Consider the following 51,425-nt stretch of genomic DNA (forward strand, 5'->3'; position numbering starts at 1 on the left):
TTGAAAAGGACGGTGTTCTGTGGGTCGGCCGTCTTGGTTTGCGTTTCGATGCGGCGGGCCGGCTCATCGAGGCCACGACGGACCCTTAGCCGCGCTCATGTTCCGGCCATTACCTCAGGTGCCCGAGCGGCAGTGCGCCCTGCTGCTTGAGCGTCTGGATGGCGAAGTTGCTGCGGATGTCGCTGATGCCGGGGATTTTCAGCAGCACCTGAGTAAGGAAGCGTTCGTAGGCTTTCAGGTCGGGGACGACGACCTGCAGCAGGAAGTCCGCCGCGCCGGAGACCAGATGGGCGGAGATGACTTCGGGCAGCGAGAGCACGGCGGCTTTGAAGGTTTCGGCGGAGGATTCGGAGTGGCGCTCGACTTTGACATCGACAAACACCGTCAGGCCGAGGCCGATGGCATCGCGGTCGAGGCGGGCCTGATACCCCTCGATGACGCCGCGTTCTTCGAGCAGCTTGACGCGGCGCAGGCAGGGCGAGGGCGACAGGCCGATGCGCTCGGCCAGCTCGACGTTGCTCAGGCGAGCGTCGGTCTGCAGCGCATCGAGGATTTTGCGGTCGAAGCCGTCGAAACTGTGTTCAGGCATGATCTGCTTAAAATTGCTCGTTAAGTGGCATGACATGCCAAAAGAATCGGTTTAAGCAGCGCATAACGCAAGGACATGCGTGCAGCCCCGGGCATAGCATGCCCAGCGTCGTCGCTACCACCGGAACCGCCGCGCCATGTCCGCTCTGAGTGCTTTCGTCGTTGCCCTGGTGATCGTTTACGTGATGCCGGGGCCCGACATGATCCTGTTGCTGGAAACCGCGGCGAGTCGCGGTCGGGCGGCGGCGCTGGCGACGGCGGCGGGGCTGGGGCTGGCGCGTTCCTGCCATGTGGCGATGGCGGCGCTAGGGCTGACGGCGCTGTTCAGGGCCGCGCCGTGGACCTTCGATGCCGTGCGTCTGCTCGGCGGCGCCTATCTGGTGTGGCTGGGCGTGCGGTTGTTCTCGGCCGGTGGCGGCTCGTCGGTGAGCACGACGCCTGCGCTGGCGGTCGGTCAGGCGGATTACGCCAAGGCCTTCCGCCGCGGGCTGCTGATCAATCTGCTCAATCCGAAGGCGCTGATCTTCTGTTCGGTGCTGCTGCCGCAGTTCATCGACGTGACGCACGGTGCGATCGGCGCGCAGTTCCTGCTGCTCGGGGTGATCCTGGTGACGATCGGTCTGGCTTTTGACGTGCTCTATGCGCTGGCCGGCTCGGCGCTCGGGCGCTGCTTCGACGCGGCACCGCTGTTTGCGCGGGCGCGCAATGCGCTGTTCTCGACCGTGCTGATCGCGCTCGGCGCCAAGCTGATGCTGCTGGAGCCGCTGACTCGCTGAGCCGGCGCGGGCGTCTGGTCGTGGCGGGCGGACGGTGACAGTCTTGCGGGCTCATGCATTCCCCGCGGCGGAGGCCTCTTGAGCACGAACGTCCTGATCCTGCCGGGTTACGGCAATTCCGGCCCTGAGCACTGGCAAAGCCGGTGGCAGCAGGCCGAGCCCGACTGGCAGCGCGTCGAGCAGCACGACTGGGAGCAGCCGCAGTGTGCCGACTGGTGCGAGGCGCTCGAAACGGCCGTCGCTGCCTGCGGCGCCGACAGCGTGCTGGTCGCTCACAGCCTCGGCTGCCTGCAGGTGGCGCATTGGGCGCAGGCCACGCGGTTGCGCGTGCGCGCTGCCCTGCTGGTCGCCGTACCCGATCCGGCGCTGCCGGTTTTTCCGCCGCAGGCGCAGGGCTTTACGCCGCTGCCGCGGCAGGCACTGCCGTTTCCGAGCCTGCTCGTCGCCAGCCGTGACGATCCCTACGCCAGCCTCGACTACGCCCGCCAGTGCGCAGCAGCCTGGGGCAGCGAGTACGTCGACATCGGCGCCGCCGGGCACATCAACGCGACCAGCGGTTTCGGCGACTGGCCGCAGGGGCGGGCGCTGCTGCAGCGCCTGCTGGCGATGAGCAGCGGGGCGCGCGACTGACGTCAATACCGGGGTGTGCGGCGCGGATGACGCCGGTGGCGGTGATTAGCACCATCCCCATGTCGCTGCGCTGGTCATGCCTCAGTGCTAACCTGCCGCGCTTTCCATGCAGTGCAGTATCTGGAGCGACGGTCTTGGACATGCACGAACTGGCGACCGGCGGCGGCAGTTATCTGCTGGCCGTGGCGCAGATCATCCTCATCGACATCCTGCTCGGCGGTGACAACGCCATCGTCATCGCGCTGGCCTGTCGCGGTCTGCCCGAGCATCAGCGCAAGGCCGGTATTTTCTGGGGCGTGCTCGGGGCGATCGTGCTGCGCATCGCGCTGATCGCCTTTGCGCTCGAACTGCTGTCGCTGCCGGGGCTGAAGCTGGTCGGTGCCGGGCTGCTGCTGTGGATCGGCGTGCAGTTGCTGCAGCCGGAGCACGAGGACGAGGGCGGCACGGTCCGCAGCAGCACGACGCTGCTGGGGGCAATCCGCACGGTGATCGTCGCCGATGCGGCGATGAGCATCGACAACGTGGTTGCCGTCGCCGGTGCCGCGCGCGGCGATCTGTCGCTGGTGGTGCTCGGCATTCTGGTCAGCGTGCCGGTGATCGTCTGGGGCAGCCGCTTCATCCTGCGGTTGATGGACCGCTTCAGCTGGCTGATCGCCTTCGGCGGCGGTCTGCTCGGCTGGATCGCCGGCGGCCTGCTGCTGGCCGATCCGCTGCTGGCGCGCCTCGGCGTCGTGCCGCAGCCCTGGCTGCATTACCCGGTGTCGGCCAGCGCGGCCGTGCTGGTCATTCTGCTCGGGTACACGCTGGCCCGGCGGCAGGCGGCGGCCGTCGCTGCCGACGGCGAGTGAGGAGGCCGCGATGCCTACGGAAATCCTGTTGATTCCGGTCGATGGTTCACCGGCGTTCGCCGCCGTGATCGAGCATCTGGAGGCGCTGCGCGCGCGCGGCGATGAACTGACGCTGCACCTGCTCAACGTGCAGATTCCGGTCGAATCCGGCCACGCCCGCCGCTTCGTCAGCCGCGAGGCGCTGGAGGCCTGGTATCAGGCCGAGAGCGTCGAGGCGCTGCGCCCGGCGGTGGCCGCGCTCGCCGCCGCCGGGTTTGCCTGCACGCTGCATCACGTCGTCGGCCACCCGGCGGCGAGCATCGTCGCCGAGGCGCAGGCGCTGGGCTGTACCGGCATCCTGATGGCGACGCATCCGCAGGCGCTGCTGCGTCATTGGCTGCTCGGTTCGGTCGCCGAGGAGGTCGCCACCCTCAGCCCGCTGCCAGTGGTCTGCCTGCCGGCATGAAGACGCTGACGCGCCGTCGTCTGCTGCAGGCGCTGGCGGCACTGGCCGCGCTTGGGGTGCTGCCGCGGCGGCTGCATGCGCGCGCCGAGGCGGCGTTCGCCGCCAGTGCGCTCGATACGGCGCTGCAGGCGCTGTACGGTTCGCGCGAGCTCGTCGAGCATGCCGGGCTGCAGCTCGAAGTGCCGGCGGCGCCGGACAATCCGGCGCAGGTGCCGGTGCAGCTGCGCGCCGCAGGGCTGCCGCCGGTGCACGCCTTCGTGTTGTTCGCCGCCGCCAATCCGCTGCCGCTGATCGCGCGCTTCGAGCTTGGCGAGGGCGTCGAGCCGCAGCTCGACGTGCGCATCAAGGTCGGCGGTTCCGGGCGCCTGCTGCTGGTCGCCGAGACTGCTGCCGGCCTGTTCCGCACCGAGGCTCACGTCGACGCCGCGGCCGGCGCCTGCGGCTGAGTTCAGACCAGCGGAATGCGCGCGATTTCGCCGGCGATGTCGTCGAGGGCGATGTCGCGTTCGCTGGCGCCGAGCTTCTTGGCTTCCTGCGGCATGCCGTAGACCACGCAGCTGGCCTCGTCCTGCGCCAGCGTGTGGGCGCCGGCGTCGCGCATCGCCTTGAGGCCGTGGGCGCCGTCGCCGCCCATGCCGGTCATGATCACGCCGAGCGCGTTGCGCCCGGCATGCGCCGCCACCGAACGGAACAGCACGTCGACCGAGGGCTTGTGGCGGTTGACCGGCGGCCCGTCGCGCACTTCGACGCGGTACTGCGCGCCGCTGCGCACCACCTGCATGTGGCGGCCGCCGGGCGCGATCAGCGCCTGGCCGGCAAGCACGCGGTCGCCGTCATGCGCTTCGCGCACTTCGATCTGGCACATCTGGTTCAGGCGCTGGGCGAAGGCGGCGGTGAAGGCTTCCGGCATGTGCTGGACGATGACGATGCCGGCGCACACCCGCGGCAGTGCCGTGAGCACGCGCTCCAGCGCCTGCGTGCCGCCGGTCGAGGTGCCGATGGCGACGATGCGGTCGGTGGTCTGCAGCGGGCTGCGCGGGGCGCTGGCGAGCGCGAGCGGAGCCGGCGCGCCGGCCGGGCTGCTGCTCGCGGTCGGCGTCGGTCGCGGGCGGTTGCCGGGTCGCAGCAGCGCCGGGCGGCTGGCGGCGGCGGCGCGGATGGCGTGGATCAGCTCGCTGGCCGCGCCCTGCAGGAACTGCTTCAGGCCGACGGTCGGCTTGGTGACGATGTGCATGGCGCCGGCGGCGAGCGCATCGAGGCAGGTCTGCGTGCCTTTGGCAGTCAGCGTCGAGCAGATCACCACCGGCGTCGGCCGTTCGGCCATCAGCTTGCGCAGGAAGGTGATGCCGTCCATGCGCGGCATCTCGACGTCGAGCAGGATGACGTCGGGCCATTCGCGCTTCATGCGCTCGACGGCGAACAGCGGGTCGGGCACGGTGCCGATGACTTTCAGATCCGGTGCCTGTTCGAGCACCTGCTGCATGACCTGGCGCACGACGGCGGAGTCGTCGACGATCAGAACCTTGATCTCAGGCATGGAGGCTTCCAGAGGGCCGGCCGCTCAGGGCCGGCGGTAGACGGTGGGGGCGACGCAGCGCAGGCCGTCGACGATGCCGTTCAGCGATTCGGAGTGGCCGATGAACAGGTGGCCGCCCGGTCGCAGCCGGCGCAGCAGCCGCTCGACCACCGCGCGCTTGGTCGGCATGTCGAAGTAGATCATCACGTTGCGCAGGAAGATCACGTCGAACTCGCCGATCTGCGGCAGCTCGACGCTGAGATTGAGTTGCTGCCACTGCAGGCGCTGGCGCAGCGCCTGGTGCACGCGCAGGTAGCCATCGTGTTCGCCGGTGCCGCGCAGGCAGAAGCGCTTGAGGTACGCCGGCGGGATGCCGTGGGCACGCGTCATCGGGTAGATGCCCGCACGTGCGCGTTCGAGCACGCGCGTCGACAGGTCGCTGCCGAGGATCTCCCAGCGCACGCCGGCGGCCTCGGCGCACATGGCGATGGTGTAGGGCTCCTCGCCGCTGGAGCAGGCCGCGCTCCAGATGCGCAGCGCCCGCGCCGCCGGCGCCTGCGGCAGGATTTCGCGCTCAAGGAAGTGGAAGTGGTCCGGCTCGCGGAAGAAATAGGTCTCGTTGGTGGTCAGCAGGTCGAGCGCCCGCTGGCGCTCGGCCGGATCGGCGTCGCCGTCGATGTACTTGAGGTACTGCGTGTAGCTGGTGCAGCCGCAGACGGCGAGGCGTTTGTCGAGGCGGGCGCAGACCATCGGCTTCTTGGTCTCGCCGAGATGGATGCCGCTGGCCCGGTAGAGCCAGCGGGCGAGCAGCGCGAACTCGGCATCGCTGATGCGTGGCGCGGGTGCGAAGTCCCGCGGCCGGCTCGCGGCGAAGGCCGGCATCTCAGCGCGCATCCGGCAGTTGCGGCAGCGCCGGGCGCTGGTCGGCGAGGCGGGCGAGCTGCGCCATTTCCTCGACCGAGAGCACGCAGGCAGGTTCGAGGATGACCACGAAGTGCTCGTCGAGCTTGCCCATGCCGCGGATGAAGTCGGTGCGCACGCGGGCGCCGAAGCTTGGCGGCGGCTCCACCTCGGGGATCTCCAGCACCGCGCTGACACCGTCGACCAGCAGGCCGAGGTCGCGGCGCTGGCCGTCCTCGGCATCGTCGATCTCGACGATGACGATGCAGCTGCGCTTGTGCACCTGGCTGGCCTCGCGGCCGAGGCGGGCGGCGAGGTCGATGACCGGCACCACGCGCCCGCGCAGGTTGAGCACGCCGACGATGAAGCCCGGCATCATCGGCACGCGGGTCACGCGGCTGTACTCGATGATCTCCTTGATGTGCAGGATGCCGAGCGCGAAGGTCTCGCCGCCGGCGCTGAAGGTCAGGTACTGCTGACCTTCCTGCAGCGCGTCGGCCGGTTGATAGGCGGGCAGGGCCATGGGGTCTCCTCCGGCTCAGAAGTGCACGAAACCGGCATCGGCATCGCTGTCGCCGAACAGCGAGCCGCCGCCCTGCGCACCGTTCTCGCGACGCGGCTTGGTCTTGGCCGGCGCCTTGGTGACCACCGGGGCGGCGACGACGTGGCCGACCAGCTGCTGCAGTTGCCCGGCCTGGTTGTTCATCTCTTCGGCGGCGGCGGAGAGCTCCTCGGAGGCCGAGGCGTTCTGCTGCGTGACCTGGTTCATCTGCGCCAGCGCGGTGTTGATCTGGCTGGCGCCGGTCGACTGCTCGGCCGAGGCGGCGGAGATTTCCTGCACCAGATCGGCGGTGCGGCGGATCGCCGGCTGGATCTCGTCGAGCAGGCGGCCGGCTTCCTCGGCGACTGCCATGCTCGAACCGGCCAGCGTGCCGATTTCCTGCGAGGCGACCTGGCTGCGCTCGGCGAGCTTGCGCACCTCGGCGGCGACCACCGCAAAGCCGCGGCCGTGTTCGCCGGCGCGGGCGGCCTCGATCGCCGCGTTGAGCGCCAGCAGATTGGTCTGGTAGGCGATGTCGTCGATGATCGAGATGCGCTCGGTGATGCTCTTCATCGCCTTCACCGTCTGCTGCACCGCGTCGCCACCGGCCGCGGCCTGCTCGGCGGCGCGCTGCGCCATGCCGTCGGTGACCTTGGCGTTTTCGCTGTTCTGCGCGATCGACGCGGTCATTTCCTCGATTGCCGCCGAGGTTTCCTCGACCGAGGCGGCCTGCTCGCTGGTGGCCTGCGCCAGACCGTGCGAGGTGGTGCTGACCTGGCCGGCGAGCTGGCGGGTGATGGCGAGGGCGTTGCCGAGCTGGTGGTTGATGCTGCGCATCGTGACGTAGGCCAGCAGGCCGGCGCACACCAGCGTGCCCAGCAGCGCCGCGATGATCAGGTTGCGTGAGTTGTCATAGGTGTCGACCGCCGCCTGACGGGCTTCGTTGGCGCCCTTGACGTTGAGCTCGACCAGCGCGCTCAGGTGCTCGCTGATCTGCGCGAAAGCCTTGAGCATCGGTCCGTCGAGCAGCGCACGGACCTCATCGGTGCGGTTGGCGCGCGACACCGGCAGCAGTTCCTCATGCAGGCTGAGATAGGCGTTCCAGCGCTCGGCGGTTTCATCGTAGAGCTTGCGTTCCTCGGGCGAGGAGATCAGCGGCACGTAGATCTTGCGGTTGCTCTCGAACTGGGCCATGTCCTGCTTCATGCCGTCTTCGATGGCATTCATGACCTCGATCTTGTCGCTCAGACCGTGCTTGTACTCACGCAGGCGCAGGGTCAGCGCTGCGGCATTCATCGCCGAGATGGTCTGCACGCTGGGCAGCCAGTTTTCACCGAGCTCGCGGGTCTGGCCGTTGAGCTGGTTGAGCTGATAGATCGAGAAGCCGCCGAGCCCGCAGGTCAGGGCAAGCAGCAGCGTGACGATCAGCGTCATGCGGGTCGAGATCTTGGTCTTCGAGAGCGCTTTCATGTAGGTCGATTGTCCTTGTGATGCGGTGGCGCAAAGCGGATGCGGGTCGGGGTGGGGCAGCGCGCGTTCAGGCGGCGGCGCGCTCGCCGGCGCCGCTGCTCTGAGCCAGCAGGCCGGGGATGTCGAGGATCAGCGCGACCGCGCCGCTGCCGAGGATGGTCGCGCCGCTGAAACAGCTCGCCGCGGCAAACAGCCGGCCGAGCGGCTTGATCACGGTCTGGAATTCGCCGATCAGGCGGTCGACGACCAGCCCGGCCTGCTGCCCGGCGTGGTTGACGACGACCAGGTTCTCGCGGCGCTCGCGCGCGCCGTCGGCAGCGAAATGCTCATGCAGGTGCAGCAGCGGCAGCACGCGGCCGCGCAGGTTGATGTAGCCGTTGCGCCGCGCCTCGCTGGCCTGGCTGCCGCCGAGTTCGACGCACTCGACCATCTGGTCGAGCGGAATGACGTAGGTGCCGTCACCGACGCCGACCAGAAAGCCGTCGATGATCGCCAGCGTCAGCGGCAGGCGGATCGAGCAGCAGGTGCCGGCACCGGCCTGCGAGCTCATCTCCACGGTGCCGCGCAGCGCTTCGATCGCACGCTTGACCACGTCCATGCCGACGCCGCGCCCGGAGAGGTTGGTCACCGCGTTGGCCGTGGAAAAACCCGGTTCGAAGATCAGCTGGAAGATGTCCTGCTCGCTCGGTGTCTGGTCGGCGCGCAGCAGCCCGCGCTCGCGTGCCTTGGCGGCGATGCGTTCGGCGTCGAGGCCGTTGCCGTCGTCCTGCACCTCGATGACGATGCTGCCGGAGTCGTGGCGGGCATTGAGCATGACCGTGCCGCGCGCCGGTTTGCCGCGCGCCAGACGGGCCTCGACCGGCTCGATGCCGTGGTCGATGGCGTTGCGCACCAGGTGGGTGAGCGGGTCGGCGAGGCGCTCGACGATGGACTTGTCGAGTTCGGTGTCCTCGCCGTTGAGCACCAGCTCGATGTCTTTGCCGAGTTCGCGGCTGAGGTCGTGGACCACGCGGCGGAAGCGGCTGAAGGTCTCGCCGATCGGCACCGTGCGCAGATTCAGCGCGCTGTCACGGATCAGCTCGACCAGCGCGCCGAGTGCCTGCGTCGACTCGATCAGCTCGGCATCGCGGCTGTGCGTGGCGCGCAGCGAGGTCGCGGCGCTGGCGATGACCAGCTCGCCGACCAGGTCGATCAGCTCGTCGAGCTTGTCGGCGCCGATGCGGATCTGGCGGTGCTCGCTGCCGCGCGCACGGCTCTGCTGCTCCAGCGCGGCGTTGACCGCGGCCGGCGATACGCCCTGCTCGGCGACCAGGATGTGGCCGAGCGGCTGGTGGCCGGGTACCTCGGTGGTGTCGAGCTGGCGCTGGCGGGTGAGGCCGGCGTCGAGCTCGGCCGGGCTGAGCACGCCGGCGGCGAGCAGGATCGCGCCGAGGCGGTCGTCGGCCTCCGGCAGCTCGCGGATCAGCGACAGGTAGGCGTCGCTGCCGCAGTCCGGCGCCAGCACGCGCACCAGGCTGTCCTCACGGACGAATTCGAAGGCATCGGCGATCGCCGTCGCGTCGGCGTTCGAGCGCAGCGTCACCTCGTAGCCGAGGTAGCAGCGCTCGGCGTCGAGTTCGGCGAGCGGCGGCACGGCGTCGGTCAGCGTGGCGACGTGCTCGATCGTGCCCAGCGTGCCGAGGTAGCGCAGCATCGCCAGCGGGTCCATGCCGTTGCGCAGCACCTCGCTGCCGAAGCGCACCGAAACATGCCAGTGACCGTCGGTGGTAGTGGCGATGGCCCGCGGCTCGATCTGCTGTGCCGCCGCCTGTACCACGGCCGGCGTCGCCAGCCGGCTCTGCAGCTGGGTGCCCAGCGCCGCGGAGCGTTCGAGCAGCGCGGCCGGCGGCGCGCCGGCGGCGCAGGCGTCGATCAGCTCGGCGATGTGGTCGCGGCAGCTCAGCAGCAGCGTGCGCAGCGCTTCGTCGATCGTGCAGTCGCCAGCGCGCACCCGGTCGAGCACGCTTTCGACGATATGGGTGAAGGCGACCACGGCGTCGAGCCCGAACAGGCCGGCAGAGCCCTTGATGGTGTGCGCGGCGCGGAAGATGGCGTTGATGCGCTCGGCGTCGGCGGCGGCATCGCCGCTCAGGCCGAGCAGGCCGTCTTCGAGATCGGTCAGCAGCTCGCGGCTCTCGCCGAGGAAGGTCTGCAGCGCCATGTCGAGGTTCATCGGCATCACTCCTGGCAGGGGATGGCGAACTGAGCGCCCAGGCCGAGTTCACACAGCGCCGCGGCGACGGCATCGCTCGGCGCTGCGAGGTGCAGGCCGGCGCCGCAGACGCGGGCGCTGCGCTCGAAGGCGAGCAGCAGCTGCACGCCGCTGCTGTCGATCTCGTCGACGGCGCTCAGGTCGAGCGCGAGCGAGCCGCTCGCCGGCACGTGGGCGAGCAGCGCCTCGCGCAGCTCGGCGGCGTGGTAGATGGTCATCTCGCCGGCGATCTGCAGGCGGTGGCCATCACTGCTGGGGTTGATCTGCAGCATCACGGCACCCCTTACGGCAGCGCCAGCTTGGCGACCGCGGCGAGCAGCTGTGGCGGCTGGAACGGCTTGACCACCCAGGCGCGAGCGCCGACCGCCTGGCCCTGCGCTTTCTTGTCGTCGCCGGCTTCGGTGGTGAGCATGACGATCGGCGTGAACTTGTACTGCGGGTTGTCCTTGACCGCGCGCACGAAGCCCAGGCCGTCGAGGCGCGGCATGTTCACGTCGCAGATCATCAGGTGGAACTTGCGTCCGTCGAGCTTGCCGAGGGCATCCTCGCCGTCGCAGGCCTCGACGGTGTCGTAGCCGGCGTTGTTCAGCGTCATCGCCACGACCTGACGCATGGAGGCCGAGTCGTCGATGATCAAGATGGATTTCGCCATGTGGGGTGCACTCCTTTTCAAAAGAAGGTGATTTCGCCGTCGGCGGCGGCCGGCGTCTGGGCATCGTCGCGGTCGTGGGTGATGCGTTGTTCGGCGGTGGTGTAGGTGGCTTCGCGGGCGTCGAACCAGCGCGTCAGCGCCAGCTCATCGAGCGCCTCGGCACCGAGCAGCGTCTGCAGCTGCTCCATGCTCTCGCTGAGGTGGGCGAGGATCTGGCTGGTGCGATCCTGGAACTGCAGCGCGACCAGCACTTCGGCGACCTCGGTGCGCACCCGGGTGCTGATGTCGCGCAGGTTGCCCGTCGCGCCGGCGAGGGCCTCGGTGGCGGCGCGGAACTCGCTGAGCAGCGTGTGGGTGATCTGATCGGCGCCGTTGAGCACCTCGCGGTCGCGCGCCAGCCGCTGGTCGGCCTGGCGGGCGGCGGTGTCGAGTGTCTGCGCCACGGTCTGCATCTCGTCACCGAGGCGCTGGCCGGCGCTGTTGGCGCGCAGCGCCAGCGCGCGCACTTCGCGGGCGACGACTTCGAAGCCGCGGCCGTAGTCGGCGGCATGCACGGCCTCGATGGTGGCATTCAGCGACAGCAGCTTGGTCTGTCCGGCGACGGTGATGACTTCCTGCGCGGTGCGCCGCATCGCCTCGGTACGCCCGCGCAGTTCGAGCACCTCGGCGAAGGTCGCGTCGCGTTCGTGCTGCGCCTGATGCAGGCCGGCGAGCAGCTCGTGCAGCTGCGCGTCGCTGTGACCGAGCAGCTCGCTGAGCTGGCTGCGCTGCTCGTGGCTGCGGCGCACCAGCTCCTCGACGGCGAGATCGATGGTTTCACTCAGGCGGGTGAAGCGCGTGATCAGCGCCTGGGCCGCCTGTTCGGTCTGCGCGCGCACGCTCTCGATGTGCCGGATCCAGATCGGCAGTACGCGCAGGCACATCCGCTGCAACGGCGTGGTCAAGGTGGTGGCTCCTCAGGTCGATGGCGTCGGCGCAGCGGTGGCCGCGCGGCGCGAATGCAGGCGACTATAGGGAGCCGTCATTCAACGCGTTGTGACGAGCTGTTAGCTTTTTACGGCTGTATAATTTTCTGACAGTCTGGCTACTCCAGAGGTTAGGTCTGTGGCGGAAAACCCCATGAACGACATCCGCATCGAGGCTCGGCGGCGTGCCGGTCTCACCGAACTGCGGCTGCTGATCCGCCACCCGATGGAAACCGGGCAGGGCCGTGATCCGCTGAGCGGTGCGCTGATCCCGGCGCACTACATCGTGCGCCTGGAGGTCGACTGCGCCGGCCGCGCGCTGCTGCGCGCCGACACCGGCACCGGCGTGGCGCGTAACCCCTACCTGGCGCTGCGTTTCAAAGGCGGCGAGGCCGGCGACACCCTGGCCGTGCGCTGGCTCGATAATCTCGGCGGCGAAGGGGCGGCGCAGGCGACGATCGTCGCCGCGGACTGATGACGGGCGGGGAGGGCGGTGCATGGGCGGCAATGACGCTGTGATCGACGGCGACGAGGCGCTGGCCGCGACGCGGGTGCTGCCGGTCGCCGACAGCATCGAGCTGACCGTCTTGCGCACCCTGACGCAGGCACCGGGCGCCCTGCCGCCGGCGCCGCCGGCGCGTGACGCCGACATGCCCGGCTCGCATTACGAGCTGCTCGGCCCGGTCGGCGCCGGCGCGATGGGCGAGGTGCAGGCGGCACGCGACCGCGAGCTGCTGCGCACGGTGGCCTACAAGCGTCTGCACGGCGCCGTCGAGACCGCGCCCGGCGTGGCGCAGCGTTTTCTGATCGAGGCACAGCTGACCGCCCAGCTCGATCACCCGAACGTGGTGCCGGTGTATGCGCTGGAGCGCGATGCCGACGGCCACATCGCCTACGCGATGAAGCTGGTGCGCGGGCGCACGCTCGCCGAGCTGATCGCCGCCGCGCGCGAAACCCTGGCGCGCAGCGAGCCGCTGCCGGCGGAGCTGGCGCGCGAAACGCTGATCGACCATTTCCTCAAGGTCTGCGACGCCATCGCCTACGCCCACGCCAAGGGCGTGGTCCATCGCGACCTCAAGCCCTCGAACATCATGATCGGCACCTTCCACGAGGTGTACGTGATGGACTGGGGCATCGCCCTGGTGCACAGCGCACCGTCACTTGCCACCGAGGCGCCGGAGCAGGCACCGCCGCAGCTCGCCGAGGCCGATCCGGCCGGGCGCACGCGCTGCGGCGACATCATCGGCACGCCGGCCTACATGGCACCGGAGCAGGCGTGCGGCGATGCCGTCGATGCCCGCGCCGACCAGTACGCGCTCGGCCTGATCCTGCAGGAGCTGCTGACGCTGCGCCGCGCGGCGATCGGGCACAGTGCCGAGGAGGTGCTCAACGCCCGCCTGCGCGGCGAGCGCGCACCGGCGCAGGCGCCGCACGGCCTGCCGGCGGTGGCGCCGGAACTGGCGGCGGTCATCGCCCGCGCCAGCGCGCTCGAACCGGCGGCGCGCTATGCCGACGTCACCGCGCTGGCCGGCGACGTGCGCGCCTGGCTGCGCGGCGAGGCGGTCAGCGCGCTGCGCGATTCGCTGCTGCGGCGCACGCTGCGCTGGGTCGGCCGCCACCGTCAGGCGACGCTGGTGACACTGCTGCTGGCACTGCTGCTCGGCAGCCTCAGCAGTGCCGGCCTGCTGTGGCGGCATCTGGCGATGCTCGAACGCATGCAGCGGCGCGAGCTGCTGATGGCGCGCGTGCTCGCCAGCGGCGCGGCGCAGGCCGAGCGCATCGGTGACGGCTTCCAGCAGTTCGACCGTCTGCTCGAAGGGCTGAGCAGTGCCGCCAGCGTGGCACTGGCCAGCAACGCCGCCGTGCCGCCGGCCGATCCGGCGCAACCGCTGCCGGCGGCGGTGAAAGCGCCGCAGTACGGCGGGCTCGCCGTCGATGCCAGCGCACCGTCGGTGCAGCTGGCGACCGGCAGCACGCCGCAGGCCGCTGCCGAACTCGGCCGCCTGGCACTGCTGACGCCGCTGCTGCCGCGACTGTATTCGCTGGCCGACGACGCCGATCGGCCGCAGCGCGATGCCGCGGCGATGCGCCATCTGGTCGACGAGGAGGAAACGCCTTTGCTGTGGGCGGTGGTCGGCCTGGCCAGTGGCGGCGAACTGCGCTACCCCGGCGTCGCCGGCGATCTGCTCGGAGCCGACTACGATGTGCGCACGCAGTCCTGGTACCAGCTGGTCAGTGCTGCTGAGGGTGCCGAGCATGCCTGCGGGCATCCGTTCCGCAGCCCGATCAACGGTGAGCTGCTGCTGCCGTGCGTGCAGCGCGTGCTGGCGGCCGACGGCACGCTGCGCGGCGTCGCCGGGCTGGCGTTCAGTCTCGACATTCTCGGCCAGCGCCTGCTGCTGCCGAAGACACCGGCGCTGGCGGCGCGCCTGATCGATGATTCCGGTCACGTCATCGTCCACGCCGGCAGTGCACCGCTCACCGAGACTTTCGAGGATGCGGCGGTGCTGCAGGCGCTGGCGCAGACGCGCAGCGGCATCGTCGAGCGGCCCGGGCTGTGGCGGGTGTATGCGCCGGTGCGCGCGCTCGGCTGGGGCTACGTCGTCGACTTCGCCCGTGACGACGAGTCATGAGCGGGCGCATCGGTGTGATCTCCGACACCCACGGCCTGCTGCGGCCGCAGGCGCTGGCGGCGCTCGACGGCTGCGCGCTGATCCTGCATGCCGGTGACATCGGCGATCCGCAGATCCTCGAAGCGCTGCGCCGGCTGGCCCCGCTGCACGCGGTGCGCGGCAACAACGATCACGGCCACTGGGCCGAGGCGCTGCCGCTGGCGCTGACCGTCGAGCACGCCGGCCTGCGCATCCACCTGCTGCACAACGTGCGTGAACTGGCGCTCGATCCGCTCGCCACCGGCATCGACGTCGTCGTCTACGGCCATTCGCACAAGCCGCGCTGCGAGCACCACGGCGGCGTGCTGTGGTTCAACCCCGGCAGCGCCGGGCCGCGGCGCTTTTCGCTGCCGATCGCCTGCGGCTGGCTGTGGGCCGAGGGTGCGGCGGCGCAGGGCGAGTGGCAGCCGCTGGCACTCGACTGAGCGCCTGTTTCTCCGTGCGCCCGGCGGGCGGGCTTTGCAAGCCGTGCGTGCGGTTTGGCGGCCATGCGCGGATGATCGCGAACCCCGTGGCCGTGGACGCAGTCTCGTCGGCCATGTCAGCTTTGTCGTTTGCCGAAATGTCCGTTACGTCTTCATCTCTGGCCGGCGCTGCGCCGCTGCCCCCGACCGCCCGAATCCCGATGCCCCGTCCTCTGCTGCTCGCGCTGATCGTCGCCTGTGCGCTGTTCATGGAAAGTCTCGATGCGACGGTGATTTCCACCTCGCTGCCGGTGATCGCCGCCGCGCTCGGCGAATCGCCGATCGCGCTCAAGCTGGCGCTCACCGCCTATCTGGTCAGCCTCGCCGTGTTCATCCCGGTCAGTGGCTGGTTCGCCGACCGCTACGGCGCACGGCGGGTGTTCCGCGCCGCGATCGTGGTGTTCACGCTCGGCTCGGTGGCCTGCGGCTTCGCCAGCTCGCTCGGCGGCTTCGTCGTCGCCCGCTTTCTGCAGGGCATGGGCGGGGCGATGATGGTGCCGGTCGGCCGCCTGCTGCTGATGAAGTCGGTGGCCAAGGACGAGATGGTCACCGCACTCAGCTACCTGACCATTCCGGCGCTGCTCGGGCCGGTGTTCGGGCCGCTGCTCGGCGGCTTCATCAGCACCTATTTCGACTGGCGCTGGATCTTCTTCATCAATGTGCCGATCGCGCTGCTCGGCCTGTACTTCGCCGGGCGCTACATCCCGAATCTGCGCGAGGAGCAGACCTGGCCGCTGGATCTGCGCGGCTTCGTGCTCTCGGGGCTGGGGCTGTCGCTGCTCACGCTCGGCCTGGCCACCGCCGGCCAGCATCTGCTGAGCGGCGAGCTGTCCGCCGCCTGTGCCGCCGGTGGCGCGCTGCTGCTCGCGGCCTACGTGCGCCATGCCCGCGGCTGCGCGCATCCGCTGCTCGATTTCCGCTTCCTGCAGGTGCCGACCTACCGCGTCAGCGTGCTCGGTGGCTGGCTGTTCCGCCTCGGTGTCGGTGCCACGCCGTTCCTGCTGCCGCTGCTGCTGCAGCTCGGTCTGGGCATGTCGCCGCTGCAGTCGGGTGCGCTGACCTGCGTCTCGGCGCTGGCGGCGATCGGCATGAAGACGCTGAGCGCACGCATCCTGCGCCGCTTCGGTTTCCGCTCGGTGCTGACGGTGAATGCGCTGATCGCTTCGCTGGTGCTCGCCGTCTGCGGCCTGTTCGACACCGCCACCCCGGTCTGGCTGCTGCTCTGCGTGCTGCTGGCCAGCGGCTTTTTCCGCTCGCTGCAGTTCACCGCGCTCAACGCCATCTGCTACGCCGACATCGAGCGCGTCGACATGGGGTCGGCCTCCGGGCTGGCCAATGTCGCCCAGCAGCTGGCGCTGAGCGCCGGCGTCACCGTCGGCGCCTTCATGCTGGAAGCCTCGGCCGCGATGCACGGCCATGCGAGTGTCACCATCGGCGATTTCGCCTGGGCGTTTCTCGGCGTCTCGCTGCTGTCGGCGGCGGCGGCCTGGCCGGCGCTGCGGCTGCCGGCGGACGCCGGTGCCGAGGTTTCCGGCCACCGCGCCGCCTGAGGCGGGCGCTCAGTAGCCGCGCCAGGGTTGCGGCTCGATGCTGCTGCCGCGCTCCTCGTCGAGCAGTTCGAGCAGGGCACGGGCCGCGTTCGAGGGCGTGTAGCCGGAATGCGAAACGACGCCGAGTTCGCGGCTCGGCGACAGGCCTTCCAGCTCCAGCGCGACCAGCTGGCCGTCGAGCATGCTGCGTGGCAGCAGCGACCAGCCGAGTCCGACCGAGACCATCATCTTGATGGTTTCCAGATAGTTGGCGGAAAAGGCAATGCGCAGGCGCACGCCGAGCGGCTCGAACAGGCGCTCGATCAGCTCGCGGGTGTAGGTGCCGTACTCAGGCAGGATCGCAGCGTATTCGGCGAGCAGGAACGGCGAGATGCGTCGCTGCCGCGCCAGCGGATGCCCCGGCTGCACCACCAGCAGCAGGCGGTCGGTCCACACGCTGCGCAGCGACAGCGGTGCCTCCGGGCGCAGCGGCAGGGTGACGATGGCCAGCTCGACGTCGCCGGCGGCGACGGCATGGCAGGCGGCTTCCGAGGCCATGAAGCGCAGGTCGAGCTGTACCTGCGGGTAGCGCGCGGTGAAGGTGCGCAGCACCGGCGGCAGGCGGTGCAGGCCGACGTGATGACTGGTGACCAGCGTCAGCGCGCCGGCGACCTGGCCGGAGAGATTGTGCAGCGCGCGCTTGCCGTCTTCGAGCTCGGCGAGCACGCGGCGCGCGCGCGGCAGCAGCGTGTTGCCGGCCTCGGTCAGCGGCACGCGGCGGCCGAGGCGGTCGAACAGCCTGACGCCGAGTTCGCTTTCCAGCGCCGAGATGCGTTTGCTGACCGCCGGCTGGGTGAGGAACAGCCGCTCGCCGGCCAGCGAAAACGAGCCGGTGTCGGCGACGGCGACGAAGGCCTGCAGCGCAGCGATGTCCATGAACCCGTTCCCATTCCTGATGGTCATCCATCGTATGAAAAACATGAATTGGTGTCATGTCTGATCGCGGCGTAGATTCCGCGCACTGCAAGCTGGAGGACCGTGGCAATGGCCGGCAAGACGCTTTACGACAAGCTCTGGGATGCGCACGTGGTGCGTACTGACGAAGACGGCACCGCGCTGCTCTACATCGACCGTCATCTGGTGCACGAGGTGACCTCGCCGCAGGCTTTCGAGGGCCTGAAGCTCGCCGGCCGCCAGCCGTGGCGGCTGGATTCGATGCTGGCGGTGCCGGATCACAACGTGCCGACGACGCCGCGTGCCGGCGGCATCAGCGACATCGTCGATCCGGTGTCGCGCACGCAGGTCGAGACGCTCGACATCAACGCCCGCGAGCTGCACCTGAATTACTTCCCGATCAACGATGTACGCCAGGGCATCGTGCACGTCATCGGCCCCGAGCAGGGCGCGACGCTGCCGGGCATGACGGTGGTCTGCGGTGACTCGCACACCGCCACGCACGGTGCTTTCGCCGCGCTGGCCTTCGGCATCGGCACCTCCGAAGTCGAGCACGTGATGGCGACACAGTGCCTGATCCAGAAGAAGTCGAAGTCGATGCTGGTGCGCGTCGACGGCGAGCTCGGCGCCGGCGTCGACGCCAAGGACGTGGTGCTGGCGATCATTGGTGTCATCGGTACCGCCGGCGGCACCGGCTACGCCATCGAGTTCGGCGGCTCGGCGATCCGCGGCCTGTCGATGGAAGGGCGCATGACGGTCTGCAACATGGCGATCGAGGCCGGTGCGCGTGCCGGCATGATCGCCTGCGACGACACTACCATTGAGTACGTGCGCGGCCGGCCGTTCGCGCCCAAGGGCGCTGACTGGGACACGGCGGTGGCGTGGTGGAAGACGCTGCATTCCGACCCGGAGGCGACCTTCGATGCGCTGGTCGAGATCGACGCCGCGAAGATCCGCCCGCAGGTGACCTGGGGCACGTCGCCGGAAATGGTCGTCGCTGTCGACGAGCGCGTGCCCGATCCGGCCGCCGAGGCCGATCCGGTGAAGCGCTCGGGCATGCAGAAGGCACTCGCCTACATGGGCCTGGCGCCGAACCAGCCGATCACCGAGATTCTGCTCGATCGCGTGTTCATCGGCTCGTGCACCAATTCGCGTATCGAGGATCTGCGCGAGGCGGCGGCGGTGATCAAGGGCCGCAAGGTGGCGGCGAACGTCAAGCAGGCGCTGGTGGTGCCGGGCTCCGGTCTGGTCAAGGAGCAGGCCGAGGCCGAAGGGCTCGATCAGCTGTTTCTCGCCGCCGGCTTCGAGTGGCGCGAGCCCGGCTGCTCGATGTGTCTGGCGATGAACGCCGATCGCCTCGGCGCCGGCGAGCACTGCGCCAGCACCAGCAACCGTAATTTCGAGGGCCGTCAGGGCGCCGGTGGCCGTACCCATCTGGTCGGCCCGGCGATGGCGGCGGCGGCGGCGATCGCCGGCCACTTCGTCGATGTGCGCAACTTCTGACAGCGAGGACGCAGACCATGAAGCCTTTCACGCAACTCGACGGCCTCGTCGTCGCCCTCGACCGGCCGAATGTCGACACCGACGCGATCATTCCCAAGCAGTTTCTGAAGTCGATCAAGCGCTCGGGCTTCGGCCCGAACCTGTTCGACGAGTGGCGCTACCTCGATGTCGGCCAGCCGGGCCAGGACTGCGCCGGGCGGCCGCTGAACACGGACTTCGTGCTCAACCAGCCGCGCTACCAGGGCGCCAGCGTGCTGCTGGCGCGCAAGAACTTCGGCTGCGGCAGCTCGCGTGAGCACGCGGTGTGGGCGCTGGAGGACTTCGGCATCCGCTGCGTCATCGCGCCGAGCTTCGCCGATATCTTCTTCAGCAACTGCGGCAAGAACGGCGTGCTGGCGATCCGTCTGCCGGAGGTCAGCATCGATCGCCTGTTCCAGGCGGTGACGGCGCAGGAAGGCTATCGGCTGGTCGTCGATCTGCAGACGCAGACGCTCACCACGCCGGATGGCGAGGTGATCGACTTCGAGGTCGATCCGTTCCGCAAGGAATGCCTGCTCAACGGCTGGGATGACATCGGCCTGACGCTGCGCCACGCCGATGAAATCCGTGCCTACGAAGCCAGGCGGCGCCAGGAAGCGCCGTGGCTGTTCGCACACTGACGTACGATCGGGCACGATCGACGCCTTGAGCCGCTGATATTCGGGAGGCTGGGGGTATGTCGAGCATCGAGATGGCGGTGCGTAATGCGCGGGCGATCGAATCCCTGCTGGAGCAGCGCCTCGGCGCCACCGGCAAGGGCCTGCACGAAAAGCTCAACAGTGTGCAGGGGCATCTGCCGGCGGACATCGTCAAGACCGCGCGCTGGATCGCGACGCTGCGCAACTCGGCCGTGCATCAGGACGCCTTCGAGATCGAACGGCCCGAGGATTTCATGAACGCGGCCTCCCGGGTGATCAGTTTCCTGGAGCACCTGCCGGCGGCGGCACCCGGGCAGCGCGCACCATCGGCGCGCGCACCGGCGGAGTACAGCCCCTTCGTCGCCGGGCTGAAGCTCGAATCGGTGGAGACCGATCCGCGTACCGTGGCGCCGCCACCGCCGGTGGTGCCCACGCGCCGGCCGGCCGTGCCGCCGGCTCAGCGGCCGCGGCGGGCACCGCGCCGTCGCGAGGGGCGCGGGCGCGCAGAGGGTAGTGGTGGTCTGGTCGGCCTGGTCGGTGCGCTGCTGCTGGTGCTGCTCGCCGTGTTGTTCGCGACCGGGCACATCCACATCGGGCCGCAGGGGCTGGGGTTCGGTGTGCAGTAGGAAGATGCGCCGATCTGCTGGTCGAACGGGCGCTGAGACTGCCCATCATCGTATGACCCGGCCGCCCGGCGCGGCCGTTTTGAATGGACTGACCCAGGACACACGAAACATGAGCAAGAAGATTCTGGTTCTCGCCGGCGACGGCATCGGCCCCGAGATCGTCGGGGAGGCGGTCAAGGTGATCGGCGTGCTGCAGCGCGAGTACGGCCTCGACGTCGAGCTCGACAGTGCGCTGCTCGGCGGCTGTGCCGTCGATGCCAGCGGCGAGCCGTACCCGGCTGCGACGCAGGCCAAGGCCCGTGCCGCCGATGCGGTGCTGCTCGGCGCCGTCGGCGGGCCGCAGTACGACACGCTGCCGCGGCCGCAGCGCCCGGAGCGCGGCCTGCTCGCCATCCGCAAGGATCTGAACCTGTTCGCCAATCTGCGCCCGGCGATGGTCTATCCGCAGCTCGCCGCCGCCAGCTCGCTGAAACCCGAGCTGGTTGCCGGGCTCGACATCCTGATCGTGCGCGAGCTGACCGGTGACATCTATTTCGGTGAGCCGCGTGGCATCGAGCAGCGCAACGGCGAGCGCGTCGGCTTCAACACGATGATCTACTCCGAGTCGGAGATCCGTCGCATCGTGCGCGTCGCCTTCGAGGCCGCGCGCAAGCGTGGCGGCCGCGTCTGCTCGATCGACAAGATGAACGTGCTGGAGACGACGCAGCTGTGGCGCGACGTCGCCGAGGAAGTCGCCAGGGATTATGCGGACGTCAGCCTCAGCCACATGCTGGTCGACAACGCCGCGATGCAGCTGGTGCGCAATCCCAAGCAGTTCGACGTGATGGTCACCGGCAATATCTTCGGCGACATCCTCTCCGATGAGGCGTCGATGCTGACCGGCTCGATCGGCATGCTGCCGTCGGCCTCGCTCGACGAGCACGGCAAGGGCATGTACGAGCCGATCCACGGCTCGGCCCCGGACATCGCCGGCAAGGGCGTGGCCAATCCGCTGGCGACGATCCTGTCGGTGGCGATGATGCTGCGCTATTCGCTGGAGCGCGCCGATCTGGCCGAGCGCGTCGAGCGCGCGGTTTCGCGCGTGCTCGATCAGGGGCTGCGCACCGCCGACATCTGGTCGGCCGGCTGCGAGAAGGTCGGCACCGTGGCGATGGGTGCGGCGGTGCTCGCGGCGCTCGCCGACTGAGCGGGTGCACGCAATACGGTTATCACGCGGTGGCCGGGCGCCGCCGCTGCAGAGGTCAAGAAAATGAAGCGAGTAGGTCTGGTGGGCTGGCGTGGCATGGTCGGCTCGGTGCTGATGGAGCGCATGCGGGCGGAGAATGATTTCGCGCTGATCGATCCGGTGTTCTTCACCACGTCCAACGTCGGCGGTGCGGCGCCCGATGTCGGCAAGGGCGCGTCGAGCCTGCAGGATGCGAAGTCGATCGCGGCGTTGGCGGCGATGGATGTGATCATCTCCTGCCAGGGTGGCGACTACACCAACGCCATCTACCCGCAGCTGCGGGCCGCCGGCTGGGACGGCTACTGGATCGACGCCGCTTCGGCGCTGCGCATGGAGGCGGATGCGGTCATCGTCCTCGATCCGGTCAACCGCGGCGTCATCGACGCGGCGCTGGCCAGGGGCGTGCGCAACTACATCGGCGGCAACTGCACCAACTCGATCCTGCTGATGGGTGTCGGCGGCCTGTTCAAGGCCGGGCTGGTGGAGTGGGTCAGCTCGATGACCTATCAGGCGGCCTCCGGCGCCGGTGCACAGAACATGCGCGAGCTGCTGGCGCAGATGGGTGCGCTGCACGCCTCGGTCGCCGAGCTGCTCGCCGATCCGGCCTCGGCGATCCTCGACATCGACCGCAAGGTGGCGGCGACGATGCGTGACGAGGCCTTCCCGGCGCAGCATTTCGGCGCGCCGCTGGCCGGTTCGCTGATCCCGTGGATCGACAAGCAGCTCGACAACGGCCAGTCCAAGGAAGAGTGGAAGGGGCAGGCCGAGGTCAACAAGATCCTCGGCACCGAGAGCACGATCCCGGTCGACGGCCTGTGTGTGCGCATCGGCGCGATGCGCTGCCACAGCCTGGCGCTGACGCTCAAGCTCAACCGTGATCTGCCGCTTGCTGACATCGAAGCGCTGATCCGCGAGGGCAATCCGTGGGTCAAGTACGTCGCCAATGAGCGCCCGCTGTCGATGCAGGAGCTGACGCCGGCGGCTGTCACCGGCAAGCTCGACATCGCCGTCGGTCGCGTGCGCAAGCTCAACATGGGTCCGCAGTATCTGTCGGCCTTCGTCTGCGGCGACCAGCTGCTGTGGGGCGCTGCCGAGCCGCTGCGGCGCATGCTGCGCATCCTGCTCGAAGCCTGAGTCGGGTTATCCTTGGAAGTGGCTGACGGCGTGATGCCGGCAGCCTCGCGGGCCCGCCGGAGTCACCGGCGGGCCCGTTCGTTTCGCCGCATGCGGGAGAGCAGATGATGAATGACCAGGCCTTGATCGCAGTCGTCGGTGCCGACGGACTGCTCGGTGAGGCCCTGCTGGCTGAACTGGCCGACAGCGGCTGGCCGGCATCGCGCCTGCGCGCGCTGGTGGCCGAAGAGGCTGTCGGCACGCGCCTTGAGTACGCGGACACCTACCTCAAAAGCGCTGCCGCCGCGGGTTTCGATTTCGCTGACGTCGCCGTCGCCTTGTTCGCTGATGCCGAGCTGACGGCGCAGAGTCTGTCGCAAGCACGGGCGGCTGGCGCCAGGCTGCTCGATCTCAGCGGTCATCTGGCGACGACGACGCATGTGCCGGTGGTCGTGCACGCGGTCAATGATGCTGAGCTCGGTGCGCAGACGGCGCTGATCGCGCCGCCGGCGGTGGTGGTTGCCGCCGCACGTGTGGTCGCTGCGCTGCAGCCGCTCGCCGGTGTGGAGCGTATCGACCTGACCTGGCTGCGCGCGGTGTCGAACGATGGCCGTGCCGGCATCGATGAACTGGCCCGGCAGACCGCCAATCTGCTCAACGCACGCCCGATCGAACCGCACCTGTATCCGCAGCAGATCGCCTTCAACGTGCTGCCGGGCTGGGACGGCTTCGACGCGACCGGCTATACCGCTGAGGAAGCCCTGTGCAGCCGTCTGCTGGCCGAGGCTGTCGGCGTGCCGAGCGAGTGCGTGACGGCACTGGCGCTGCGCATGCCGGTATTCTTCGGGGACGGTTGCGTGCTGCGCCTGCGCCTGATGCGTGGTGTGCCCTGCGGTCAGTTGCAGCGTGCACTGGAGGCCAGCGCAGGGCTCGACTGCCTGGCACTGGACGATGCCCCGGTGTCGCCGGTGGTCGATGCCGTGTCGCAGTCCCTGCCGCAGATCGCGCTGCTGCGAGCGGCTGCCGGGGAGGCACGGGACTTGAATCTGTGGATAGTGGCAGATAATGTGCGGGCAGCTGCGTCGAACGGGGTCGCTGTCGCGAGAACGCTGGTGGACGGTCCGCGCTGACGCCGGGGCCAAAGAGTCGCGTTGGCCGTACAGCCTCCTAACAACCGCCAGGATGCGGCGGAATCCACTTCGTCCGTAGCCTACGGATACCGAGACGCGATCGACGATGACAAAAGGGAATAGACGGAGTCGTGCCCTGCTGGCGGGGCTTTTGCTGGCGCCGGGTGTGGCTGCAGCGATCGGCGTTGGGCCGATACAGGTTCATTCGGGGCTCAACCAGCCCCTGCAGGCAGATGTCGAGCTGCTGTCTGTCGTTCCGGACGAATTGCAGAATTATTCGGTGCGCATCGCGCCGGCTCGTGCCTTCGAGCAGCTGGGGCTGGAGCGTATCGGTCCGGTGTCCGATCTGGAGTTCCAGCTCCAGTCCAGGCCGGACGGACACAGCTATATCCACATCACGTCCAAGCAGCCGGTGCGTGATCCGGCGCTGAACTTTCTGGTGGAACTGAGCGGCCCGAACGGGCAGCTGCTGCGCGAGTTCGCCATTCTGCTCGACCCGGTTCGTCCCGGCGCGCGTCCATCGCGGTCGGGCATCGCCATTGCGCAGGGTGCCAGCGTTTCTCCGGCCTTGCCGAGCGGGCCGCGCGGCGGGTACGGGCCCGTCCAGCGGGGTGAGACCCTGTGGGCCATCGCTGATCGTCTGCGTCCTGCAGGCATGCCGACCGCCGTGGCCGTACGGCGTTTGTTCGACACCAACCCTGCCGCTTTCATCGGTCGCAATCCCAGCGCCTTGCGCGCGGGAGCGATGCTGTCACTCCCCGAAACGGAAGGCTGGCAGGTCGCGGCAGCCCCGACGACTCCGGCAGCCGCCGTGCCGCCGATAAACGCAGTGCCTCCGGTGACCAGCAGCGGTGAAGTGCGTGTGCCGCAGCCGCTGGCCCCCTCGGCGCCGGCAGCGGTGGGCAATGATGCGCAGGTGCGACTGGTTGCGCCTGAGAGTACGCCGCCCGCGGGGCCTGCAGAATTGCCGGCCGCGCCGCCCGCGGCCGGACCTGATCCGCTGGTCAATGCCGCTCCAGTCGCGCAGATCGCTGTCGAGGATGGTCGTCTGCGTCTGCAGGCATCCGGCCTGGAGCATCTGCAGAGCCGTTTGGAGACCCAGCCTGCGGCGGCGGCTCCGCCTCCCGTGCCGGTCAATCCGGCGGCGCCGAAGGTCGATAACCGGCCGGCGGTGGCGACGGCACCGATTGCCCCGGCGGTGGCGCCGCGGCAGTCACCACCGGTACCCAAGGAGACCGGCTTCTTCGATTATCTGCTCGATGATCCTTTGACGCTCGGCGGTCTCGGCCTTGCGGCCGTAGCCGCATTGGCGGGCGGGCTCCTGGTGGTCCGCCGCCGCCGTCAGGCCGAACTCGATGGTGCCAGTGTCCAGCCCGAGTTCAAGCGGGTCGAGCCGGCGTCGGTCGACAGTACTGCCGCAGCCGGTGAGTCGCCGCGATCGCTGCCCGAGGCGACGGGAAGTGCCGAGCAGGGCGATGTCGCCGAGCGGGCATCGCTGCTGGCCGCCGTTGGCAAGTACCCGGAGGCGCGTGCACTGCTTGAACAGGCACTGACACAGGCACCCGACAGTACGACGGTGCGCCTGCGCCTGTTGGATGTGCTGCATGCGATGCGTGACGCCACCGCTTTCCGCGTGGCCGCGGGCCCCCTGCGCGAGCTGGTGTACGCCGACACCGATCCATTGTGGTTGCGTGTGGCCCGCATGGGGCGCGAGGTCTGTCCCGAAGATCCGCTGTTCAACCCGCCTGCGGCCGCATCGAGCGCTGAAGCATCAACGCCGGCCGTGCCGTCTGAAGGCGGCGCTGCTGGCGCCAAGACGCCCGCGCCAGCTCCCGCAGCGCCGCTGCCAGGTCCGGCCAGTGAGCCGCCGGCGCTGGGTGATATGTCAGGTCTGACATTCGAGCGTGTGGCGCCGGCGGCCGAAAAGGGCCGAGCCAGTTCCGGTGCGCTCGACGATCTCAGTCTCGGCGATCTGGACTTTGGCGATGTTGCCTTGCCAAACCTGAGCACGGCACCGAAGCCGGAGGTGCAGGATAAGCCCAAAGAGGCGGCGCCGGCTGGTGGCTTCGATCTGACGTTCGATCTGCCGGATCTGAACCCGACGGCGCCGGTGAGCACCAAGGCCGAGACTTCGGCCGCTGCGGCAGCGGTGAAGGAGAATGTCGAGGAGACGCCGGCGGATACCGGCTTTACCTTCGAGCCGGTTCTGGCTCCGCCGCCGATCGTTGAGCCATTGCAGCTTGACGATGTTCCTGTCGTGCCTGAGCACAAGCCTTCTGTCGAGTCTCCGGTGCTGTCGATGGGGCCGGCGGAGATGGTCGAAGCCGGTGCCGACGAGGAAGACGAGTTCGTCGAGACCAAGCTCGATCTGGCGCTCGCTTATATCGACATGGACGATCCGCTCGGTGCACGCACCCTGCTGGAAGAGGTGCTGGTGGAAGGCGGCAAGCAGCAGCGGCTCAGGGCACAGGCGCTGCTCGACAAACTCGCTTCCTGACGCAGCCGGCTGCTGGCGCGTCAGGGCTGCCGTCTCTTGCCGCTGAGCTGATGCGGTCGCCTGCATGCATCCAGCCATTCTGATCGTGCTGTTCCTGATGTATGCGTTGGGTGTTGCTGCGGCGTCGCCGGCAGCAGTGCTGTGCGGGCTGCTGATGCTCCTCGCTGCCCGTCTGCTGCTTGGCGGTCACGTGCCCGCTGGCACATTGCGCGGCGGCCTGCGCCGGGTGCGCTGGCTGCTGCTGGCGCTGACCGTTACGCATCTGTGGTTTACCCCGGGCGTACGTTTGTGGCCGGAGCTCGGCACGCTGTCGCCGACCGCTGCCGGCCTGTCGCTGGCCGTCTGGCGGGCGTTGGCGCTGCTGGAGATGGTGGCCGGGGCAGCCTTGCTGATCGCCCGCTGCGGGCGCGATGGCCTGAGCGGCGGACTCTACTGGCTGGCGACACCGTTCGGCAGCGTGCGTGAACGCTTGGCGGTACGGGTCGGCCTGACGCTGGAGTGCCTGCCACAGGTGCGCGCATTGCTGGGCGCCGGACATGACGAGTCTGCGGCGGCGCCATCGTCTGGCGTCGCCGGGCGCGTGCGCCGGATTGCGCGCGCCGCGGTGGGGGCGCTGGCACAGGCTGATGCCGTGCCGTTCGCCCTGGCCGATGCGCCGAGTTTGCGTATCGTCGTGCCGCCGCCGCCGCCATGGTGGCAATGGTTGTGGCCGCTTGCTCTGGGATTACTGTTCATCGCACTCGCACGGCTTGAGTCCTGAGCGGCCACAGGCATCATCGGCGCTTTTCCCGACAGCGAGTCCATGGCATGCGCATCGCGCTCGGCATCGAATATGACGGCTCCCGCTTTCGCGGCTGGCAGACGCAGGAACCCGGTGTGCGTACCGTGCAGGAGGCACTGGAGACGGCGGTGTCGCGTATCGCCGCTCAGCCGGTGGGGGTGGTCTGCGCCGGGCGCACCGATGCCGGCGTGCATGCCGCCGGGCAGGTGGTGCATTTCGATACTTCGGCGCGGCGTGATCTGCATGCCTGGGTGATGGGCAGCAATTCGCAGCTGCCCGACGACGTGTCGGTGAGCTGGGCGCGTGAGGTCGCCGATGATTTTCATGCCCGCTTTTCGGCTTATGCCCGCCGTTACCGTTATCTGGTGCTCAATCGCTGTTACCGCAGCGCGCTCTGCGGCGGGCGGATGACGCACTGGTATGCACCGCTGGATGCCGAGCGCATGCACGCAGCCGGTCAGGCTCTGCTCGGCGAGCATGATTTCAGCGCCTACCGCGCGGCCGGCTGCCAGGCTGAGCATCCGATGCGCGCCCTGTATGAGCTGAGCGTGCGACGGCGGGGCGATTTCGTCGTGCTCGAAGTCGAGGCCAACGCCTTCCTGCATCATATGGTGCGCAACATCGCCGGCGTGCTGCTGGCGATCGGCAGTGGCGAGCGTCCGCCCGAGTGGGCGGCCGAAGTGCTGGCGACGCGTGACCGCCGCCGTGGTGGTGTGACCGCGCCGGCCGATGGCCTGTATTTCCTTGAAGTGCTGTACCCGGAACGCTTCGCCTTGCCGCGCGGCAACCCGTCTGCGCTGCCGGTGCTGGCCTAACGCGCCAGTGCCGCGAGACGGCCGATTTTGTTAACCTTCACTGTTTTCCCCCCCACCGAGTCGTTCATGCCCCGTACCCGCGTCAAGATCTGCGGCATCACCCGTCCAGAGGATGCACTGGCTTGCGCCCGCTCTGGCGTCGATGCCATCGGCCTGGTGTTCGCACCGCGCAGCGCGCGCTATGTCGACATCGCGCAGGCGCAGCGCGTGCTGGCGGGGCTGCCACCGTTCATCAGTATCGTCGCGCTGTTCCAGAACCCGGCGGCTGAGGAGGTGCGGAGCGTGCTTGCGGCCTTGCCGGTCAGCTGCCTGCAGTTTCACGGCGATGAGAGCGAAACGTTCTGTGCGGCATTCGAGCGGCCTTATCTGAAGGCCGTACCGATGGGCGCCGGGGCGGATCTGCGCGATTACGCCCGGCGTTTTGCCTCAGCGAGCGCGCTGTTGCCGGACAGTCACGGCGGCGAGCGCATCGGCGGTACCGGCGAAACGTTCGACTGGGGCCGGATTCCGGTGGACTGCGGGAAACCGATCGTACTGGCCGGTGGTCTGCACGCGGGTAACGTCGCGGCGGCGATCCGTTCCGTGCGGCCGTGGGCAGTGGATGTATCGAGCGGCGTCGAGGCCGCGAAAGGTATTAAGGACGCGGCGGCGATCGCCGCGTTCATGCAGGGTGTGACAGACGGAGACAGCCGTGGGTGATTTGATCGACTTCAGCCAGTTCCCCGACGCGAACGGACATTTCGGCCCCTATGGCGGCCTGTTCGTCGCCGAAACGCTGATGGCGGCGCTGGAGGACCTGCGCGACGCCTACGCGCGCTACCGCGACGATCCCGAGTTCATCGCCGAACTCGACCGCGACCTGGCGCGCTACGTCGGCCGGCCGTCGCCGCTGTATCACGCCGAGCGTCTGTCACGCGAGTGGGGCGGGGCGCAGATCCTGCTCAAGCGCGAGGACCTCAATCACACCGGCGCGCACAAGGTCAACAACACCGTCGGTCAGGCGCTACTCGCCAAGCGCCTGGGCAAGACGCGCATCATCGCCGAGACCGGTGCCGGTCAGCACGGCGTGGCGACAGCGACCATCGCCGCTCGTCTGGGCATGGAATGCGTGGTCTACATGGGGTCCGAGGACGTCAAGCGCCAGTCGCCGAACGTTTATCGCATGAAGCTGCTCGGTGCCACCGTGGTGCCGGTCGAATCCGGCTCGAAAACGCTCAAGGACGCCCTGAACGAAGCCCTGCGCGACTGGGTGACCAACGTTGACGACACCTTCTACGTCATCGGCACCGTGGCCGGCCCGCATCCGTACCCGATGATGGTGCGCGACTTCCAGTGCGTGATCGGCCGCGAGGCGCGCCAGCAGGTGCTGGCCGATTTCGGCCGCCTGCCGGATGCGCTGGTCGCCTGCGTCGGTGGCGGCTCGAACGCCATTGGCCTGTTCCATCCTTTCCTGGCCGATGCCGACGTCGCCATCTACGGTGTCGAGGCCGCGGGCGACGGTCTGGACACCGGTCGCCACTCGGCGCCGCTCAATGCCGGCCGGCCCGGCGTGCTGCACGGCAACCGCACCTATCTGATGGAAGACGCCAACGGCCAGATCATCGAAACCCATTCGATTTCGGCCGGTCTCGATTATCCGGGCGTCGGTCCCGAGCATTCCTGGCTGAAGGACATCGGCCGCGTCCACTACGGCGCGATCACCGATGACGAGGCGCTGGCTGCGTTCCACGAGCTGTGCCGCAGCGAGGGCATCATCCCGGCGCTCGAAAGCTCGCACGCGGTCGCCTACGCCAAGAAGCTCGCACCGACGCTGCGTTCCGACCAGCTCATCGTCGTCAACCTGTCCGGCCGTGGCGACAAGGACATCTTCACCATCGCCGCGCGCGAAGGCATCACGCTCTGAGGTTTCCGTCATGAGCCGTATCGCAACCCGTTTCGCTGCGCTGGCCGCTGCCGGCCGACAGGCGCTGATCCCCTACATCACCGCCGGCGATCCCGATCTCGCCACTACCGAGGCGCTGCTGCACACGCTGGTGGCCAACGGCGCCGATGTCATCGAGCTCGGCGTGCCGTTCTCCGATCCGATGGCCGATGGCCCGGTGATCCAGCGTGCCTGCGAGCGCGCGCTCGCCACGGGCACCTCGCTGCACGACGTGCTGGCGCTGGTGCAGCGCTTCCGCAGGCAGGATGCGCAGACGCCGGTCGTGCTGATGGGCTACCTGAATCCGGTCGAGGTAATGGGCTACACCGCTTTCGCGCAGGCCGCGGCCGCGGCGGGCGTTGACGGTGTGCTCACCGTCGACCTGCCACCCGAAGAGTCGCACGAACTCAATCTGGCGCTGGTCGAACACGGCCTCGATCCGATCTACCTGCTGGCGCCGACCAGCCGTGACGAGCGCATCCGCAAAGTCGCCGCGGCGGCCCGCGGCTATCTGTACTACGTCTCGCTGAAGGGCGTGACCGGTTCGGCAGCCCTCGACACCGCCGAGGTCGCGCGCAGGGTCGAGCACATCAAAACGCTGGTCGACGTGCCGGTCGGCGTCGGCTTCGGTATTCGCGATGCCGTCACCGCTGCCGCCGTGGCGCGCGTCGCCGACGCCGTCGTCGTCGGCAGTGCCCTGGTGTCGCGCGTCGAGCAGCTCGCCGCGACGCCGGAGCGCATGCATGCTGAAATCGGCGGACTGCTGGCCGAGATGCGCCGGGCGATGGACGTCGGCGTCGCGACCGCTTGAGGCGAGGTGAGCAATGGTCGATATGAGCTGGTTTGAAAGGCTGATCCCGGCGCGCATCCGCACCGACGGCAACGGCAGCAAGCGTCAGATTCCCGAGGGTCTGTGGTCGAAGTGCGACGAGTGCGGTGCCGTGCTCTACAGCGCTGAGCTGGAGCGCAATCTTCACGTTTGCCCGAAATGCGATCACCACATGCGCATCGGCGCGCGGCAGCGGCTCGACAGCTTCCTCGATGCCGAGGGACGCGTCGAAATCGGCGCCGACGTCGAGCCGAGTGATTTTCTCAAATTCAAGGACAGCAAGAAGTACCGTGACCGCCTGCTCGCCGCGCAGAAGGCCACCGGCGAGAAGGATGCGCTGGTGGCGATGCAGGGCAGCGTCAAGGGCGTGCCGGTGGTGGTCACGGCCTTCGAGTTTTCCTTCCTCGGCGGTTCGATGGGCTCGGTGGTCGGCGAACGTTTCGTGCGTGCGGCCCGCGTCGCTCTGGAAAACCACTGGCCGTTCATCTGCTTTACCGCCAGCGGCGGCGCGCGCATGCAGGAGGCGCTGGTGTCGCTGATGCAGATGGCCAAGACCAGCGCGGCACTGCGCAAGCTGGCCAATGCCGGCGTGCCGTTCATCTCGGTGCTGACCGATCCGACCACCGGTGGCGTTTCGGCCAGTCTGGCGATGCTCGGCGATCTCAATGTCGCCGAGCCCAAGGCGCTGATCGGCTTCGCCGGGCCGCGAGTTATTGAGCAGACGGTGCGTGAGAAGCTGCCGGAAGGTTTTCAGCGCTCCGAGTTCCTGCTCGAACATGGCGCCGTCGACATGATCGTCGACCGCCGCGAGATGCGTGACCGCCTGGCGGCGATCCTGGCGATGCTCGGCGGCCTGCCGTCGCCGGCTGATGATGGCGTCGTCGTGCGTCGACTGGCACCGCCGGTCGTGGCGGAACCGTCGGCGAGCGACGATGACGAACCGCTCGAACCGCCGCCGACTGTCTGAATAGTGCGTCGCTGCCGTCCTCGGCAGCGTTTCCTGCCTTGGTATACACCGCCATGTCTCCCCGCCATTCCTCGCTTGCTGCCTGGCTCGCCTGGCAGGAGCAGCTGCATCCCGTCGGGATCGACCTCGGCCTCACCCGTGTGCGTGAAGTGGCCCAGCGCCTCGATCTGCTGCGGCCGGCGCCGATCGTGTTCACCGTCGGTGGCACCAACGGCAAGGGCTCCAGCGTGGCCTTCCTTGAGGCGATGCTGCGCGCTGCCGGCCGGCGTACCGGTGTCTACGTGTCACCGCACCTGCTGCGTTACGAAGAGCGTGTACGCCTCGACGGCCGCGAGGCGACCGCCGAGGCGTTCTGCAGCGCGTTCGCTGCCATCGATGCGGCCCGCGGCAACATCTCCTTGACCTATTTCGAGTTCGGCACGCTCGCCGCGCTGTGGCTGATCCGGCAGGCGCGGGTCGATGTCGCGGTGCTGGAGGTCGGCCTCGGCGGGCGGCTCGATGCCGTCAACATCGTCGATGCCGATGCCTCGCTGGTGACGGCGATCGGCATTGATCATGTCGAATACCTCGGGCCGGATCGCGACAGCATCGGCTTCGAGAAAGCCGGCATCTATCGCAGCGGCCACGTCGCCGTCTGCGCCGATGACGATCCGCCGGCCCGTTTGCTTGGGCATGCGGCGGCGATCGCCGCCAGGCTGCAGGTTGCCGGCCGGGATTTTCATTGGCAGCGGGAAACCGATGCCTCCTGGAGCTGGCGCACGGCGAGCGAAGCCCTGCAAGGCTTGCCGTCACCGGCATTGATCGGCACCCACCAGTTCGCCAACGCGGCGGGGGTCATCGCCTTGCTGCGCGCCTTTGACCCGGCGCTGGTGCCGGAGTCCGCGCTGCATGCGGGCTTGCGCTCAGCGCGGGTGGCGGGACGTTTCCAGGTGCAGTCCGGCCGCGTTGAGTGGATATTCGATGTCACTCATAATCCGCACGGTGCGGCCGCACTGGCCGCTGCGCTGGCGGCGAGGCCCTGCGCGGGACGTACCTGGCTGTTGCTGGCGATGCTGGCAGACAAGGATGCTGCGGGCTTTGTCGCGGTTCTGGGCGATGAAGTGGATGGGATCTGCTGTGCAGGATTGAGCGGCGCGCGAGGACGCAGCGCCCGGGCGCTCGCAGGCGTGCTCGGAAAAACCGCAATCCTGGAGTGCCATGATGTTGCGAGTGCCTGCGATGCGCTGGCGTCGCTGGCGCGGCCTGCGGATCGCGTGCTCGTGACCGGATCGTTTCATACGGTTGCGCAGGCCCTGCAGGCGCGATCGATGATCGAGACCGCCTGACGCGCAGTGAGTCATCGGGAGTCTGTTTGTGGAACAGCGTCTGAAACAGCGTCTGCTGGGCGTGGCCGTGCTGGTTGCGCTGGCCGTCATCATCGTCCCGGAGGTCTTCAAGACGGCCGGACCGATCGCGCCTCCGGCAGTCAATCCGAGCATTCCGCCTGAGCCGCAGGCGCCCAGTTCCCGCGGCATGACGGTGACCCTGCCACCGCCGGTTGAGCCGGTCGTACCTGCACCGGCGGTGCCTGCCGCGCCGCAGCCGGCTCCGCTGCCTCCGCTGGCCGAGCCGCCGGTGATCGAGCCGCAGTCGCTGCCTGCAACTCCCCCGGCCAGTGCCGCCGCGCCGCAGGGGATGCGTTCGGTCGATTTGACGGCGCCGCGTGCCGTGACCGCCAAACCGGTACCGCCGGTCGCTGTCGAGAAGCCAGTGGTAAAGCCCAAGCCCGAACCGAAGCCGGAGCCGAAACCCGTCGTCAAGACGCCGCCGAAGCCGGCTCCGAAAGCGCCCGAGACCGTGGCGCGTGCCGCACCGCCGGAGCCGGTGGCACCGCCCAAGCCAGCACCGGAGCCCGCTCCGAAACCGACGCCCGCTCCGAAACCGACGCCGAAGCCGGCCCCCGCGCTGCCCAAGCTGGAGCTGACCAGTCGATCGAGCGTCGCACAGGCGCCTGCACCGACTCCGGCACCGGCACCGGCCGCCGCCGCGCAGGGCTGGCGACCGAAGGGCGGCGGCAACAGCAGCTGGGCGGTGCAGGTCGGCAGTTTCAGCATGGAGGAAAATGCCGGGCTGCTGCGTGACCGCCTGCGCGCGCAACGCTTTCCAGCCGTCGTCGAGCGTGTGAATTCTGGTGGACAGGCCATGTATCGCGTACGTGTCGTCGGTCAGGATTCGCGGGCGTCGAGTGAATCAATGGCTTCGCGCCTGCGTGCCGTGGGTATTCCGGGCAACGTCATCGAGCCTGGCGAATGAGTGTGGACTGGACACTACGGCGGACGCCTGCGGCTGCGGCATGTCGTCGTGCTCTGCTAGAATCGGCCGCCTCGGTCCGGTACTCGCCGGATCCTGTACGGGTTTGAAGCATGCTGGACCATTTGATCTGGGCCGATTACGCCATCCTCGGAGTGATCGGCCTGTCCGTTTTGATGAGCCTGTGGCGCGGTTTCATGCGTGAGGCCATCTCGCTGGCGACCTGGATCGCTGCGTTCGTACTGGCCTTCAATTTTTCGGCTCAGGCCGCCGTGATGCTGGAGCCTCATATCGCCACTCCGTCGATGCGGCAGCTGGTGGGCTTTGGTGCGGTCTTCCTGGCGACCCTGGTGGCTGGTGGCATCGTTAATCTGCTGGTCGGCCAGCTGATTGCGGGCACCGGTCTGGGCACGACCGATCGCATGCTTGGCGTGATATTCGGTGCACTGCGCGGCATTGCCGTGATTACCGTGCTCGTCTTGCTGGCGGGCATGACGCCGGTGGTAAAAGATCCGTGGTGGGGACAGTCGCTGTTCCTGCACCATTTCGAAGCGCTTGCCGCGATGCTCAAACCCTACTTGCCGCCTGAGCTGGCTGACGGTCTGCAGTTCCTGCGGTAGTCCCCGTTTACCGCCGGCAGCGAGAGTCGGCGTTTCGAGAGTAGCGAACCATGTGCGGAATCGTAGGCGTCGTCGGGCATAGCCCGGTCAACCAGGCTATTTTCGATGCGTTGACCGTACTTCAGCATCGCGGACAGGATGCGGCCGGCGTGATGACCTGTGATGACGGTCGTCTGTACCTGCGCAAGAACAACGGGCTGGTGCGTGACGTCATCCGTACCCGCCACATGCTGCGCCTACTCGGTAGCATGGGGATCGGCCACGTCCGCTATCCGACCGCCGGCAGCTCGAATTCGGCAGAGTCGCAGCCGTTCTACGTCAATTCGCCGTTCGGCATCTCCATGGCCCACAACGGCAATCTGACCAACGCGCGGCAATTGCGTGAGGAGCTGTTCCGCAGCGACCGGCGCCACATCAATACCGACTCGGATTCCGAGGTCCTGCTGAACATCTTCGCGCACGAGATTGCCAAGCAGGGCAAGCTGCACGTCGATGCCGATGATGCCTTCGCGGCGGTGGCCGGCGTGCATCAGCGTGTGCGCGGCGCTTATGCGGCGGTGGCGATGATCATCGGCTACGGCATCGTCGCCTTCCGCGATCCCAACGGCATCCGTCCGCTGTGCTATGGCCGTCGCGAGACCGACGATGGTGTCGAGTACATGGTTTCCTCGGAGAGCGTGGCGCTCGATTGCCTGGGCTTCGAACGCGTGCGCGATGTCGCCCCTGGTGAGGCCGTGTTTATCAGTGCAGACGGCAAGCAGCTTGCAACGCGCCAGTGCGCCGAGCAGCCGCGCTATGCCCCCTGCATTTTCGAATATGTCTACTTCGCGCGGCCGGACTCGATCATTGATGACGTGCTGGTGCACGAGGCGCGGCTGCGCATGGGCGAGCGGCTGGCCGACAAGATCCTGCGTACCTGGCCCGATCACGACATCGACGTCGTCATTCCGATTCCGGACACCAGCCGCACGGCGGCACTGCAGCTGGCCTATGCGCTCGGCGTCAAATACGCCGAAGGCTTCATGAAGAATCGCTATATCGGCCGCACTTTCATCATGCCCGGGCAGAAGCAGCGCAAGAAATCAGTCAAGCAGAAGCTCAATCCGATCCCCTTCGAGTTCATCGGCAAGAACGTGCTGCTGGTCGACGACTCCATCGTGCGCGGTACCACCTCGGGCGAGATCATCCGCATGGCCCGTGAGGCGGGGGCGCGCCGGGTCTATTTTGCTTCGGCGGCGCCGGCGGTGCGCTATCCCAATGTCTACGGCATCGACATGCCGGCCGTCGAGGAGCTGATCGCGGCCGGGCGCAGCGAGGCGCAGGTGGCCGAGGCGATCGGTGCCGATCGGCTGGTCTATCAGGACCTTGCCGATCTGGAGGAGGCGGTGCGCGTCGCCAACCCGAAGCTTGCGCATTTCGACACCTCCTGCTTTACCGGAGAGTACGTGACCGGTGACATTGACGGTGCCTACCTGCGCCGCCTCGAAACCGAGCGTAACGACCAGGCCAAGTTGCAGCGTGATGGCGAGGAAGACAGCGTGCCGGAGTTGTACAACGTCAGCTGAGCCTCGACTGGTTGGCCGAGTGAATATTTTCCGGATCGAGCGGCCGAGCGCTCGATCCGGCGCGCCGATTTGATGCAGCTTGCAGGCGCGTTATCAAGTGTCGCTAAAGCGGGGCAGTCCCTCCCTTTGCCGATGAGCTGATCGAATGGCGGCCGCCCGGCCGCTGCTGAATCGAATGGTGCGCGCCGTGCGCGCTTTTTTCGGAGTGACATGCAATGTCGATCGACGACGAATTCGGTTTCGCTTCACTGGCGGTGCGCGCCGGCCAGATTCGCACGCAGGAATGCGAACACGCCGAAGCCATCTTTCCGACTTCCAGCTATGTGTTCGACAGCGCGGCACAGGCCGCCGCGCGATTTGCCGGCCAGGAGCCGGGCAATATCTATTCGCGTTTCACCAACCCGACGGTGCGCACCTTCGAGCAGCGTCTGGCAGCGCTGGAAGGCGCCGAGGCCTGTGTCGCCACCAGCTCGGGCATGGCCGCGGTGCTGAGCGTGTGCATGGGCACGCTGAAAGCCGGTGATCACATCGTCTGCTCTGAGAGCGTGTTCGGTAATACGACAGCGCTGCTGAACAACTTCATGGCCAAGTTCGGGGTCGAGACCACGTACGTGAAGCTGGTCGACCCCGCAGCCTGGGCGGCGGCGATCCGGCCGAATACCCGCCTGTTGTATCTGGAAACGCCGTCGAATCCGCAGATGGAGCTCGCCGACATCCAGGCGAGCGCGGCGCTTGCCCATACCAACGGTGCTCTGCTGGTGGTCGACAACTGCTTCTGCACGCCGGCGCTGCAGCGGCCGCTGGCGCTGGGCGCGGATCTCGTCGTGCACTCGGCGACCAAGTACATCGACGGTCAGGGCCGGTGCATCGGGGGTGCCGTGCTCGGCAGCAAGGAGCTGGTCGAGAAGGACGTCTTTACCTTCCTGCGCAATGCCGGGCCGACGATGAGCCCGTTCAATGCCTGGGTATTCCTCAAGGGGCTGGAAACCCTGGCGCTGCGCATGAAGGCGCATTCGGCGGCGGCACTGGAATTGGCGCAGTGGCTCGAAACGCATCCGGCGATCGAGCGCGTCAACTACCCGGGCCTGGAGTCGCACCCGCAGCACGCGCTGGCGCTGCGGCAGCAGAGCGGTTTCGGCGGCGTGCTGTCGTTCGTCGTGCGCGGCGGGCAAGCGGCCGCTTGGCAGGTGATCGACGCGGTGTGCATGATTTCGATCACCGGCAATCTCGGTGATGCGAAGACGACGATCACTCATCCGGCGACGACGACGCACGGCAAGCTGAGTGCCGAACAAAAGCTGTCCGCCGGCATCGTCGACGGCCTGATCCGTGTGTCGGTGGGCCTCGAAGACATCGCCGACATTCGCCGTGATCTTGCGCGCGGCCTCGACGCCGTCGCCCGCTGAGGTCGGCGTGATGGCCATCCTTGCCCTCAGTTTCGATCTCGACGATACGCTGTGGGATACCGGTCCCTGTATCGACCGGGCTGAAGAACGGCTGCATGCCTGGCTGCAGCCGCGCTATCCGCGCATCGTCGAGCGTTATTCACCGCGACAGCTGCGGGCGCTGTGTGAGGAGGCGGCGCGCCTCGATCCGTCGATCGCGCATGACCGCGGCCTGATGCGCAAGCGCGCGCTGACGATGGCGGCGGCGGCAGCGGATTATGCACAGTTCGCACTCGACGAAGCCTTCGAGGTGTTTTTTGCGGCGCGCAACGAGGTGCTGTTTTTCGACGACACCTTGCCGGTGCTGGAGCGTCTGCACCGGCGTTATCGCTTTGCCGCTTTGTCGAATGGCAACGCCGACCTCAAGCGTATCGGCATTGCTCATCTGTTCGATCTGCACCTGTCGGCCGTCGATGTCGGCATGTTGAAGCCGCATCCGGCGATGTTCGAGCTGGCTGCGCAGCGCCTCGAACTTTCCCCCGGGCAGATCCTGCACGTGGGGGACGAGCCCGACCATGATGTGCGCGGTGCCGCCGCCGCGGGGTTTCGCACCGTCTGGGTCAATCGCAGCGGTCGGCCATGGCCGGGCGCGGCGCCGGCCGATGCGGAAATTGCCGATCTCAACGAGCTGGAGGCTTTGCTGCTCGACGAGCGCTTTGCGCGCTGAGGCGCATGTGGCTGCGCCGGCGCTCAGATGCCGGCCAGACGCACCAGCAGCGGCACCAGTACCGCAGTCAGCAGGGCATTGAGGCCGATGGCGAGCCCGGCGAAGGCGCCGCACAGGCCGCCGATCTGAAAAGCCCGGGCCGTACCGATGCCGTGGGCGGCCACGCCGATGGCAAAGCCCTGGACTTCCTGTTCGTCGATCCGCATCCAGCGCAGCAGCGTCGGGCCGGCCACCGCGCCGACGATGCCGGTGAGGATGACGAGGACGGCGGTCAGTGAGGGCAGGCCGCCGATCTTTTCGGCGATGCCCATGGCCACGGGCGTCGTGACGGACTTGGGGGCCAGAGACAGGACGGTGCTGCGCGAGGCGCCGGCCAGCATGGCGATGCCCATTGCTGACAGTGCGGCGGTGCTTGAGCCGGCGAGCAGCCCGGCGAGCAGCGGCAGCCACAGTCGGCGCACTTCGGCCCAGTGGCGGAACAAGGGTATGGCCAAGGCCACGGTGGCGGGGCCGAGCAGAAAGTGCACGAACTGCGCGCCGGCGAAGTAACGGGCATAGGGTGTCGCCGTGAGTCCCAGCAGACCGCCGATCAGCGCGATGGCGATCAGCACCGGATTGCACAGAGGGTGCTGGCCGGAACGACGAAACGCCCAGTGTCCGCACAGGTAGGCGAGCAGGGTGATGCACAACCACAACAGGGGCTGCGTGGCCAGGTAGACCCAGATTTCGATCAGCGACTTGTCCACAGCGGCTCATCCACGGACGTTGGAGCCGTCCCGGCGCTTGAGATAGTGCAGCACGGCGCGCATGGCCAGGGCCGTCATGGCGATCGACAGCAGCGTGCTCAGCAACAGTGCCGCGACGATGGCGGGCCATTCATCAGCGAAGCGGCCCAGGTACTGGATGACGCCGACGCCAGCCGGCACGAACAGCAGCGACAGATGCGAGAGCAGGGTGTCGGCGACCTGACCCAGCGTGCTCGGGACGTGCCGGCGCAAACCCAGAAGCAGTGCCAGCAACAGCATGCCGATCACTGGTCCCGGTATCGGCAGGCCGCTGAGCTGGGCCAGCGCTTCTCCGATCAGCTGGAACAGCAGCAGGGTGGCGAGTGCAGCGATCATCGCTTTACCAGCCGATCGGCTCGCCGTCACGGAAAAAGCCACCTGTCGGTCCGTCGTCCGGCAGGGTCGCCGCCCAGACGATGCCAGCGGCTGCCTGCTCCGGCGTGCGCTCGGCATTGGGACCACCCATGTCGGTCCGCACCCAGCCGGGGCACACGGAGTTGACCAGAATACCCTGTCCGAAGGTTTCGGCGGCGAGGATGCGGGTCAGCGCGTTGAGTGCCGTCTTCGACATTCGGTAGGCCGGCCAGAAGCCATCCATTTCAGCAAGCTGGCCCATGCCACTGGAGACGTTGACGATGCGGCCACGACCCTGCTTGCGCATCAGCGGCACCAGTTCCTGAGCCAGCCGCAAGGGGCCGTAGAGGTTGGTTTCGAAGCTGGTACGCAAGGTATCGATGCTGGTCGAAAATACACTGCTGCCGGTGGTATCGCTGACACCATGACCGTCGAGGAACACGCCGGCGTTGTTGATCAGCGCATCGACGCGGCCGCAGTTCGCCTGCACGAAAGCTCCGAGTTCACCGACGCTGTCAGCCTGAGTGACATCCAGACAGTGGAAGACGACGTTCAGCCCCTGTGCCTGCAGGCGTTCACAGGCGACTTCGCCTTTGCTAGCGTGGCGCGCGGTCAGCACGACTCTGAAGTCCCGTTCCGCGAGCTGACGGACTGTTTCAAAACCCAAACCCCTGTTCCCACCGGTGACGATGGCAACCGGTCTGTCACTTGCCGCCATGAGCGTATTCCTGAATAAAATCGTGATCTGTACTGAAATATGCCACGCCGATGTCCAGGCGGAGCAGTGCCGGCGCGGTGACGGCAAGAAAAAGGCCCCGCGAACGCGGGGCCGAAGGTGATGCGAGCAGCATGGCTGCCGCTGGATACCTTAATTGACCTTGTGAATCGCCCGTCCATGCACCGACAAGGCGGCTTCATGGATGGCCTCGGCCAGTGTCGGGTGGCCGTGGATGGTCAGCATGATGTCTTCGACGCTGGCGCTGAACTCCATCGCCAGCACCAGTTCCTGGACCAGTTCGGAGGCCATCGGTCCGCAGATGTGTGCGCCGAGCAGGCGGTCGGTTTCCGCGTGGCCGATGATCTTGACCAGCCCTGCGGCTCCGTCCATGGCTTTGGCACGGCCGTTGGCGGCGAAGGGGAAGGTGCCGACCTTGTAGGGGACGCCTTCCTGCTTGAGCTGCTGTTCAGTCTTGCCGACCCAGGCAATCTCAGGGTCGGTATAGATGACCCAGGGGATCGAGTCGTAATTCATGTGACCGTGCTTGCCGGCGATCATCTCGGCGACGAACACGCCTTCCTCAGAGCCCTTGTGCGCGAGCATCGGACCGCGGACGCAGTCGCCGATGGCCCAGACACCGGGAATATTGGTTTCGCAGCTGTCGTCGACATGGATAAAGCCACGCTCGTTGAGCACGAGGTCGGCTTCGGGGCCGGCGACGCCGTCAGTGTTCGGCCGGCGGCCGACACAGACCAGCAGCTTGTCGACGACGATCTGATGCTCACCGTCCTTGTCCTGGAAATGGACGGTGACCTCGGTAGCCGATTTCTCGGTGCGGGTGACGCGCGCGCCGAGGCGAATGTCGAGGCCCTGCTTCTTGAACTGGCGCAGCGCATCCTTGGCGATCTGCTGGTCCGCGGCCGCAAGGAAGTCCTCGACCGCTTCGAGGATCGTGACTTCGGAGCCGAGGCGCTTCCAGACGCTGCCGAGCTCCAGGCCGATGACGCCGGCACCGATGACGCCGAGGCGCTTTGGCACTTCGGTGAAGTTCAGGCCGCCGGTGGAGTCGACGATGAGCTTGTCGTCCTTCGGCGCTGCCGCGATATCGATCGGCAATGAGCCACAGGCCAAGATGATGTTGTCGGCTTCGACGGTTTCCACCGAGCCGTCATGCTTGGTGACTTCGACCTGATGATCCGCCAGCAGCTTGCCGCTGCCCTGCAGCCAGGTGACCTTGTTGGCTTTGAACAGCTGCGCGATGCCACCGGTCAGCTGGCCGATGATCTCGTCCTTGCGCGCCTGCATCTTGCTGACATCGATGGCCACTTTGTCGACCGAGATGCCGTGATTGCCGAAACCTTCTTTGGCCTGGTGATAATGCTCGGAGGTTTCCAGCAGGGTCTTCGACGGGATGCAGCCGACGTTCAGGCAGGTGCCACCCAGTGCCGGTTCACCCTTGAAATTGATCCACTTCTCGACGCATGCGACTTCGAGCCCGAGCTGTGCACAACGAATGGCCGCCACGTAGCCGGCGGGACCGCCGCCGATGACGACGACGTCGTAGGTCTTGGCCATGATGTCCTCCCTGTGGGGAAACTAGAGATGTACGAGCGTGGGGAATCCCGCGGCCGGGCGATCAGGGCTCCGGCCGCGGGCTAGTTCCGGTCGCATCAAACGGCGAGGAGAATCCGCGCCGGATCTTCGATCGCTTCCTTCACCGCGACGAGGAAGCCGACTGCCTCCTTGCCGTCGATGATGCGGTGATCGTAGGAATGCGCGACGTACATCATCGGCCGGGCGACGACCTGCCCGTTCTCGACGACGGCACGATCCTTCGTGGCGTGCATGCCGAGGATGCCGCTCTGTGGCGGATTGATAATCGGGGTCGACATCAGCGAGCCGAATACGCCGCCGTTGGTGATCGTGAAGGTGCCGCCGGTCATCTCCTCGACGGTCAGCGAACCTTCTTTGGCGCGCTTGCCGAAGTCGACGATGGCTTTTTCGACGTCAGCCAGCGACATGTCCTCGGCGTTACGCAGGATCGGCACGACGAGACCGCGCGGCGAGCTGACGGCGATGCCGACGTCGAAGTAGTTGTGATAGACGACGTCGTTGCCGTCGATCGAGGCATTGACGGCCGGGTAGCGCTTGAGCGCTTCGACCACCGCCTTGACGAAGAACGACATGAAGCCGAGCTTGACGCCGTGGGTTTTCTCGAAGAGGTCCTTGTAGCGGCCGCGCAGCTCCATCACCGGCTTCATGTTGATTTCGTTGAACGTCGTCAACATGGCGGTGGTGTTCTTCGCTTCGAGCAGACGCTCGGCGATGCGCGCGCGCAGGCGCGTCATCGGCACACGCTGTTCCATGCGATTCGAGAACGGCCAGGCGCCAGCGGGCAGCGCCGCAGGGCTGGCTGCCGGTGCCGGTGCTGCAGCCGGCTTGGCCGCGGGTGCGGCGGCGGCCGGTGCAGGGGCTGCCGCAGGGGCCGCCTTGGCGCCGCTCATGTAGGCGAGGACGTCTTCCTTGGTGATGCGGCCGCCACGGCCGCTGCCTGCGATCTTGCTGACGTCGAGATTGTTCTCGGCCACCAGTCGACGCACGGCCGGCGACAGCGATTCGTCATCGACGCTGGCGGCTGCGGCGGCTGGCGCCGCTGCTGCCGGTGCGGCTGCGGCCGGTGCCGGTGCGGCTGCGGCATCGCCTGCAAGGATGGTGGCGATCAGGTCTCCCGCTTTTACGGTGGCGCCGTCGGCCTGGACGATTTCCCCCATCACGCCATCGGTCGGTGCCGGAACTTCGAGGACGACCTTGTCGGTTTCGAGATCTACGAGATTCTCGTCGCGCTTGACGGGTTCACCCGGTTTTTTGTGCCAGTTGACCAAAGTGGCGTCGGCCACTGACTCGGGAAGATTGGGAACGCGGACTTCAACGCTCATTCTCGTTATTTTCCTTTATAGCTCTGATTATTGGCCGAGGGCCTGGCTGACGAGAGCATTCTGTTGTTCGACGTGCACTGCGTGAGAGCCCACGGCAGGCGACGCAGAGGCCGGACGACCGGCGTAGCTCAGCGTGCGTTCACCGGAGGCGGTGGCGACCTCCAGGTGATGACGGGACGCATACCATGCGCCCTGATTCAGCGGCTCTTCCTGGCACCAGACGATTTCCTTCGCCTTGGCGTAGCGCTTCAGCTCCGCAGCGTAGAGCTCCTCCGGGAACGGATAGAGCTGCTCGATACGCACGATCGCGACGTTCTCGATACCGAGCTCACGCCGTTTTTCGAGCACATCGTAGTAGACCTTGCCGGAGCAGAAGACGATGCGGGTGACCTTCGCCGGATCGATCGGATCGATCTCGGGAATGATTTCCTGGAAGCTGCCCTGCGTGAGGTCCTCAAGCGTGTTGACCGCCAGCTTGTGGCGCAACAGGCTTTTCGGGCTCATGACGATCAGCGGCTTACGGAAGTTGCGTTTAACCTGACGGCGCAGCATGTGGTAGCACTGAGCTGGCGTCGACGGCACGATGACCTGCATGTTGTGCTCGGCGCACAGCTGCATGTAGCGCTCAAGGCGGGCCGAGGAATGCTCGGGACCCTGGCCCTCGAAGCCGTGCGGCAGCAGCAGCGTGAGCCCGCACATGCGGCCCCACTTGGTCTGGCCGGAGGAGATGAACTGGTCGATGACCACCTGGGCGCCGTTGGCGAAATCGCCGAACTGTGCTTCCCAGATCACCAGTACGCTCGGTTCGGCCGTTGCATAGCCGTACTCGAAGCCGAGCACGGCTTCCTCGGAGAGGATCGAGTCGATGACGGTGAAGGTCGGCTGGTCGGGCGAGACGTTGGCCAGCGGGATGTAGGCCGAACCGTCGTGGACGTTGTGCAGCACTGCATGGCGGTGGAAGAAGGTGCCGCGCCCGCAGTCCTCGCCGGAGATACGCACCTGGAAGCCTTCATCGAGCAGCGTGGCGTAGGCCATGTTCTCGGCGAAGCCCCAGTCGAGCGCCAGGGCACCGGCAGCCATCTTGCGGCGGTCGTCGATGATCTTGGCGACACGCGGATGCGGCTCGTGGCCTGCCGGCAGCGTGTTCAGACGCTCCGCAAGCTGCTGGAAGTGGTCGAGCGGGACCGTGGTGTCGCACGGCGCGCTCCAGTCCTCGCTCTTGTACGGTGACCAGTCGACCGAGTAGGGGTTGTCCTGATGCAGCAGCGTCGGTCTGGATACTTGCTGACCGGCGTCGAGCTTGGCGCGATAGTCGGCCAGCATGCGCTCGAATTCGCCTTCGAGCAGGACGCCTTCGCCGAGCAGCTTCTGCGCATACAGCGTGGCTGTGGTCTTCCGCGCCTTGATCGTCTTGTACATCATCGGCTGCGTGGCGGACGGCTCGTCAGCCTCGTTGTGACCGTGACGGCGGTAGCAGACCAGATCGATGACGACGTCCTTGCCGAAGGTGTAGCGGTAGTCGACGGCCAGCTTGGTGACGAACAGCACCGCTTCCGGATCGTCGCCATTCACATGGAACACCGGCGCCTGGATGATCTTGGCTACGTCGGTGCAATACGTCGACGAGCGCACGTCGAGCGGGTTCGATGTGGTGAAACCGATCTGGTTGTTGACGACGATGTGCACGGTGCCGCCGTTGCGGTAGCCGCGCACGCTGGCCATCTGGAACAGTTCCTGGTTGACGCCCTGGCCGGCGAAAGCCGCATCACCATGAATCAGGACCGGCAGAACTTCCTCGAAGGGCAGCGGAGAATCCTGGCCGCCCTGCTTGCGCCGTTCGAGACGGGCGCGCACCGAACCTTCGACGACCGGGTTGACGATCTCTAGGTGCGACGGGTTGAAGGCCAGCGCCAGATGGGTGACTCCGCCCGGAGTCATGACGTCGGAGGAGAAGCCCATATGGTACTTGACGTCACCGGACGACATCCCCGGTTCGCTGTGCTTCTTCTTGCCTTCGAACTCGTCGAACAGGTCGGCGGGCGACTTGCCGAGGATATTGATCAGCACGTTCAGGCGGCCGCGGTGGGCCATGCCGATGACGATTTCGCGGGCACCGACGTGGCCGGAGTGCTGGATCATCAGATCGAGCATCGGAATCAGCGCGTCGCCGCCTTCCAGCGAGAAGCGCTTCTGGCCGACATATTTGGTGTGCAGATACTTTTCGAGGCCTTCGGCCGCGACCAGCTGGGCGAGGAGCTCCTTGCGCTCGACGGCCGAGAGATCAAGGTGCGCGCTGGTACCTTCGAGGCGCTGCTGGATCCAGCGTTTTTCTTCGGTTTTGTTGATATACATGTATTCGGAGCCGATGGTCTCCGTATACACGCGCCGCACCAGATCAAGTACTTCACGCAGCGGCATCTGGTGCTTGCCAACCTGCAGCGAACCGACGTCGAAGGTCGTATCGAGATCTTCTTCGCTCAGCCCGTGCGTGGCCAGGTCCAGATCCTCGACGTGTGGACGCTCGCGCAACGCGAGCGGATCGAGGTCGGCCGCCTGATGACCGCGGGTGCGGTGGGCATTGATGATGCGCAACACCGAAGCCTGCTTGCGCGCGGCTTCCGGGTTGAGCGTTTCCCCCTGGGTCAGACTCGGCAGGATGGAGATGATCGCGCGCGGGTTCTGAGCGATCTTGGCGAAGGTGTCGCGCACCGGGCCATGCAGCTGCTCAGTGGCGGAACCGCCCGTGGCGCGCAGACCGAGAAAATAGGCTCTCCAGGTCTCCGAAACCGAATTGGGATCCTGCAGGAAGCTCTCGTATAGGTCTTCGATGAAAGCCGCATTGCCACCAGACAGGACCGAAGTCTGTCGGAATTGATCGAATGACGTGCTCATTTGGCTTCTGTTGACTCCCCGTCGTTGAAATGCCCCTCTTGCGAACCGCCGTGATTTCGCTGTTCGGTCAGGGGTACTGCTGAAGGCCAAGACCTTTCTATTGACGATTAAGCAGCGATGACCGCCGAATGATCGGGATGCAATGCCGTCTTGTCGCGGCTTATTTCAGTTGTTTTATATCTGCCGATCTCTCGCCGGCTTTGTCCTTCCTTATTGGCCGGCACGCAGACGAAAACCCGTCCGGCCATCTTGAAAACGGACTCGTTATGTCTCACTCCCCTCCGGAATGTCGGCGCGATTGCGCATGTGATCAGCCAGTGACGCGAGTGCGCCGCGGATCTGTGCTGCGAGAAATTCATCGACGCCTATGTCCGTCAGTGCGCGGGACATGCATAGCATCCACTGGTCGCGCATGCGGGAATCGATCGGGAACGGCAGATGACGGGCACGCAGCTGCGGATGCCCGTAGCGCTGTTCATAGAGGGGAGGCCCGCCGAGCCAGCCGGACAGATACTGGAACAGTTTTTCGCGTGCGCCGTTGAGATTGGGGGGATGGACGCTGCGTAACTGTGCAACTTCAGGCAACGAATCCATCAGATCGTAAAAACGATCTGTCAATTCGCGGATTCGATCCGCACCGCCAAGTAGATCGTAGGGAGTCGACTGCATACCCATCGTAATGTATTGCGGTGCCCTGAGCGCCCGGTGTTGCTGTGAATTAGCCTGCCGGCCGGGCTTGAAGTCTTGGGATTCTAAACCCAGTCGGCAAGGCTTTGAAGTTTCGTCTGCAACCGCTCTCGCTTGATCGGTTTCGGATAGCGGTTGATTCAGTGTCATGCCCTCATACTGCGAACCGATGAAAACGGCTCCATCAAGCGAGACGACGATACTTGATACGGTGTGGCTGATCGGCCTCGACACCGAGACGGCGCTTGCGGTCGACTTCGTAATCCGCGTAATTGCCTTCGAACCAGACCACTTGCGAATCGCCTTCGAAGGCGAGGATGTGAGTGGCGATGCGATCGAGGAACCAGCGATCGTGGGAAATCACCACCGCGCAGCCAGCGAAGGCGAGCAGGGCTTCTTCGAGGGCGCGCAAGGTTTCGACGTCGAGATCGTTGGTCGGCTCGTCGAGCAGCAGCAGGTTGCCGCCGCTGCGCAGCACCTTGGCCAGGTGCACGCGATTGCGTTCACCGCCGGAGAGATCCTTGACGAACTTCTGCTGGTCGGTGCCGCGGAAATTGAAGCGCCCGCAGTAGGCCCGTGAATTGATCTGGTAACTGCCGATCTGGATCACGTCCTGGCCATCGGCGATTTCCTGCCAGACGGTGTTGCTGTCCTTGAGCGCATCGCGGCTCTGGTCGACATAGGCGAGCTGTACGGTATCGCCGACGCGCAATGCGCCGGCATCGGGCTGCTCGCGCCCGGCGATCATCTTGAACAGTGTTGATTTGCCGGCACCGTTCGGACCGATGACGCCGACGATGCCGCCCTTGGGCAGCTTGAAATTGAGTCCGTCGATCAGCAGACGCTCACCGAAGCCCTTGCACAGCTGGCTTGCCTCGACGACCAGATCACCCAGTCGCGGCCCCGGTGGAATGTAGAGTTCCTGCGTTTCGTTGCGCTTCTGGAATTCCTGCGATTCGAGCTCTTCGAAGCGGGCCAGACGGGCCTTGGACTTGGCGTGCCGTCCCTTGGGGTTGGCGCGAACCCATTCCAGTTCCTGCTTCATTGCCTTGATGCGGGCATTTTCCTGTTTCTCTTCGAGCTCCAGGCGCTGTTCCTTCTGCTCCAGCCACGAGGAATAGTTGCCTTCCCAGGGAATGCCGTGGCCGCGGTCGAGTTCAAGGATCCAGCCGGCGACGTTGTCGAGGAAGTAGCGATCGTGCGTGACCGCGACGACGGTGCCCGGGTATTCGTGCAGGAAGCGTTCGAGCCAGGCCACCGATTCGGCGTCGAGATGGTTGGTCGGCTCGTCGAGCAGCAGCATGTCCGGCTTGGACAGCAGCAGCTTGCACAGGGCGACCCGGCGGCGTTCGCCGCCCGAGAGCTTGCTGACGTCGGCATCCCACGGTGGCAGGCGCAGGGCGTCGGCGGCGATTTCGAGTGTGCGATCGAGGTTGTGGCCGTCGGTGGCCTGCAGCAGCGCTTCGAGATCGGCCTGTTCGGCGGCCAGTTTGTCGAAATCGGCATCGGGCTCGGCATAGGCGGCGTAGACCGCATCGAGCCGGTTCAGCGCCTCCTTGATCGGCTGTACCGCCTCTTCGATGTTGCCGCGCACGTCTTTCTGCGGATCGAGCTGAGGTTCTTGCGACAGGTAGCCGACCTTGATGCCCGGCTGCGGTCTGGCTTCGCCGTGAATGTCAGTGTCCAGGCCGGCCATGATGCGCAGCAAAGTGGATTTGCCGGCGCCGTTGAGGCCGAGCACGCCGATTTTGGCGCCGGGGAAAAACGACAGGGAAATGTCCTTGAGGATCTCGCGTTTCGGCGGTACCACCTTCGAAACGCGGTTCATCGTGTAGATGTACTGCATGGAATTCTCGCGAAGCCTTCAGGTACCGCAGCGGCGATCGCCGCTGCGCAGGGCGCGGATTGTAGCGGATGGTCGGGGCAAGGGCATTGCGCGCCTGCAACATGCAGCAAGTGCCCGCGCCGTATACGCTCAAGTCAACAAGATCCGCGAGCGAACGGATCCCGCCCACCCGAGGAGCATGCCATGGAGCGTCGTTGGCTTGCTGCGTACCCGCCCGGCGTGCCGGCCGAGCTCGACCACGTCGACTACCGCAGCCTGGTGGATTTGTGCTCGGCGAGCTGTGCGCGATTTGCATCCCGCCCGGCGTTCAGCAGCCTGGGGCATGCAATGAGCTTCGCCGAGCTCGATCGCCGTTCAGCGGCGTTTGCCGCCTGGCTGCAGCAGCGCGGGCTGCCGCGCGGCGCGCGTGTCGCCCTGATGCTGCCCAATCTGCTGCAGTACCCGGTGGCGCTGTTCGGTGCGCTGCGCGCGGGCATGATCGTGGTCAACGTCAATCCGCTGTATACCCCGCGCGAGCTGGAGCACCAGCTGCGTGATTCCGGGGCCAAGGCCATCGTCATCCTCGAAAACTTCGCGCATGTGCTGGCGGCCGTCATTGCCCGTACCGAGGTGCAGCATGTCGTCGTGACGCAATTCGGCGATCTGCTGCCGGCACCGAAGCGCTGGCTGGTCAACCTGGTCGTCAAGTACGTCAAGCGGCTGGTGCCTCGGTATGTGCTGCATGGTGCCATTGCGCTGCGTGCCTGCTGCCGCAGCGGTCGGCCGCAGGCGGTGGCGGTCGGTGCCGACGACGTTGCCTTTCTGCAGTACACGGGCGGGACCACCGGCATCGCCAAGGGGGCGATGCTCACGCATGGCAACATGGTGGCGAACGTGGCGCAGGCGACGAGCTGGATCAGGCCGCAGCTCGAAGGGCTGGATGGTGGCACCATCGTCACCGCGCTGCCGCTCTATCACATCTTCTCTCTGATGGCGAACTGCCTGACTTTCACGGCGCTGGGCTGGTGCAATCTGCTGATCGCCAATCCGCGCGATCTGCCGACGTTCGTGCACACCTTGCGGCGGCAGCCGTTCGAGGCCATCACCGGCGTCAACACGCTGTTCAACGCATTGATGAACACGCCGGGGTTCGAGCGCATCGATTTTTCCCGTCTGCGCATCGCTCTGGCCGGTGGTATGGCCTTGCAGCGGGCTGTCGCCGAGCGCTGGAAAACGAGCACCGGCGTCAATCTGGTCGAGGCTTACGGTCTGACGGAAACCGCACCGGCGGTCTGCATCAATCCGCTCGACCTGGATCATTTCAATGGCTCGATCGGTCTGCCGATTCCTTCGACCGAGGTCAGCGTGCGCGATGAAAACGGCGTCGAGCTCGATGATCCGGCGGCCATCGGCGAGCTGTGCGTGCGGGGGCCGCAGCTCATGCGCGGTTACTGGCGCCGCCCCGACGAAACCCGCAAGGTGATGACCGATGACGGCTTCCTGCTGACTGGCGACCTGGCGCGCATCGACGAGCAGGGCTTCGTGTACCTGGTCGATCGCAAGAAGGACATGATTCTCGTCTCCGGTTTCAATGTGTACCCGAATGAAATCGAGGACGTGGTCATGCTGCATCCTGGGGTGCGCGAAGTCGCCGCGATCGGTATTCCCGATGAGGAAACCGGCGAGGCGGTCAAGCTGTTCGTGGTCAAGCTCGATCCGGCGCTCAGTGCCGAGGATCTGATCGCGCACTGCCGCGCCAATCTGACCCGCTACAAGGTGCCGCACCACATCGAGTTCCGGGATGAGCTGCCGAAGACGAACGTCGGCAAGATTCTGCGCCGCGCGTTGCGCGAGGAACGGCCGGGGGCGGTCTGATGCGGCATGCAAGCGATTGGCTGTGTGGCGGACTGGACAGGACCTTGTCGCGTCGGCGATGTTGCAGCCTCCTGTGCAGGCTGCCATTCGCTTCGATGACCGATGTGCCCGCGGTGGCGGAGCGCGGCCGACTGGATGTTCACACGATAAGGCAGGGTGCCACCGCCAAGCGGTAGGCTGCCCGGATAAGTAAGGAGGGGGACATGGCGCGTTCGCGTTCGGTTTGCATGTATCTGGGCGAGCAGCTGGGGCGCTACGGATTCGGTGAAGATCACCCGTTCGGAGAGGATCGCATTCACGCGTTCATGGATGAGATGCACCGGCGTGATCTCGACTATCAGGTGCGCATCTACGATTCCGTTGCCTGCACCGACGAAGATCTGCTGCTGTTCCACACGCCCGCCTATGTCGAACGGGTCAAGGAAGGCTCGCGCACCGGTGAGGGCATGCTCGACTATGGCGATACGCCGGCTTACGTCGGTGTGTTCGATAACGTCTCACATGTCGTCGGCGCGGTGCTCGATGCCGTGCACAAGATCATGAACGGCCAGGTGCGGCGCGGCTTCGTGCCGATCGCCGGGCTGCATCATGCGATGCCGGATACCGCGGCGGGCTTTTGCGTGTTCAACGACGTCGGCATTGCGATCAAGGTGCTGCAGCGGCAGTACGGGCTTGAGCGCATCGCCTATGTTGACATCGATGCGCACCACGGCGATGGCCTGTTCTATCCGTTCGAAGATGACCCGACGGTGATCTTTGCCGACATCCACGAGGATGGTCGCTACAACTTCCCGAACACCGGTTTCCCGCATGAGGTCGGCAAAGGAGCCGCCAAGGGCTGCAAGCTCAATATTCCGCTGCTGCCGCTGTCGGGCGATCAGGAATTCAACATGATGTGGGAGAAGGTCGAGCACTTCATCGCTGAATGGAAGCCGCAGTTCATCTTCATGAACTGCGGTGCCGATGGCCTCGACGGCGACCCGCTGGCACATCTGCACTACTCGCAGCAGGCGCATGTGCGCGCCGCCCGCAGCCTGTGCCGCATCGCCGAGGAGTACGCCGAGGGACGTCTGCTGGCCGTCGGCGGCGGTGGCTACGACCTGCGCAATGTCGGCCGAGCCTGGGCCTCGGTCGTCAACACCCTGCTGGAGTCGCCGATGAAGGCATGAATGGACGCTGCCGGCGCGTGATATGAAGCGCTGCCGCTGCCCCTGGCATCAGGGATGCCAGGGGCAGCGGTTTTTCGTTACACTAGCGCGTTTTCCAGCCGGCTGGCATCGTCGTTCCCCTGTGCGGAACGCAGGCCGCCACGTTTGTCCAGGGGAACGCCAGAATGTTCAGCAAAGACATGACCATTGCCGGGTATGACGATGCGCTGTGGTCTGCAATGCAGTCCGAAGCCGAGCGCCAGGAAGCGCACATCGAGCTGATCGCCTCGGAAAACTACGCCAGCCCGCGCGTGCTCGAAGCCCAGGGCTCGGT

Annotated in this window: 47 protein-coding genes and 2 pseudogenes; 31 read left to right on the forward strand and 18 right to left on the reverse strand. The window is 66.9% G+C overall.

The genetic code is table 11. The features are described from left to right. Positions 1-109: 109 nt before the first annotated feature. Positions 110-589, reverse strand: coding sequence for an Lrp/AsnC family transcriptional regulator (locus C7443_RS14360; protein ID WP_110019310.1), 480 nt, complete (start codon positions 587-589; stop codon positions 110-112). A 136-nt stretch (positions 590-725) separates the two neighbouring features. On the opposite strand from C7443_RS14360, the gene C7443_RS14365 reads away from it, so the two are divergent. The 5 genes and pseudogenes from C7443_RS14365 (at position 726) to C7443_RS14385 (ending at position 3,733) form a co-directional block, all read left to right on the forward strand. Next, entirely contained in the window at positions 726-1,364 is a 639-nt protein-coding gene (locus tag C7443_RS14365; RefSeq protein WP_110019311.1) for a LysE family translocator, read from the forward strand. Between the two features lie 21 nt (positions 1,365-1,385). Then, positions 1,386-1,994, forward strand: a pseudogene (locus tag C7443_RS14370) (RBBP9/YdeN family alpha/beta hydrolase); the annotation flags it as partial. Positions 1,995-2,134: 140 nt separating this feature from the next. Beyond that, positions 2,135-2,842: a TerC family protein gene (locus tag C7443_RS14375; RefSeq protein ID WP_110019362.1), complete on the forward strand. Its 708-nt coding sequence runs from the start codon at positions 2,135-2,137 to the stop codon at positions 2,840-2,842. A 10-nt stretch (positions 2,843-2,852) separates the two neighbouring features. Next, on the forward strand, positions 2,853-3,287 hold the full coding sequence (locus C7443_RS14380; RefSeq protein ID WP_110019313.1) for a universal stress protein: 435 nt from the start codon (positions 2,853-2,855) through the stop codon (positions 3,285-3,287). Next, a complete protein-coding gene (locus C7443_RS14385; RefSeq protein ID WP_110019314.1) occupies positions 3,284-3,733 on the forward strand; it encodes a thiosulfate oxidation carrier protein SoxY in 450 nt (149 codons plus the stop codon). The genes C7443_RS14380 and C7443_RS14385 overlap by 4 nt, the downstream gene beginning before the upstream one ends. Positions 3,734-3,735: 2 nt before the next feature. On the opposite strand, the gene C7443_RS14390 is transcribed toward C7443_RS14385, so the two are convergent. The 8 genes from C7443_RS14390 to C7443_RS14425 all read right to left on the reverse strand — a co-directional run bounded on the left by C7443_RS14390 (position 3,736) and on the right by C7443_RS14425 (position 11,561). Then, positions 3,736-4,824, reverse strand: coding sequence for a protein-glutamate methylesterase/protein-glutamine glutaminase (locus tag C7443_RS14390; RefSeq protein ID WP_110019315.1), 1,089 nt, complete (start codon positions 4,822-4,824; stop codon positions 3,736-3,738). A gap of 24 nt (positions 4,825-4,848) precedes the next feature. Continuing rightward, a complete protein-coding gene (locus C7443_RS14395) occupies positions 4,849-5,685 on the reverse strand; it encodes a CheR family methyltransferase (RefSeq protein WP_110019363.1) in 837 nt (278 codons plus the stop codon). A 1-nt stretch (position 5,686) separates the two neighbouring features. Further along, positions 5,687-6,226: a chemotaxis protein CheW gene (locus tag C7443_RS14400; protein ID WP_110019316.1), complete on the reverse strand. Its 540-nt coding sequence runs from the start codon at positions 6,224-6,226 to the stop codon at positions 5,687-5,689. Between the two features lie 15 nt (positions 6,227-6,241). Further along, the gene (locus C7443_RS14405; RefSeq protein ID WP_110019317.1) at positions 6,242-7,714 is read right to left on the reverse strand and encodes a HAMP domain-containing methyl-accepting chemotaxis protein; all 1,473 of its coding nucleotides are present in this window, start codon (positions 7,712-7,714) and stop codon (positions 6,242-6,244) included. Between the two features lie 67 nt (positions 7,715-7,781). Then, a complete protein-coding gene (locus C7443_RS14410; protein ID WP_110019318.1) occupies positions 7,782-9,926 on the reverse strand; it encodes a chemotaxis protein CheA in 2,145 nt (714 codons plus the stop codon). 5 nt (positions 9,927-9,931) lie between these two features. Then, positions 9,932-10,237 carry an STAS domain-containing protein gene (locus tag C7443_RS14415; protein ID WP_110019319.1) on the reverse strand — a complete coding sequence of 102 codons (306 nt, stop codon included), beginning with the start codon at positions 10,235-10,237 and terminating at the stop codon, positions 9,932-9,934. Between the two features lie 11 nt (positions 10,238-10,248). Next, complete coding sequence (locus C7443_RS14420) at positions 10,249-10,617, reverse strand: response regulator (protein ID WP_110019320.1); 369 nt, start codon at positions 10,615-10,617, stop codon at positions 10,249-10,251. A 17-nt stretch (positions 10,618-10,634) separates the two neighbouring features. After that, the gene (locus tag C7443_RS14425) at positions 10,635-11,561 is read right to left on the reverse strand and encodes a methyl-accepting chemotaxis protein (protein WP_170123629.1); all 927 of its coding nucleotides are present in this window, start codon (positions 11,559-11,561) and stop codon (positions 10,635-10,637) included. Between the two features lie 175 nt (positions 11,562-11,736). On the opposite strand from C7443_RS14425, the gene soxZ reads away from it, so the two are divergent. The 4 genes from soxZ (at position 11,737) to C7443_RS14445 (ending at position 16,268) form a co-directional block, all read left to right on the forward strand. Continuing rightward, positions 11,737-12,057, forward strand: a complete 321-nt coding sequence (gene soxZ / locus C7443_RS14430; RefSeq protein ID WP_110019322.1) for a thiosulfate oxidation carrier complex protein SoxZ — start codon at positions 11,737-11,739, stop codon at positions 12,055-12,057. A 22-nt stretch (positions 12,058-12,079) separates the two neighbouring features. Then, complete coding sequence (locus C7443_RS14435) at positions 12,080-14,215, forward strand: serine/threonine protein kinase (protein WP_110019323.1); 2,136 nt, start codon at positions 12,080-12,082, stop codon at positions 14,213-14,215. Beyond that, positions 14,212-14,679 carry a metallophosphoesterase family protein gene (locus C7443_RS14440; protein WP_110019324.1) on the forward strand — a complete coding sequence of 156 codons (468 nt, stop codon included), beginning with the start codon at positions 14,212-14,214 and terminating at the stop codon, positions 14,677-14,679. Before C7443_RS14435 ends, C7443_RS14440 begins: the two co-directional genes overlap by 4 nt. Before the next feature lie 200 nt (positions 14,680-14,879). Further along, positions 14,880-16,268: an MFS transporter gene (locus tag C7443_RS14445; RefSeq protein ID WP_110019325.1), complete on the forward strand. Its 1,389-nt coding sequence runs from the start codon at positions 14,880-14,882 to the stop codon at positions 16,266-16,268. Between the two features lie 9 nt (positions 16,269-16,277). Here the strand turns inward: C7443_RS14445 and C7443_RS14450 are convergent, their stop codons facing one another. Then, complete coding sequence (locus tag C7443_RS14450) at positions 16,278-17,183, reverse strand: LysR family transcriptional regulator (protein ID WP_110019326.1); 906 nt, start codon at positions 17,181-17,183, stop codon at positions 16,278-16,280. 108 nt (positions 17,184-17,291) lie between these two features. Between C7443_RS14450 and leuC the strand changes: the two genes are divergently transcribed. From leuC to C7443_RS14545, 19 genes are all read left to right on the forward strand, one after another. After that, on the forward strand, positions 17,292-18,704 hold the full coding sequence (leuC, locus tag C7443_RS14455) for a 3-isopropylmalate dehydratase large subunit (RefSeq protein ID WP_110019327.1): 1,413 nt from the start codon (positions 17,292-17,294) through the stop codon (positions 18,702-18,704). 17 nt (positions 18,705-18,721) lie between these two features. Further along, positions 18,722-19,363: a 3-isopropylmalate dehydratase small subunit gene (gene leuD / locus C7443_RS14460; RefSeq protein ID WP_110019328.1), complete on the forward strand. Its 642-nt coding sequence runs from the start codon at positions 18,722-18,724 to the stop codon at positions 19,361-19,363. 56 nt (positions 19,364-19,419) lie between these two features. Then, complete coding sequence (locus C7443_RS14465) at positions 19,420-20,007, forward strand: hypothetical protein (RefSeq protein WP_110019329.1); 588 nt, start codon at positions 19,420-19,422, stop codon at positions 20,005-20,007. Positions 20,008-20,116: 109 nt separating this feature from the next. Beyond that, complete coding sequence (leuB, locus tag C7443_RS14470) at positions 20,117-21,193, forward strand: 3-isopropylmalate dehydrogenase (protein ID WP_110019330.1); 1,077 nt, start codon at positions 20,117-20,119, stop codon at positions 21,191-21,193. A 63-nt stretch (positions 21,194-21,256) separates the two neighbouring features. Further along, positions 21,257-22,366 (forward strand): aspartate-semialdehyde dehydrogenase, encoded by a 1,110-nt coding sequence (asd, locus tag C7443_RS14475; protein WP_110019331.1) that lies wholly within the window; start codon positions 21,257-21,259, stop codon positions 22,364-22,366. A 107-nt stretch (positions 22,367-22,473) separates the two neighbouring features. Then, positions 22,474-23,475 carry an Asd/ArgC dimerization domain-containing protein gene (locus C7443_RS14480; RefSeq protein WP_170123630.1) on the forward strand — a complete coding sequence of 334 codons (1,002 nt, stop codon included), beginning with the start codon at positions 22,474-22,476 and terminating at the stop codon, positions 23,473-23,475. Positions 23,476-23,641: 166 nt separating this feature from the next. Further along, the gene (locus C7443_RS14485; RefSeq protein WP_170123631.1) at positions 23,642-25,972 is read left to right on the forward strand and encodes a motility hub landmark protein FimV; all 2,331 of its coding nucleotides are present in this window, start codon (positions 23,642-23,644) and stop codon (positions 25,970-25,972) included. Between the two features lie 64 nt (positions 25,973-26,036). Further along, complete coding sequence (locus tag C7443_RS14490; RefSeq protein WP_110019334.1) at positions 26,037-26,732, forward strand: hypothetical protein; 696 nt, start codon at positions 26,037-26,039, stop codon at positions 26,730-26,732. Between the two features lie 47 nt (positions 26,733-26,779). Further along, positions 26,780-27,568, forward strand: coding sequence for a tRNA pseudouridine(38-40) synthase TruA (truA, locus tag C7443_RS14495; RefSeq protein WP_110019335.1), 789 nt, complete (start codon positions 26,780-26,782; stop codon positions 27,566-27,568). 66 nt (positions 27,569-27,634) lie between these two features. Next, positions 27,635-28,267: a phosphoribosylanthranilate isomerase gene (locus tag C7443_RS14500; RefSeq protein WP_110019336.1), complete on the forward strand. Its 633-nt coding sequence runs from the start codon at positions 27,635-27,637 to the stop codon at positions 28,265-28,267. After that, positions 28,260-29,471, forward strand: coding sequence for a tryptophan synthase subunit beta (gene trpB / locus C7443_RS14505; protein ID WP_110019337.1), 1,212 nt, complete (start codon positions 28,260-28,262; stop codon positions 29,469-29,471). The genes C7443_RS14500 and trpB overlap by 8 nt, the downstream gene beginning before the upstream one ends. 10 nt (positions 29,472-29,481) lie before the next feature. Then, the gene (trpA, locus tag C7443_RS14510; RefSeq protein ID WP_110019338.1) at positions 29,482-30,300 is read left to right on the forward strand and encodes a tryptophan synthase subunit alpha; all 819 of its coding nucleotides are present in this window, start codon (positions 29,482-29,484) and stop codon (positions 30,298-30,300) included. 22 nt (positions 30,301-30,322) lie between these two features. Then, positions 30,323-31,285 carry an acetyl-CoA carboxylase, carboxyltransferase subunit beta gene (gene accD, locus C7443_RS14515; RefSeq protein ID WP_110019339.1) on the forward strand — a complete coding sequence of 321 codons (963 nt, stop codon included), beginning with the start codon at positions 30,323-30,325 and terminating at the stop codon, positions 31,283-31,285. Positions 31,286-31,338: 53 nt separating this feature from the next. Further along, the gene (folC, locus tag C7443_RS14520) at positions 31,339-32,610 is read left to right on the forward strand and encodes a bifunctional tetrahydrofolate synthase/dihydrofolate synthase (protein WP_110019340.1); all 1,272 of its coding nucleotides are present in this window, start codon (positions 31,339-31,341) and stop codon (positions 32,608-32,610) included. Positions 32,611-32,638: 28 nt separating this feature from the next. Then, positions 32,639-33,577, forward strand: a complete 939-nt coding sequence (locus tag C7443_RS20555; RefSeq protein ID WP_110019341.1) for an SPOR domain-containing protein — start codon at positions 32,639-32,641, stop codon at positions 33,575-33,577. Positions 33,578-33,687: 110 nt separating this feature from the next. After that, complete coding sequence (locus C7443_RS14530; RefSeq protein WP_246004674.1) at positions 33,688-34,194, forward strand: CvpA family protein; 507 nt, start codon at positions 33,688-33,690, stop codon at positions 34,192-34,194. Between the two features lie 50 nt (positions 34,195-34,244). Continuing rightward, positions 34,245-35,759 (forward strand): amidophosphoribosyltransferase, encoded by a 1,515-nt coding sequence (gene purF, locus C7443_RS14535; RefSeq protein WP_110019342.1) that lies wholly within the window; start codon positions 34,245-34,247, stop codon positions 35,757-35,759. A gap of 215 nt (positions 35,760-35,974) precedes the next feature. Further along, positions 35,975-37,165, forward strand: a complete 1,191-nt coding sequence (locus tag C7443_RS14540; RefSeq protein ID WP_110019343.1) for an O-succinylhomoserine sulfhydrylase — start codon at positions 35,975-35,977, stop codon at positions 37,163-37,165. 10 nt (positions 37,166-37,175) lie between these two features. After that, on the forward strand, positions 37,176-37,871 hold the full coding sequence (locus C7443_RS14545; protein WP_110019344.1) for an HAD family hydrolase: 696 nt from the start codon (positions 37,176-37,178) through the stop codon (positions 37,869-37,871). A gap of 23 nt (positions 37,872-37,894) precedes the next feature. On the opposite strand, the gene C7443_RS14550 is transcribed toward C7443_RS14545, so the two are convergent. The 8 genes from C7443_RS14550 to ettA all read right to left on the reverse strand — a co-directional run bounded on the left by C7443_RS14550 (position 37,895) and on the right by ettA (position 48,089). Then, positions 37,895-38,617, reverse strand: a complete 723-nt coding sequence (locus tag C7443_RS14550; RefSeq protein WP_110019345.1) for an LrgB family protein — start codon at positions 38,615-38,617, stop codon at positions 37,895-37,897. Between the two features lie 6 nt (positions 38,618-38,623). Continuing rightward, positions 38,624-39,034 carry a CidA/LrgA family protein gene (locus tag C7443_RS14555; protein WP_342774238.1) on the reverse strand — a complete coding sequence of 137 codons (411 nt, stop codon included), beginning with the start codon at positions 39,032-39,034 and terminating at the stop codon, positions 38,624-38,626. Then, positions 38,997-39,728, reverse strand: coding sequence for an SDR family oxidoreductase (locus tag C7443_RS14560; RefSeq protein WP_110019347.1), 732 nt, complete (start codon positions 39,726-39,728; stop codon positions 38,997-38,999). The genes C7443_RS14555 and C7443_RS14560 overlap by 38 nt, the downstream gene beginning before the upstream one ends. A 150-nt stretch (positions 39,729-39,878) precedes the next feature. After that, entirely contained in the window at positions 39,879-41,303 is a 1,425-nt protein-coding gene (lpdA, locus tag C7443_RS14565) for a dihydrolipoyl dehydrogenase (protein WP_110019348.1), read from the reverse strand. 95 nt (positions 41,304-41,398) lie between these two features. Further along, the gene (gene odhB / locus C7443_RS14570; protein WP_110019349.1) at positions 41,399-42,664 is read right to left on the reverse strand and encodes a 2-oxoglutarate dehydrogenase complex dihydrolipoyllysine-residue succinyltransferase; all 1,266 of its coding nucleotides are present in this window, start codon (positions 42,662-42,664) and stop codon (positions 41,399-41,401) included. Between the two features lie 27 nt (positions 42,665-42,691). Continuing rightward, positions 42,692-45,556: a 2-oxoglutarate dehydrogenase E1 component gene (locus tag C7443_RS14575; RefSeq protein WP_110019350.1), complete on the reverse strand. Its 2,865-nt coding sequence runs from the start codon at positions 45,554-45,556 to the stop codon at positions 42,692-42,694. 264 nt (positions 45,557-45,820) lie between these two features. Continuing rightward, positions 45,821-46,231 carry a group II truncated hemoglobin gene (locus C7443_RS14580; RefSeq protein WP_425467094.1) on the reverse strand — a complete coding sequence of 137 codons (411 nt, stop codon included), beginning with the start codon at positions 46,229-46,231 and terminating at the stop codon, positions 45,821-45,823. Positions 46,232-46,427: 196 nt separating this feature from the next. Beyond that, entirely contained in the window at positions 46,428-48,089 is a 1,662-nt protein-coding gene (ettA, locus tag C7443_RS14585) for an energy-dependent translational throttle protein EttA (protein ID WP_110019351.1), read from the reverse strand. 183 nt (positions 48,090-48,272) lie between these two features. Here ettA and C7443_RS14590 point away from each other — a divergent pair, with 183 nt between their 5' ends. The 3 genes and pseudogenes from C7443_RS14590 to glyA all read left to right on the forward strand — a co-directional run. Then, complete coding sequence (locus C7443_RS14590) at positions 48,273-49,943, forward strand: AMP-binding protein (RefSeq protein ID WP_110019352.1); 1,671 nt, start codon at positions 48,273-48,275, stop codon at positions 49,941-49,943. Positions 49,944-50,146: 203 nt separating this feature from the next. Continuing rightward, on the forward strand, positions 50,147-51,112 hold the full coding sequence (locus tag C7443_RS14595; protein WP_110019353.1) for an acetoin utilization protein AcuC: 966 nt from the start codon (positions 50,147-50,149) through the stop codon (positions 51,110-51,112). A 164-nt stretch (positions 51,113-51,276) separates the two neighbouring features. After that, positions 51,277-51,425, forward strand: a pseudogene (gene glyA, locus C7443_RS14600) (serine hydroxymethyltransferase); the annotation flags it as partial.

The organism is Plasticicumulans acidivorans, from assembly GCF_003182095.1.
GTDB lineage: Bacteria > Pseudomonadota > Gammaproteobacteria > Competibacterales > Competibacteraceae > Plasticicumulans > Plasticicumulans acidivorans.

Excerpts from the sequence above, each read along its gene's own strand:
- C7443_RS14410 (WP_110019318.1), bottom strand. The coding sequence starts at position 9,926 with ATGAACCTCGACATGGCGCTGCAGACCTTCCTCGGCGAGAGCCGCGAG.
- C7443_RS14480 (WP_170123630.1), top strand. The coding sequence starts at position 22,474 with ATGAATGACCAGGCCTTGATCGCAGTCGTCGGTGCCGACGGACTGCTC.
- C7443_RS14400 (WP_110019316.1), bottom strand. The coding sequence starts at position 6,226 with ATGGCCCTGCCCGCCTATCAACCGGCCGACGCGCTGCAGGAAGGTCAG.
- C7443_RS14380 (WP_110019313.1), top strand. The coding sequence starts at position 2,853 with ATGCCTACGGAAATCCTGTTGATTCCGGTCGATGGTTCACCGGCGTTC.
- C7443_RS14445 (WP_110019325.1), top strand. The coding sequence starts at position 14,880 with ATGCCCCGTCCTCTGCTGCTCGCGCTGATCGTCGCCTGTGCGCTGTTC.
- leuB (WP_110019330.1), top strand. The coding sequence starts at position 20,117 with ATGAGCAAGAAGATTCTGGTTCTCGCCGGCGACGGCATCGGCCCCGAG.
- ettA (WP_110019351.1), bottom strand. The coding sequence starts at position 48,089 with ATGCAGTACATCTACACGATGAACCGCGTTTCGAAGGTGGTACCGCCG.
- folC (WP_110019340.1), top strand. The coding sequence starts at position 31,339 with ATGTCTCCCCGCCATTCCTCGCTTGCTGCCTGGCTCGCCTGGCAGGAG.
- C7443_RS14385 (WP_110019314.1), top strand. The coding sequence starts at position 3,284 with ATGAAGACGCTGACGCGCCGTCGTCTGCTGCAGGCGCTGGCGGCACTG.
- C7443_RS14415 (WP_110019319.1), bottom strand. The coding sequence starts at position 10,237 with ATGCTGCAGATCAACCCCAGCAGTGATGGCCACCGCCTGCAGATCGCC.
- accD (WP_110019339.1), top strand. The coding sequence starts at position 30,323 with ATGAGCTGGTTTGAAAGGCTGATCCCGGCGCGCATCCGCACCGACGGC.
- C7443_RS14435 (WP_110019323.1), top strand. The coding sequence starts at position 12,080 with ATGGGCGGCAATGACGCTGTGATCGACGGCGACGAGGCGCTGGCCGCG.
- leuC (WP_110019327.1), top strand. The coding sequence starts at position 17,292 with ATGGCCGGCAAGACGCTTTACGACAAGCTCTGGGATGCGCACGTGGTG.
- C7443_RS14390 (WP_110019315.1), bottom strand. The coding sequence starts at position 4,824 with ATGCCTGAGATCAAGGTTCTGATCGTCGACGACTCCGCCGTCGTGCGC.
- C7443_RS14420 (WP_110019320.1), bottom strand. The coding sequence starts at position 10,617 with ATGGCGAAATCCATCTTGATCATCGACGACTCGGCCTCCATGCGTCAG.
- C7443_RS14590 (WP_110019352.1), top strand. The coding sequence starts at position 48,273 with ATGGAGCGTCGTTGGCTTGCTGCGTACCCGCCCGGCGTGCCGGCCGAG.
- C7443_RS14360 (WP_110019310.1), bottom strand. The coding sequence starts at position 589 with ATGCCTGAACACAGTTTCGACGGCTTCGACCGCAAAATCCTCGATGCG.
- soxZ (WP_110019322.1), top strand. The coding sequence starts at position 11,737 with ATGAACGACATCCGCATCGAGGCTCGGCGGCGTGCCGGTCTCACCGAA.
- truA (WP_110019335.1), top strand. The coding sequence starts at position 26,780 with ATGCGCATCGCGCTCGGCATCGAATATGACGGCTCCCGCTTTCGCGGC.
- C7443_RS14450 (WP_110019326.1), bottom strand. The coding sequence starts at position 17,183 with ATGGACATCGCTGCGCTGCAGGCCTTCGTCGCCGTCGCCGACACCGGC.
- C7443_RS14365 (WP_110019311.1), top strand. The coding sequence starts at position 726 with ATGTCCGCTCTGAGTGCTTTCGTCGTTGCCCTGGTGATCGTTTACGTG.
- C7443_RS14530 (WP_246004674.1), top strand. The coding sequence starts at position 33,688 with ATGCTGGACCATTTGATCTGGGCCGATTACGCCATCCTCGGAGTGATC.
- C7443_RS14440 (WP_110019324.1), top strand. The coding sequence starts at position 14,212 with ATGAGCGGGCGCATCGGTGTGATCTCCGACACCCACGGCCTGCTGCGG.
- C7443_RS14580 (WP_425467094.1), bottom strand. The coding sequence starts at position 46,231 with ATGGGTATGCAGTCGACTCCCTACGATCTACTTGGCGGTGCGGATCGA.
- C7443_RS14500 (WP_110019336.1), top strand. The coding sequence starts at position 27,635 with ATGCCCCGTACCCGCGTCAAGATCTGCGGCATCACCCGTCCAGAGGAT.
- C7443_RS14545 (WP_110019344.1), top strand. The coding sequence starts at position 37,176 with ATGGCCATCCTTGCCCTCAGTTTCGATCTCGACGATACGCTGTGGGAT.
- C7443_RS14540 (WP_110019343.1), top strand. The coding sequence starts at position 35,975 with ATGTCGATCGACGACGAATTCGGTTTCGCTTCACTGGCGGTGCGCGCC.
- C7443_RS14395 (WP_110019363.1), bottom strand. The coding sequence starts at position 5,685 with ATGCCGGCCTTCGCCGCGAGCCGGCCGCGGGACTTCGCACCCGCGCCA.
- C7443_RS14375 (WP_110019362.1), top strand. The coding sequence starts at position 2,135 with ATGCACGAACTGGCGACCGGCGGCGGCAGTTATCTGCTGGCCGTGGCG.
- asd (WP_110019331.1), top strand. The coding sequence starts at position 21,257 with ATGAAGCGAGTAGGTCTGGTGGGCTGGCGTGGCATGGTCGGCTCGGTG.
- purF (WP_110019342.1), top strand. The coding sequence starts at position 34,245 with ATGTGCGGAATCGTAGGCGTCGTCGGGCATAGCCCGGTCAACCAGGCT.
- leuD (WP_110019328.1), top strand. The coding sequence starts at position 18,722 with ATGAAGCCTTTCACGCAACTCGACGGCCTCGTCGTCGCCCTCGACCGG.
- C7443_RS14490 (WP_110019334.1), top strand. The coding sequence starts at position 26,037 with ATGCATCCAGCCATTCTGATCGTGCTGTTCCTGATGTATGCGTTGGGT.
- C7443_RS14595 (WP_110019353.1), top strand. The coding sequence starts at position 50,147 with ATGGCGCGTTCGCGTTCGGTTTGCATGTATCTGGGCGAGCAGCTGGGG.
- C7443_RS14405 (WP_110019317.1), bottom strand. The coding sequence starts at position 7,714 with ATGAAAGCGCTCTCGAAGACCAAGATCTCGACCCGCATGACGCTGATC.
- odhB (WP_110019349.1), bottom strand. The coding sequence starts at position 42,664 with ATGAGCGTTGAAGTCCGCGTTCCCAATCTTCCCGAGTCAGTGGCCGAC.
- trpA (WP_110019338.1), top strand. The coding sequence starts at position 29,482 with ATGAGCCGTATCGCAACCCGTTTCGCTGCGCTGGCCGCTGCCGGCCGA.
- lpdA (WP_110019348.1), bottom strand. The coding sequence starts at position 41,303 with ATGGCCAAGACCTACGACGTCGTCGTCATCGGCGGCGGTCCCGCCGGC.
- C7443_RS14465 (WP_110019329.1), top strand. The coding sequence starts at position 19,420 with ATGTCGAGCATCGAGATGGCGGTGCGTAATGCGCGGGCGATCGAATCC.
- C7443_RS14575 (WP_110019350.1), bottom strand. The coding sequence starts at position 45,556 with ATGAGCACGTCATTCGATCAATTCCGACAGACTTCGGTCCTGTCTGGT.
- C7443_RS14560 (WP_110019347.1), bottom strand. The coding sequence starts at position 39,728 with ATGGCGGCAAGTGACAGACCGGTTGCCATCGTCACCGGTGGGAACAGG.